We start from the raw sequence: 57,671 nt of genomic DNA, 5'->3' as shown, positions 1-57,671 counted from the left end.
ATCATTGATTCTCCATCCTTATTTGTATTTTCGTTCATGAATACTATCGTACTTATACCACCCATATTACACAAAAAGATAGTTAAAAGACATTATGTTTAATTTCTACTCTCAGCGATTTATTATGCTGACGTATTCGCAGATTTCAAATTTTTTCAATAATCGACTAAATCCAACCTGTTCTTTTCTTAATCAAACGTTTGATTAAATAATGGATAAAACGCTTCGTTACTGACTTTTGACTGAATGTAAAGAAAAAAATATGTCGAATAAGAAAGTGGTTTTTTCCATAAAAAAAGAGAGTATTCACTTACCCCTTAGGGAAATACCAATTTAAAATTTTTCGGAACAGCAATCTTGTCTGTAGAAAGTTATTTAGTTCAAATTACTACTATCAACAAACAACGTAGAGTATAATAACGAGTAGCTATCATGGTTAAACTAACTAGAACAACAACTATTGGAGGTAATAAAAATGGTCTTGCCTAATTTTGAGGATAATTTACAGAAATATGCAAAACTTTTAGTTGCAAAAGGAATCAATGTTCAACCGGGTGATTGGGTAAAAGTTACAATTACTGTTGATCAAGCGCCTTTAGCACGATACATAACAAAAGAAGCTTACCAATTAGGTGCTGAAAAAGTCATTATCAAATGGTCTGATGATGAAATTAGCAAACTACATTACTTACATCAACCTAAAGAGGTTCTCACGAATATTCCTGAATACGAAATTCAAGAATCCGATGACCATGTACTAAATCACCGGGTTAGTCGTTTGTCAATTGTTTCAAGTGATCCAGGTTTACTTAATGAAGTTGATCCCTCTAAGGTTGCGGCTTATCAAAATGCAGCCGGTAAAGCATTCAAAGCCCAACGCATCGCGACTCAAAATGATGACTTGAAATGGACAGTTGCCGCTGCTGCAGGAGCAGGTTGGGCAGCACATGTATTTCCTGATCTTTCAACTTCCGAAGAACAAGTAGATGCGTTATGGGATCAAATCTTCAAAACTTGCCGTGTCTATGAGGATGACCCAATTGCTGCTTGGGATGAGCATAAAAAAACATTAAATGAAAAAGCGTCTATATTAAATGAAATCCAATTTGATGCGCTGCATTATACAGCACCTGGTACAGATTTAACTTTAGGTTTACCAAAGAACCATATTTGGGCAAGTGCTGAAAGTATTAATCCAAAAGGGGAAGAATTTATCGCCAACATGCCTACAGAAGAAGTTTTCACTGCACCTGATACCCATCGCATGGAAGGTGTGGTCCGCAGCACAAAGCCATTAAGCTATGCAGGTACGCTAATAGAAGGCATTGAGGTTCACTTTAAAGATGGAAAAATTGTGGACATTTCCGCCGAAAAAGGTGATGAAGCGATAAAAAAATTGGTATTTGACAATGAAGGTGGTACAGGCTTGGGTGAAGTTGCCTTAGTTCCAGACCCATCCCCAATTTCTCAGTCAAATATTACTTTCTTTAATACACTTTTTGATGAAAATGCATCGAACCATCTCGCGATAGGTTCCGCGTATCCTACAACCATCCAAGGTGGTACGAAAATGAGCCAGGAAGAATTATTAAAGCATGGCATGAACACGTCCATCGTTCATGTTGATTTCATGATTGGTTCTGACAAAATGGATATTGATGGCATCAAACAAGATGGCACCGTTGTTCCGATCTTTAGAAATGGAGACTGGGCGATTTAGTAATAAAAGATGGCAACCCTCCTTGTACAGAGGGTTGCCGTTTTACTAATCACGTTTCATTATTTTAACATTGTCGCTTTTAAAAATTCCTTCGTACGTGCTTCCTTTGGACTGTTAAAGAATTTCATTGGATTGTTTCTTTCAATGATTCTACCTTCATCCATGAAAATAATCGAATCGGCGACCTCACTGGCGAAGCCCATTTCATGGGTCACTACTACCATCGTCATTCCTTCATCAGCCAATTCTTTCATTGTTTCCAGTACTTCACCAACAAGCTCGGGGTCGAGGGCAGATGTCGGTTCATCAAATAGCATAATATTAGGTTTCATCGCAAGTGCCCTTGCAATGGCTACACGCTGTTTTTGCCCACCGGAGAGTTTACTTGGATAAACATCCGCTTTATCCTCAAGGCCAACTTTTTTGAGCAACTTTTCCGCCTCTTCAACCGCCTCACTTTTAGAAATTTTTTTCACTTTGGTCGGTGCTTCAATAATGTTTTGCAGAACCGTTTTATGCGGAAAAAGATTGAAGTGCTGAAACACCATCCCCACCTTTTGGCGTACATTATTAATATTATGGGTTTTCGGTGTAATCTCTTCACCTTTGATGAAGATTTTACCATTATCCTTTTTTTCTAAAAAATTCAAACAGCGTAACAACGTGCTTTTACCCGAACCTGATGAACCGACTAGGCACATAACTTCACTTTCATAGATTGAAACATTAATATCCTTTAAAACATGCAAACTTCCAAAAGATTTATTCAAATTTTCGATTCTAATTATTTCTCGTTCACTCATAAACCTTTCCCTCCTATCATTCACTTACTGCCAATCTTTTTTCGACCAAGCTCACAACAATTGTTAACAAGGCAACAAGCACTAAATAATAAACGGCAACGATTAACAAATAAGTCATTTCATCAAAATTATTCGATCCTAAAGTCGTCGCAACATTGAACAATTCATTCATCGATATGAAGGCAGCTAGTGAAGAATCTTTCAATCCGATAATAAACTGGTTTCCAAGTGGAGGCAGAGCTCTCTTGAAAGCTTGTGGAAGAATGATTCTACGCATGGCTAATCCTCTTGTCATACCGAGGGATCGTCCGGCTTCCATTTGCCCTTTATCAATCGACTGAATCGTCCCGCGGAAAATTTCTGCAATATACGCACCGTTATGAAAGGCAAGTGCGAGTGCTGCTGCCCAAAAGTCGGGAATAAGAAAAATTCCACTAAAACCGAAATACAAAATAAAAATCTGAACAATGAGCGGGGTACCTCGAACAAGGAATACATATATATCTGAAAGATAGCCGAAAACTTTTACTCTTGAAATTTTTAACAAGGCAAAAAATAATCCAAATACAATTCCAATTAGGATGGAAACGACCGTTAACTTCAAGGTCCATAACATGGCCTCAAGGAAAAGACCTTTACTGTTAATTAATGTCTCGATAAAATGTGAAATACTTGGCAAAATAAGATCACCCTTTCTCTATTATTCTGGTTTTCTCGTTATATCTTGACCGAAATACTTTTTACTAATTCGGGCAAGTGTCCCATTGTCACGCAGTTTTTGAAGTGCTTCATTCACTCGTTTAAGCAGTTGGGGATTATCTTTCGGAACGACAATAGCCTGTTCACTTCTTTCTATTAATTGTTTCCCTATTATGTCAAAGCCCTCTTTTTTTGCACTTTTTCCCGTGACAAAGTCGGTAATCACTGCATCATGTCTACCTATACTTAAAGCCTTTAATGCCGTAATATCACTGTCGTACATTTTAATATTGTTTGTGTACTTTTTTGCTGTGTCAGCATACGTAGAACCCTTTGCTACAGCAACTTCTTTTCCTTTTAAATCATCCACGGTTTCAATTTTGCTATCAGGCCTAGTAAATATTTGGGGTCCCGAGTAATAGTATGGAGTGGAAAAAGCAACTTGCTTGGCCCGTTCGGAGTTAATGGTGTGGCTGGCAACTGCGACATCCGCTCTGCCCGTCTTAATTCCTTCAATAAGTCCTTTAAACTTCATTCTCTTCTGAACTGGTTCGAGACCTAATTCTTTTCCAATAGCATTACCTACCTCGATATCGAAACCAGTCATCGATAAGTCATCATTTTTCACATAACTAAAGGGTTTGAATTCTCCCGAGGCAGCAAAGATAAACTTCTGTTTATCAATCAGCTCGGTTCCATCCGATAGTTGTTCCTTCTGGGCACATGCTGTCAATACAGCTATTAAAAACATGCCTGTGATCATATGTATCAATCGTTTCCTCATGCCTGATGATTCTCCTCTCTTTTCAAGCCATACTATGTATTACCCAGCAAGCATTAGTTTCAACCATAAAAAAAGACACATTCCGTGCTATTTAGGCATTCTATATAATTAAAAAATACAAATATACCAAGATTTAGGTTCCTTTTTATATGAAGAAAAATGTTATCATTAAAATAGGAAACTCCTCCAAATATCTAAAAACTATGAAACAATTAAACGATTTCTTCGTCTAAAATAAAGACTATATTTTGATTTAGAAAGGGTATAACATTGAAAAAGAAAAAGAGAAAAGGAAGATTTTTATTTATTATTCCACTCGTGTTATTATTGCTTTTTTATATACAATCAACTAAAAATCCAAGTAATCATTTGACTAATAACTTAAATAAAAAAAATACTCCCACTTTCCCCACGGAGCTCAATCCGATAGTTAAAGAACGAACTAAGCAATTAATCCAAAAAGCAGCGAAAAAGGGAATCACAGTCGTGATTACGGATGACTTTCGTAGCGCAGCCGATCAAGATCGACTTTATCAAAAGGGGCGGACAGCTGGCGGAGCGATTGTAACGAATGCCAAAGGTGGTGAGTCTTATCATAATTATGGGCTTGCAGTTGATTTTGCACTAAAGAACCGTTCTGGAGACATTATTTGGGATATGCAATACGATGGAAATAAAAATGGAAAACAAGATTGGTACGAAGTGGTGGATATAGCAAAAGCCTTAGGCTTCTCATGGGGTGGCGATTGGGTGAAATTTAAAGATTACCCACACCTTCAAATGAATTTTGGCTTAAGCATTTCTGATTTACAAGCTGGTGCAAGGCCGAATACTTCCTCCTTGACTGCTGATACGAATGAAACGAAATAATATTAGTAATACGCAAAAAGGCAGTCCCTCAGGGAACTACCTTTTTTTGTTTGGTTGCTCTATATCAATGTTTCATATACTCGTTTTTAGGATAACTTACAAAAAAGCTTATTTTTCTCTTAGTTCGTATATCTAAATTCATACTTTCAGCCCGATAAGGAAAACTATAACTATAACATCAATAACTGGAGCGAAAATGTATGAGAAAAGTGTTTCAAATTTACAAAAATGATTGGGTAAATGTGTTTAAAACACCGATTGCACTGTTTTTGATCATTGCTTTAATGATTCTCCCATCATTATATGCCTGGTTTAATCTTAAAGCTTCGTGGGACCCATATGGAAATACATCACATATTCCTATCGCTGTAACAAACGCTGATGAAGGGGCTGTTTTACGAGGTAAAAATATTGATGTGGGCAAGGAAATTGTCAACACATTGAAAAAAAATAATGCACTTGGTTGGACATTTGTCAGTGAGGAAAAAGCCGCGCATGGATTGGAACACGGGGATTATTATGCAACCATTTATATTCCAAAAGATTTTTCAAAACGGATCACCACTCTCTTAGATGATCAACCAATAAAACCGGAGATCACATACAGTGTTAATGAAAAAATCAATGCCATTGCCCCAAAGATTACATCGAAAGGGGCCTCAACAATAACGGAAAATGTCAGTTCTAACTTTGTTAAAACAGTTAGTAAGGCCGTTCTTACCGAGTTTAATAAAATAGGCATTGAATTACAAAGGGAATTACCGACTATTTTAAAAATGGAAAATCTTTTATTTGAATTAGAAAAGCATTTACCAGATATTCGAGACATGGGAAATAAAGCATTAGCATTTGAAAAGAAATTACCGGAAATTCGAAAGCAAGGACAAAAAATTATCGCTTTAGAAAAAATGCTCCCCGAAATCAATCAATCATCAAAAGAGATATTGAAGCTGGAAGATAAGCTGCCGGAACTTAAAAACATTGGAAATGATATCGTAACTTTACAAAAAAAGCTACCAGACATCCAAAAAGCAGCAAAAAAGGTAACGGAGATTGATCAACATTTTGACACGATACAAAAAGGGATTCAAACTGCATTAGATGACACGGCAAAGGCACAGAAAATCATTCAAACTGCCCTAGGTTCAATGCCTAAAGTGGAACAGGTAGTAGGAAATGGAAAAGAGATGGCAGAGGCGGCAAATAACTTTTTAGCTAAAAATGAAGCTGCTTTTGCCTCGATGATCCCGGTTTTGAAGCAAAATTTATTACTTTTAAAACAAACAGCTGATACCGTTAACGGGTTAACGAACAGCTTAAAAGATAATAGCATGAATCCGGAATCAGCACTACAAATGTCACAAGCTTTAGATGAACAATTGACAAACGGGATCAACGAAATCGATCGAACCATTGGAATGTTTACTCGCATCAATGAGAATATGCCAAATAAACCACTTTCAAGAGTTATTCAGAAACTTGGGGATGCAAAGGCAAAATTTGAACAACAGCTTACACTCGTCAAAAAAATTGAAGCACCCTTAAAAGAAGGAAAGCAACCGAATTCCCAATTGATTTCTCAATTAAACCAAACATCTCAACAAGCAAGTCAGTTATTAAATAATATTCTTGGTCGATACGATTTAGAAATTGCGCCAAATATGACGGAAGGGTATAAAAAGCTTATACAAGTAGCGAAAGATTCAGTCTCGGTTTTAAATACAGCCAAAGAAAAGCTACCTGATATTAAGCAAATTTTACAGGATTCAGCGAAAGCTGCGAACTTTGGCCACGATCGTTTAAAACAATTGCAGCAAGATCTTCCTAATATTGAAAAAAAGGTACATGAAACAGTACAAAAAATTCAAACAGTCATGCCAAAAGTCGTTCAAGGAGTAAATGCCGCGGCAAACTTTTTTCACAATGACTTTCCAAAATTAGAACCAAAAATTCATAAGGCAGCGGATTTTGTAAGAAATGATCTACCAGGTGTTGAAAATGATATTCGACGGGTAGCGGAACTCATTCGCACAAAGCTTCCTGAAGTGGAAGAAGCAGCACATAAAATTGCTAATTTAGTTCGAAATGACTTGCCCAACCTTGAAAAGGCAGTTAAAAATGCAGCAAATAAAGTACGGAAGTTTAATAATGAGGAAAATTTAGGAGACATCATTGAACTGTTAAAAAATGATATCAATAAAGAAAGTGATTTTCTAGCAAACCCTGTTCTATTAAAGGAACATAAAGTATTTCCTATTCCAAACTACGGATCAGCGAATTCACCTTTCTACACGACATTAAGTCTTTGGGTAGGTGCACTGCTCTTGATTTCCTTATTAAGGGTGGATGTGGAGAATAGAGAATCTTTTTATTCCCCTTATCATGAATATTTTGGGAGATTTCTTACTTTCGCTACAATAGGTTTGTTTCAAGCGTTAATTGTTACTTTAGGGGATTTGTTCCTCCTGAAAGCATATGTAGCAGATAAAGTCCCATTTATTCTTTCCGGTATTTTTATTAGCTTTGTATTCATGTCCATTGTTTACACACTCGTTTCTATTTTCGGGAATGTAGGTAAAGGATTGGCGATTATTCTGCTCGTACTTCAAATTTCAGGATCGGGAGGGACGTTTCCCATTCAAGTAACCCCACCTTTTTTTCGAGCAATCAATCCATTTTTGCCATTTACCTATGCCATTAATTTAATGCGAGAAACGGTCGGCGGAATGGTACATGATCTAGTTATCCATAATATTCTGTTTCTCTTGCTATTTTTAATTATCGGGTTTGCCTTAGGTATACTCTTGAAAAAACCATTAGCGAAGCATACTGAAAAAATAGCTGAATTAGCGAAGAAAAGTAAGCTTATACATTAGAATAAAAGGGACGAAATTTAGCTTGAAACTAGATATCGTCCCAAATCCCTAACAGGTACGCTATAATAAAAGAAAAAGGAGTTGGTAAAATGGCAATTAGGAGAGAAGATATTCATAAATTAATTGAAGAAGTACCCGACGAAAAACTTTCAGATCTTGTAAAGGTCATTAAACTTTTGACCATTTCTGAAGAAGAACCAACTAAAGATGAAAATAAGTTAATTAAAGAAGCTCTAAAAGAATATGAAAATGGTGAAACTAGTTCGTATACAATAGATGAATTGCGTAAGGAATATTTAGAAGATGAGTAAATATATACTTGAATTGTCTAAAGGCTCTAAAAAGTTCCTTGATAAGAGTGACAAAATTACAAGAGAACGAATAATTAATGTCATACATGCTCTTACTGAAAATCCCTACTCCTATGCAGGAACTATAAAACTTACTGGGTATGAGAATATTTACAGAGTTAGAGTAGGAAAGTACAGGATAATATATCAAATACTAAATGAAAAGCTTATAATTTTTATTCAAGATATCGATAGCAGAGGGGATATATATAAAAAGTTATAATAATCTATGCATAGAATATTCTTTATGAATATTAACCAATTTCCTACCAATTAACTATAATCCCACATAATAAAAACATTCAGCACAAAAAAACCTTACCACGTATTCAACATGGCAAGGTTTCTTCCAAATCACTGTATAAATTCTTTCATAACTTCTGATGGTGTTAGAGTGGGACCTGATGATCCCTTATTTCACCTCAGCAGGTTTCATTTGTGTGCTTTCCTGTGAATTTAACTCACTGATAGCTTTGCTACTTGTATCGACACGTTTAACAAATAGGGCTAATACTAAAGCGACAATATTTATAGCAAGAGCTACATAGAATGAATATTGTATACCGGCTAATAAAGCCTTTTGCGTTAATAAAGCTTCTGTAGCTTTTGTTAAAGTTGTTGGGTCGACGCTTGTCATTAAGTCTTCTGCTTTTGTTTTTGTCACGGAATTCATAATGGTTACAAGAACGGCTGTACCAATCGAACCGGACACTTGCTGTGCGGTATTGTTAATCGCCGTACCGTGTGGATTTAAGCGATTTGGCAGTTGATTTAAACCGTTTGTCATTATTGGCATCATTACCATTGACATACCAAACATACGAAGCGTGTAAACTAAAATAATATAAGAGTAACTAGAATCGATTTGTAAGTTTGCTAACATGTATGTTGAAACTGCTGTAACTATAAGGCCTACCACAGCAAGAATTCGCGGACCGAATTTATCGAATAGTTTCCCTGTTATTGGTGACATAATCCCCATTATAATTGCACCAGGAAGCATCATTAAACCGGAATCAAGTGGTGATATACCTCTTACACTTTGTACATATGCCGGTGTTAAAATCATACCGGAGAACATAGCTACCGCGTTTACGATTGCAATTATGGATGCAAGTGTAAACATTGGGTACTTATATGCACGTAAATCTAAAAGCGGTTCCTTCAGTTTTAATTGACGGATAATGAAAGCGACTAAGGCAATAGCACCCACAATTAAAGTAGTTAAGACTAATGAATCAGTCCATCCATCTGAACTTGCGGAACTAAAACCATATAATAATCCACCAAAACCGAGAGTAGATAATATAATGGAGAAGAAATCAACAGTAGCCTTTTTGTTTTGATCCATTACATTTTTCATTTTCCAAATTGCTAACAGTAAACTGATGATCGCTAAAGGCAAAATCATTTTGAATAGTAATCGCCAGTCATAATACTCTACAATATAACCTGATAATGTTGGCCCAATAGCCGGCGCTGTAATCATAACTAATCCGAAAACTCCCATTGCTGTCCCACGTTTTTCACGAGGGAAGCTAACTAACATAATATTCATTAACAAAGGTCCCATTACCGAAGAACCAGCTGCTTGGATCATTCGCCCAGCAAGCAATACACTAAAGTTTGGTGCAAAGGCTGCCGTTGCAGTACCTAGTGTAAAAATCGCCATAGCTGTAATAAATAAATTACGATTTGAAAAGCGTGTGATCAAGAAAGCTGATGCTGGAATTAAGACACCGCTGACTAGCATATAACCTGTGGCCAGCCACTGAACGGTTGAATAATCTTTAATTTTCAAGTCCACCATAATAGACGGCAATGCGACATTTAATAGCGAGTTATTTAAAAAAGAAACAAAAGCTCCTATAAATAAAATCGCCAGCATTAAATACGGTGGTTTCTTTTGTTGTATAATTGAATCCATATTTTTGTATCTCCTTATTCTGTAAAATTAACTCAATGGACTATTCTTCTAGGATCACCTAGGCATTTTGATTGCCCATATATTTGAAATTAGGTCGTTTACAAATCCGAACGTTTATCCCTTTTTTTTGAAGTTTTTCCACAATGTTTTTTAAATTTATCTTCTTCTTTTTCCTTGCTTCAAAGGTCATTAGTCCTCTTCCTTATATAAGCCTCTTTTTAGAAGTTCTATTTGATCGATATAATTTTTTAATGTTTCTTCGTCCGATAATTCCTTACCAAACATATGAACAAGATTATGAAAGGTTACTGCTGTAGCAATTTTCATTATATGATGCAGATCCTTTTCGTCCTTTATGTTCAAATTTTTAGTATTAATCAAATGAATGATATCGAAATACTGTTTTTTCTGACTCTCCTCGTAAAGATTATTCACTAATGTGTTTTCAAGCTTATAATTCATATTTAAAAAAGCATTTTTAAAAAAGCTTTTATGCTCAGGATTTTTGTGAATTCTAATCATAAATTGAAAGGATTCGATAAATGTTTCAAAAATATCACCATCCTTCTCCTTTAAAATGGATATGAATCGTTCCGCATTTTTTTTCGATAGTTGATTTAACAAGTAAAAATATAAATCCTCTTTATCCTCAAAATACTGATAAAAGCTGCCTCTAGGAATTCCGGCATTTTTAATAATATTTGCAATCGATGCTTCATGTAATGGGACTCTGGAAAACTCCTCTTTAGCGGATATAATTAAAGTTTCCTGCTTATCTTTAGATAAGTGAAAAAACGTTTGTTTTGGCATTGTTACTTTCTCACCTCGATTTGTGACAACGTGTCATATGCAATTGCATTTCATTATTATATATGACACATTGTCATAAGTCAATAATAAAAATGACGTTGTGTCACATTTTTTTAAATATAAAATCCATCGAATAATAATACACGTCTAACACCCTACACTTTCATTAAATTCATTAACAATTGGGCATATTAATTTGACGGCAATGTAAGGTACCAAATTGATTCCAACAATTCACTATTTAAATTCTGGCAATTTTGCGACAAATATGTTCAAATAGAGCGGTCATTTTGAACAGTGGAGAATGTCAATTTGACCAAACCAATACCAGAGATTACTTCAGAGACTACTTCAAAGATTAATATATAATCCCTTGTAAAACAGGATGGTATTAATTTTGGCAGTAATTTAAAAATATTTGTTTAGTGGGTTTCTTTTTTATCGTTTAATTTATATAAGTGAAACCACAAGTTATCAAAACCGATGATCAACATTGCAGGATAAAGAGCAATGACTTCCAGGATCAGGCTTAGACATGGCTTGTTGTGGTTATGAGGTAACAAGTATAATATAAATAGATAATAATTGTAATGAGGAGCGTGATTGCATGGCTATACCACGAAACGATAGCACACTTACGTACTCAGAATATCTGGAATTGGGCGATGATATAAGGTATGAGGTAATTGATGGCCAAGTTTACAATATGTCCCCAGCACCTTCCACTAAACATCAAGCCATTCAAAGAGAGTTGTTAACTGAATTTAATATTTATTTAAGAGGAAAAAATTGCAGTGTTTTTGGATCTCCACTTGATGTTTGTTTCACTGAGGAAGATAACGACATTAAAAAAATTAAAGAATGGGTAGAGCCTGATCTTGTTGTGGTATGTGATAAAGATAAGATTCATGAAAAACGAATAGTTGGCGTTCCTGATTTAGTTGTTGAAATCCTTTCTAAATCAACGGCAAAAAAAGATAAACTTATTAAGTTCAATCGCTATCAAAAAGCAGGTGTAAAAGAATACTGGATTGTTGATCCCTTACATGAGACTATTGACGTTTATTTGCTACAAAATGGAGCCTATAAACATGCTGGTATATATTTTAAAGAAGATCATATTCCAGTTAACTTGTTTGAGGATTTTTCGATTGATTTAATGAATATATTTAGAGATACGGATTATTAAAAATACCTGCCCTAAATGTGTTAGTGTTAACGGATAGAGGGTTGAATTTTATAAACACATCGAAAAAAATCCCGGGCTACTCTTAGAGTAAACCCGGAATAAGATTAGAAAAAGTGTATTAAACAGCATCTTTATGCTGCTTATTTGCTGGGGTGACATCGTGATTTTTCTTCTTCACGAGTAAATAGACAAGTGATAAGAAAACAAGCCACGGAACCCCAAATTGAAGCATGATTTTAAAATCAGTAAACCATGCGGTAATCATTAAACTTAACAGGAGGAGACCGCCCAATAATGTTAAATATGGAAAACCAAGCATTTTCACTGGTAATTTGCGGCCGCCGGCTTTCTCCCATCTTTTTCGGAAAAATAAATGGGAAACAAAAATTACTAACCAAGTAAAGAGAGAACCGAACATCGAGATTCCCATCATAAAAGCATAGGATGACCCCGGCATTAATGCACTGACGACAGCAGCGACGATGATTCCTGCTGTAGAAACAGCTAATGCTACGGTTGGAACTCCTTTTTTATTCAGTTTGCCAAATATTACTGGAGCAAATCTTTCTGTCGATAAAGAGTACATGGTCCGTGAAGATGCATACAGCTGACCATTCATAGACGATAAAGCGGCTGTCAGCACAATAAAGTTCATAATACCGGATGCGCCCGGGATATTTAAATAATCCATTACTTTCACAAATGGACTTTCTTCAATACCAGCCTGACTCCATGGAACAATCATTAACATGATGGTCATCGTCAACACATAGAATACAGTTAAGCGGAATACAGTTGCTTTTAATGCCTTTGGTACAGCAGTATCCGGATCCTTCGCTTCACCTGCTGTAACCGCTATCAATTCCGTGCCTAAAAAACTAAATAGCGAAATAAATACCGCTATCCACATTCCTTTGAAACCGAAGGGAAAAAAACCACCGTCACTAACTAGATTATTCATGCCTCCGTGATGTTGGCCGGTTGGTCCAAAAAGAACATATGCCCCAAGAAGAATAAATCCTACAATGGCACTCACTTTTATCATTGAGAACCAATATTCAAATGTTCCAAATGCATTAACACTTGTCAAGTTTACATAAATTAGTACAGCTCCGAAGACGATGATCCACACAATTCCTGGAACCGAAGGAAACCAGTATTTCATATAAACAGCAATAGCACTTACTTCAACACCAATCCCAAGAACTTGGGCAATCCAATACGAATATCGGACAAGAAATCCAACCATTGGATGAAGGTATCGGTCGGCGATTGTTCCAAATGAACCTGATGTTGGATGGGCAACCGTCATTTCTGCTAGACAACCCATTAATAATAAAACAATAAATGCACCAATCGCGTAACTAATAATTACACTTGGTCCTGATGCCCCAACTGCCAGTCCGCTTCCTAGAAAAAGCCCTGTTCCAATTGCCATCCCCATTGATATCATTGACAGCTGTCCCGTTGTTAACTGCCGCTTTAATCCCTCACCGCCAGTGCTCCCTTTCATTCCTTCATCCCCTCCATCTTCCATTCCCCAACTTATATCAGAGGGAATGAACCCTTCGATCAAGTTTCATTTTTTCCGTTTTAAGCTACGATCTCACGTGTGTTTTCAAATTTCTCATACTGTTTTTCCACCACAATTTTCTTCAAAATCTGTACTGCATTCCAAACATCCTCGTAGGACGTATAAAGTGCAACAGGTGCAAGACGAATCCCTTTGGGTGCTCGGAAATCCGGGATAACAGCATTTTCTTTCAATGATTTACAAATTCTTGCGGCTTCCTTATGCTCAAGATACACATGTCCGCCACGTCGTGCATCTTCCCGTGGTGTTCCAATGGTATATCCCAATCCCGCTAATTCCGTATCAATTAAATCCATTAAATATTGGTTTATTTTCAATGACTTTGTACGGATATTTTCAATACCGGCTTCTGCAAATATCTCTAATGATCCAATTAAAGGAGCCGTACTTAACACATGAGGGGTGCCTATTTGGAAAGCCCCTGCTGTTTCGGCAGGTGTTAAGGTTAGTTCTAAATCGAATTGTTTATCTTTTCTCGAACTGAACCATCCTGCCATCCCGGGAAGTTTGCCAAAATGTTTCCGATTGACGAATAGGCCGGCAACACCGCCAGGTCCTCCGTTTAAATGTTTATAGTTGCACCAAAAGGCAAAGTCAACATCCCAGTCACTGAAAGAATGCGGGATGGAACCTACAGAGTGACAACCATCAAAGCCGATTAGTATCCCACGTTTATGCGCTTCTTCAGTTAATCGTTTTATATCTAATATTTGTCCGCTGCGATAAAGTACAGTTGGAAGCACGATCAAGGCAATCTCATCAGTCATTGCGGCAATAATATCTTCTTCTTCTAAAAAGCGGCCATCTCTGCTTTTCGCAAGGACTAAATGTGTATCTGGATTATAACCATGATTTCTTAACTGACTTTGCAATGCATATAAATCGGTTGGAAACGTCAGTTCATCCGCCAAAATTTTCGTCCGGTTTCCTTCTGGTTTATAAAAAGTTGTAACGAGCTGATGGAGATTAACTGTTGTGGAACCCGTAACAATTACTTCTTCAGGTGAAGCACCTACTAGCGGTGCGAGCTTTTTGCCTAATTCCTCTGCCATAAAGAACCATGGATGATTTCCCATTGTCCAGCCATCTATTCCATACTGTTTCCAATCATCTAAAGATTCTAGAAGAGTTTTCTCTGCTCTCTTCGATAGGAGTCCCAGTGAGTTACCATCTAAATAAATGGTACCTGGCTTTAAGTAAAATTCTTCACGAAAATGTGAAAGAGTATCCTCTTTATCTAATTGTTTAGCAAAATCTAATGTTGGTAAAAATGTTGATTCCATTTAAATCCCCGCTTCCCTCTATTGAAATCGTTTACAAACAAAATATAACAAACAATATGACATCATGTCAATATTATTATTTTCTGAAGATTTAACACTATGTAAATACTTAAATCCAAAATTGGTTTTTCCGTTTTTTAAAACTAAGCTTTTTTCCTCATAAAACGCTTTGAAACTAAATGGAAAAGAAAACGATTACTTTACTTCCTTTTTTTATTAAATCCTTATATGCTAGAGATAATGGAGGGTTCGTATGAAACAGAAAGAGGACAAACGACATTTGCGATCAGCAAAAACAAGGAAAAAATTATTAGAAGCTGCTATGGAGGTCTTTCTTCAAGAGGGATTTCAAAAAGCAACGATTTCACAAATGATAAAAAAGGCAAATATTGGTTATGGGACAGCCTATGTACATTTTGAAGGAAAAGAGGAGCTTTTAATTGTATTGATGGAGGATGTTATGGATCGCTTTTATGAGATTGCGGAAATCTCATTTTTACCACAATCTAAAACGGAGGCAGAGAAAATAATTAAACATCAGGCAAAATCCTTTTTATTACTAGCGGAAGCCGAACGGGAGATGTTACGTGTCTTTGAACAGGCAATTGGTGTTTCTAGTTTAATTTCGGATAAGTGGAAAGCGATTCGCGAAAAATTTATTCATAGAATTTCAGATGACGTAGCTTATGCCCAACAAAAAGGGTTGGCCAGATCTGAATTAAATCATGAGCTAATCGCACGCGGCTGGTTTTTCATGAATGAAATGTACCTGTGGGAAATTGTACGAAACGAGCATCCCTACTCAGTCGAGGAGATTGCCAACTCCATTACTGTCTTATATGTCAATGGACTTTATATTTAAGTAGTTGTTATCATCAACAAAACGATTAATCAAAGTAGATGGAATGGCGGTATCTTTTATGGATTTCCCATTCCATCTACTATTATTTAATGGAGCTTTCGCAACCAACCCGTAACATGCATATAAGCATATGTATATATGGAAACATATTGGTCAATAATAGCTCATTTTATAAAGATTATTTGAAAGCAAGTGGTCACCTTTTAAGTCATCAGAATGCTATCCCCTATATCGGATAGCTAGCCCTTTCAAGAAGTTTCTAGCGAAATTATCTCCACACTCTTTATAATTTTTATGTCCTTCTTTTCGTAATAAAGCCCCTAGTTCTGCCTTTGATACCCGTAACCCTGCCTGTTTAAAAATATCTAGCATGTCCTCCGTCGTTAAAGCCAATGCAATTTTCACTTTCTTTAAAAGAAGATTATTCACATTTCCACTAGTCTTTAAAGGAGCTTCCGGAGGATTAGCTTGTCCAGGTTTCGGCTCTTGTTTCCCTCTTTTGTAAATTATCAGGCCATTTAAAAATGAATCCAACATACTATGTGTACATTTTATTTGATCTTCATTCTCGAAATCCTCCTCATCATATGTCTTTATGAGTATCTTGACCACCTCCGGTACTGATACCTCTATGCCGCCAAGTCTAAATATCTCTGCCATCTCTTTATTTTTTAATTCCAACGCGTATCGTAATCGAATTAATATATCGTTATTGTCCATCTTCAGACCTCCGTATAATTTGTGCAACCCTATTTAAAAAATATAATTCAACTTCAATTAAATATACCAACAAAACTTATCCGAAGAAAGTGTATTTGCCGCTCAAACATTAAAAGAAGCAGGTTTTTCCCATATTGGGAACCTGCTTCTTCTGCGATATTACTTCCATGCGTGTTTAGTGTGTAACTATCTCTTCCAAATACAGCAGATGTACACTCAGAATTTAGTACATTTTTTATATGCTGTTATTTAACCATTCTATTAGTTCAGATTCTGTAACTTTTTCAAAGTTGATTTCTTTTTCCACTTCAGAAGCTATAGATAATTTCATACCATTCGGTAAATCTCTTGAAAAAAAGGAACAAAAGTCATCTTTTAAAAACCATCTTTCCTTTATCTTGTTGAAAGAAATGTTTGTAGGGTCGATGAAAAAACCTCTTCCTATTAACTTTAAGTAGGCTTCCTTTAATGTCCATAGCGTTGTAATAAAATCAACCTTGTTTTTACTATTATTAAGAAGTTCATATTCCTCATCAGCTAAAAATAATTCAAATTCATATCCTAGTGTTGATAGATTTTTTTCCACATCTATCCCAACTTTATTAGTAGACATTGCAACTACAATCGTATTCTCGCAATGTGATATAGAAATATGCTCTTGATGACCCGTTAAATATGGTTGGCCAAGCTCGGTATGTAATAGACTCAATTGCACATTAAGCTTCTTATTAGCTAACCTCTTTGCCAACGATAATGCGAGTAAGGAATTATACCTATCTGCAAATTTTTTGTACTTCATTAAATAATCTTTTTCACCCGTATTGATGAAACGAAATAATTGATCATAGACTCTAGGGTTAAAGCTAGCTGATATTTGACAAATTCTTATTGTATTATCTTTGGACAGCATTTTACATCTACTTATACTCTCGCTAAAACTGCAGGTCGATTGAAATATCCTACGTGTATAGCATGCTCTAGCATACGAAAAACAAAAGCTTTGTCTGGAGTTGGCACTTTCACCCCATTTTTATTCAACACACTCATTGTATGAGGACAAGTGTAAACAAGTGGCGAATCTTTAGCACCGTCTCCCTCTAAACCTGCCATTGCTAACTCCAAGCCTTCCTTATCCTTCGGTTGATCGGAGTACAAGTAATCTACATATTCTTGTTGAGGTAATAAATTTATGTCATACCCAAAGTCGTTTATTGATTGAATAAATTCTTTATAAGAGATATTCAATGGATTGCAAATGTTATAAACTCCACCGATAGATTCATCTAACATAGCAATCGTCGTAATCGATTTACTTGCAAAATCAACCATAGTAAAGTCCATTTTATAGTCCACATCCGGTGCTACACCTAAGAGGATGAATCCTTTTAACATTCGATAAACAGCATTATCATTAATGTTCATTTGAAACATGCCCGTCTCATATTGACAAGTAATGTTTCCCGGACGATAAATGGTAACGGGCAATCCTTTTTTATAATACTCCTCGACTAATTTCTCCGATTCCAGTTTACTATTAGTATATAAGCTCATAATTTCGGGAGCATCTGCTATATTAGTAGCCTGTAAGAACCTATCCCAATTCCCTTCCATTGCGAGGTCTTCAGGGATTCCTAATGTCGACACATAATGAAAACGAGCATTACATAATTGTTCGGCTAGCTTTAATAAATTCTTCGTGCTATCCACGTTCGTCTTCGTGAATTCTTCTTTGCTTCCAAAGTGGCGTACATCTGCACCACAATGGATGATCGAATTCACTTTTTCTTGGACCTTTGCATAGTCTTCTTTAGATAAGCCCAAATCAGCTTTCGTGAAGTCACCAGGTATAACAACCACTCGGTCTTTCAAGTTATAGTTAATATAGAAATTCTGTGGTGCATAGTAACTAAGCGTTGACTTTAAACGTTCTAAGCCTTCTTCCCGGGATTTCGCTCTTACTAATGCATAAACGGTTGTATTAGTATCTCTTACTAAATCGATTAAAATATGCGAACCAAGATAGCCCGTTACCCCTGTTAATAGTACTCCCGTTTGCGAAACTGCCTTATAATCCAAATTTGTATGTAAGCGTTTTGGATGTTCATATAAATCTGTTTCCTTTAAGTTAGTAAATACATTTTCCTCTGTTTCTACTACCTGATCGTGCCTAATCTTTTGAGCTAATGCTTCAATCGTCGGATAGGTGAAGAAATCATTGATTTTTAAGGTTGGGAAATCCTTTTTTAAGATTGATAGCGTCGCTAGAACCTTTAACGAGTGACCTCCAATTTCAAAGAAGTTCTCATCGACACCGACTGATGATAGTCCGAGAACACTTTTCCATGCTTCAACAAATTTTTCCTCGACTTCATTTGAAGGCGCCTTTTTATCCTCATCAAAGCTTGACTTCAACTCGATTGGTCGCGCGGCTAACTCTTTGCGGTTAATCTTTCCGCTTGGTAATTGCGGCAGATCCTCTAACTCTATGATATAAGAAGGAATCATATATTTAGGTACCTTTGTGGTTAAAAAGTCTAACACCGCTTTTGGTGATCCAATCTCATTATCTTTTTGTTTATAGTATGCAACCAGAATTTTGTCGCCGTTAACATCTGCTGCTACAATGGCGCCGTCTTCGATGAAATCTACTTGCAATAGCTTATCTTCAATTTCACCCATTTCGACACGATATCCACGAATTTTCACTTGGGAATCTTTCCGACCAACAAATTCAATATTTCCGTCATCTAAAAGTTTCACAATATCTCCGGAACGGTACACCAAATGATCGGATAGATGAGTTTTTACGAATACCTCTGAAGTTTTTTCCGGTAGATTTAAATATCCTTCAGACAGGCCTTCTGTTTCAATAAGCAATTCACCTGGTACACCAATTGGATTTAAATGATCCTTTTCATTTACAATATAAACGGAATAATTCTTCAATGGTTTTCCGATTGGAATATTGACTAAGTCTTCCGGTATCTTATCTGTCACAGTATAAGTGGTGGAGAGTACGGAACATTCCGTCGGTCCATACACATTAATTAATGGAATATTTCCAAAGCGATTTTGGAATAAACGAGCGGTTTCTCCTGTTAAAGCTTCTCCTCCGACTCCAAAATATTTTAAGTTACGAAAAGCTTCTACATCTTTATCTGTTGCATATAAGGAGAACTGCTTCAACGCACTCATCGGTAACATCATGGCTGACGTGATATTTTCGCGCTTAATGGCATCTGCAAATAGACTTACATCTAACCGTTCTTCCTTTGAAAGCATATATAAGCATGCACCAGTGAAAATCATCGGGCAAAGCTCCAGTAACGATGCATCAAAAGTTAATGTATAAAATTGTGTTAACGTATCTTCACTCGTAATATCGTAAATTTCTAATTCGGAGTAGCCAAATGTGATAATACTTTTATGTGGAATTTTAACCCCTTTTGGTTTCCCCGTTGACCCTGAAGTATAAATAATATATGCAATATCCGTCGCTTTCACATCTACATGAACAGGTGTTGCTGGGCCGGCAATATTTTCAATGTTCATTATTTGTGCATCTTCAGGCGCTACGCCATCAATGAGATGCATGCTTTCCCGATTTGTAAGAACGACTTTTGTATTGGCATCCTGCATAATATATGCATTTCGCTCGTTTGGGTTGTCCGGGCTTAGCGGCACATATACCGCTCCCGCCTTCATGACCCCTAACATTCCAACAATGGCCTCAATGCTTCTTTCCATATACACGGCGATATAATCCCCTATTTTGACCCCATTCGTTACTAAATAGTTTGCTACTTGATTGGAGTATTTCTCTAATTCTCGGAAAGTAATTTTTTCAGATTCATTGGAAAGGGCATATTTCTTAGGATAATTTCTAGCCGTTTTAGAGAAGATACCGTGTAAGGTTTCCCCCTTCGGAAAGTCCTTTTTATTATCGTTGATGCTTTTCCATAGATCTACTTCTTCGGGTGTTAATATTTCTAAATCAAGTACCGCCTTTTCTTTATTGTTATTAAGGTCAAGTGCTAGAATATTGAAGCTAGATAAGTAGCGTTGCTCAAAATTGGCATTAATTATTTGCTCTGTTCCAGCTAAATAGAAGCTATTCCCTTCTACAACCAACTGAAATACAATACCTTCCACGTCTTCGATTTGCTTATCTGTGAATATAATATGGTTTGTACTAGCCTCTACTCCGTCTTTTAAAAGAGCTTCTTGTACCATAGAAACTACTGTTTTAACTGTAGTCTCCTTTGAGAAAGTGATTTCCAACGGGTAAAATTGACCATCCTTATGTATATCTAGAGAAACCGTCTCTTCATTTGTCATGCGATGAATCCATGAAATAAAAGCTGTTACAAGCAAAACATTGTCTGTATAGGGTAAGTTTTTCAAGGAGGTTTTGAATTTATTGGAAGTTGATTTCAGTTCTTGTTTTACTGGAAAATTTAACGTATTAATAATTTCATTGATATTTGCTTTGATGTTAATCTGTTTTGTCATAATCCCTCTATCCTTCAATTATTTATGGTAGATTCATAAAGCTCTAACAGGTGTTCTAGATTTCCATCACGAACACCTGTCCATTCACCTTTATACCTATCTTTCAGCCTTTAAAGTTGATACAACACTATCTAAACCTTCTGCCACTTGGCTCATATCTTTAGCTGATTGGATGATTGTTTTAAAAGTTGCTTCTTGTTCCTGAATATTTTCCGAGATCGTCTCTACTGTTTCATTATTTTGATTTGTGATTACCGATAACTGTTCAAAAGTTGATGTTACTTGTTGGTTCCCTGCAGCAATTTGTTGTGTTGCCGCCGATACTTCTTGTATACGAACAGCTACTTTACCAGCAGAATGCAAGATTTCAGAGAAAACTTTCTCCGTTTCTTCTACCAATTTGACCCCTTCATCAACAAATTTTGCTTCACTTTGAATGGATTCAACTGCTTTCTCTGTTTCAGTTTGAATACCGGAAATAAGTTCTTCAATCTGCTTAGCTGATTCCCTTGACTGCTCTGCAAGTTTCCTTACTTCATCAGCTACTACTGCGAATCCTTTTCCTTGTTCTCCTGCCCTTGCAGCTTCAATGGCAGCATTTAAAGCTAATAAGTTAGTTTGGTCTGCGACGTCGGTTATTAACTGAACAATCTTACTGATTTCATCTGAGCGTGTTTTCAAAGCTAAAATGCTATCTTCCGAATTTTTCGTTGAACTACTGATATAGGCCATTTGCTCTTTAACTTTGTTGACTGATTCATTCCCTATTTGAGCTTGCTCTTCCGTTTTAACAGAAAGCTCACTGACATCTGTTGAATTACGTGCAACTGAATCAACACCAGTAGCTAATTCTTGTAAAGATTGGAGAACTTCATCTGTTGCCTCCGTCTGAGTATTAAAACGCGACGACATTTCGGTAATTTCACTTGTTATCTGTTCAATTGTTTTACCTGACTCTTCCACTGAGGAGTAAAGAGTATTCGCATGATCTGTAGTCTCACTAGATGCAGATTTCACCGAATTTAAGAGTTTTCCAACCGTTTCAACCATCACATTAAATTTAACTGCTAATTGACCAAACTCACCTTTCGTCTCTTTTAATTTAACTGAATAATCTCCATTTGATACCTTTTCAATCCCAACCATCATGCCCTGGATAGGTCTAAATGCTCTGTTCATAATAAAGTATTGAATCACTGATGCCACAATCAATAATCCTATTAAAATACTAATAATAATCAGCGTTTCATGATGTTTACCCTCAATATAAGATTTTGCTTCAAAATCTACTCCGTAATAAGCTACTACATCACCTTGCGCGTTCATAATTGGTTTTAACACCGTAATCCATGTTCCAAAAGAATCTTTATAGGGTTCAGAAGAGACTAATGACTTTGTCTCTTTCATTTTCTTAATGGCTTTGGCAATGATTTCAGGCTGTGTATACATATCTCCGATGTTAAGATTGGATTTCTTGAAATCCTCCATAAGAAAGGTTGGTCCTGAAACAACACTCGTATCTGTACCATTTTTCAACTCAGTCCCAAAAATGTACCCTTGGGCCACTGCAGGTTGATATTTTGCTAATTTATCAAAATGTTCGACAAGACTTTTCGAAATCTCACTATTCTCATCCTTACTTTCCATTAAGGATAAAATATCATCATTATTTAAATCTTTTGACCAAGCCTTTACCGTGTTGGTCGAATCGGTTGCTAACTTATCCATTAGAAAATTCATGTCTGAAAAATAACTAATGCTTGTAACAACAATAGCAACTACTAATGTACTTATGACGCTTACCATCGTAAATCGCGCTTTGTATGAAACATTTGCAAAACTAAAGAACTTCTTCAAAATAATCATTCCTTTCATTATTTTATTAAATCTCTCCAGATAATTACCAAATCACTAGGTCTATACTCATTCATTACCATCCATGCGCTTCCATCAAATATAGAGGTTTAATAAAGGTTTTACACAAGAAAAAAAAGCTCACCAATTAAAGATTGGTGAGCTTCTAATAAAATGAAATTAAATAAAGCTATAGCTATACTTCTAAACTCATTTCAAATTTCCAATCCTTCTTGGTAACCCGGCGGTCCTAGCTTATAAGCCTTAGATCCGTAGCTTTGCGTCCTTATCTTTCAATAAGTTTGCCATTATCATAAGGTAATCCTTTATTAAATTGTATTAGCTAGAAATCTGTTTCTAATTTAAAGATAGGATGTATAAGTAGACCTAAATAACTACCAATCCAATAGGATATTGTACTCAAGCAAAAGAGGGTTACTTGGTTAATTTTACCCATACTAAAACATTATACAGGGTAAAATGTTATATGTGAATAATAAATAGGGAATTACTTTAAAAATGTGAACTTTTTGTGCAAACCATTATTGAGTAACTAGTGATATATAAATAAGCGGAGATTCTCCGGTTATACTGCTGAATAAAGTTTGGTTTGGGGGATATAAGCGGAAATTTTCCGATTAAGCAAAGAAAAATTACCTATTTTCATGTTTTTTGAGTAAATAGCCGGAAAACTTCCGTCTATTTTAGCTAATTTCAGTGCTATTATGCTAATTAAGGGAACTTTCTCCGCTTATTTATCAGACTCGCTTTAGCATCTAGTGCGCTTGTGATTTTGTGAAAAAAAAGAGTCTGGGATATAACTAGCATCAAATAGTGAGAAAGGTGAATCCTTATATTACTTTAGTAGTTAGCGGGAATTTTCTTAAATTCCCTGCCATTAATGTGAGGACAGAATGATATTGAAATTCAATACGTTTCTGATTAGGGCACATATAGGTATCTGTTTCTTCATCTGAAGCCGGCTTTCAATAGAAGGTCGGGGCTTGAGGTGGGACCCAGATATTTTTCAGCCAATTTATAAGAGCCTTTCCACCCCTCGATGGCATCTCCTACTGCTTTGCCTGAAATTATCATCTGTTGGTTCGATGATTCATACCTTTGCGTCTCTTGGACTTCCTTAGGGATTCTCTAAATAGGAGTTTATTCGCACTGGGTAGCCCCTCATATAAAAAAAACTTGAGGTAAATACCCCTTCAAGGTTCTACTAATAGTGTTCTAAATAAAATTATTTTTTTCCTTTAAATGTTATAGTAATCTCTACTACTTTCTCTCAGGAAATCAAATTTAGATTGCATGTAATTAAACTGTGACTGTTGAAAAATAGAGCATTCTGCCTAAACAATAAATTCTTTTTACGTACCATTTTATTTTGGCAAAACATCATATAGGGATTAAATAGATTATTCTTATTAAATGTATAAAAAGCTATTTACTCGTCTCTTAGTAGTCCCACAAAAAGGAAACCTTGAAGACACTTGGCCAATCAAGGTTTTCTTTATAATAATTCTATTTTGTTTTAACAGCTTCTTTTATTTGTTCAATTACTTGATAGAGCCACTGAAGTGGTTCTAAACCAAGAGGGGGAAAGTACACACCATCTGCACAAGATTGAATGTAATCATTCTTTTCATTATTCGCATATTCACTTTTGATAAAGTCTGTTAAAAAGACAATGGCAAATTCCAGATACTCTTTACTTTCCTCTGCTAATAATTCTTGTAATGCCTCTTCTGGAGAATCAATATCCTGATGAAAAGTTCCAGCCAAGAATTGAAAAACAGGTTCTTCTAGTTTGTTGGAAGACAACATAATATCTCACCCCTTAGTATTAAATTGCTTGTTGGTCAAATGAATGCAGTTGATGAAGGGGCGTCTTCACCTTTTCTTTTGCCCGTTTAATTTGATCATTGTTTCATCATCATGTAATTTTGGTAAGTGTATAATATCTCTGACTTTCTTCTATTTGAACAATTTATACTTTATTCGCCACCTCATATAAAAAATAATACCTTAGAAGATAATAAATCCTCTAAGGTAACTGATGTTATGATTGTTTTAGTTTTGTAATATCACAATACTTAATAGAAAATTTCTTTAAAAAATCCAAAGCATTTTTAGTTACCACTAACTCTCCTCTTGATGAAAGGCAAAAATGATGTCCAGACCAATCATTGAAATGCTCTCCTTCTACTTCAACCTTGCCAAGGGGAATAAATCTAGTAAAAGAAGGAAGTTCTTTATCAGGATACAGTTCCATAAATACATCATACCTTCATTTAAATTATCCTTTATCACTTTTCTATTACTGTAAGCCTGTTTTATCGCATTTGTAACTTGAACTCTATTCCAATCACTTGGAAAAAATGTGGAAGGCACCTTTTTATTTTTCTCTTCCAACTATTGCACGGTATACCCCATGTTTATTAGGAGAGTCCGTTACCTCAACTATTTTGCCCCCCATTATACTTTCATGATGATAACCTACAGCTTTACGTTTTTTGTCTATCTCACCAGAAATACATGATTAAACGAACCATTAGAAAATATATCATCTTTCTCTATACCCTATGTTGTAAAGCTGGTTTTATTAAGAAACCTTGAAAGAGTTTTTACTCAATCAAGGCATCCAATGTTTCAAAGTCCTATTTCGTTATTACTGCTTTTTTTAATTGCTCCACAACATTATTTAACCATTCAATTGGTTTTAATTCTATAGCCGGAAAGTAAATTTCAGCATTTGATTCTATAAACTCCTCTTTTTCATTGTCAGAAAGGTTACTATTTAAAAAACTTTCTGCACAGTAAATTAATATTTGAATCCAATCTTTACTTTGCCTATCAATATAATCTTGTAAGGCTTGTTCTGGAGACTCTATATCTTGATGGAAATTTCCACCTAAAAAATTGCTTAATTCATCCTCAATATTTACATTAAAAAATTCTTGCATTTTGTCCTCCCTATTTTGTTGGATAGCCAGTTAGGATAAAATTCGACGCTGAAGTATCTTTTTGTAAAATGAATTTTAGCATTTGAGTAGTCTTCAACTTGAGTTGTGCCTCTCTTAACACCTCTACCGATTGGTGTACCATCACCTTTATAATTTAACACTAAATTATCCTTTGAGGAGCTATTCATCCAATTTTCTATTTTCTTAGCATTGGTCGGATCATTAAAAGTTTTATTCACTACTTTTTCTGCAGTAGCTCTATCTTTAAATGCTGATGAAGCAGTTATCTTGGAATTCCTGCATATCTTGCTAGTTTGTCAGAGTTTGTGAACCAATGAATAACACTAATCTCTGCAATTAAAGCGGATGAAGTAACCGTATCAATTCCTGGCATGGTTTCAAGCTGCATCCCTAACGTTTTAATGGTGTTACAGGTACTAAATAATTTGATTAAACTTCATAAAGGGCTTACAATCCTTATCTCCGCTTCGAAAATAATAAGCAGTTCATTCGGCACTAGGCAGCGCCCACAAAAATTAAACCTTGAAAGACATTTTGCCAATCAAGGTTTATTAATAACTTCTCAATATAATCAATTATAATCAATATTTTCTATATATAATTCATCTCCATCTCCAGCTAATTTCCCCATCGGGATAAACCGCAGGTATATATATACCCTTTTTCCTATTTTCATTATCAATAATATACCAATTGCTATCATCTAACCATTCTTCGCTATAATTAGTTTCTTCAAAATCATTTTCCTCATCAACAATCGCCGAAAAAAAATCGTTGAATTTGTCTATATTTTTTGAAGGGATAATTTTAGCATTAATCCACATTCCTTCAACATTAATATTGACTATATCTCCTAAAAATTCGTTTAAATAGTATAGTTTCAAAATTCTCACTCCTTAGGCAAAACCTTAATATATTGGCTAGGAACTTCCCCTTTAATCAAATATTCATTGTCCCTTTTAGTCCAGTTAATCGCTCTATTCTTCCAAAAATCAGAAGAAACAGTATCTCTCTCAATTAACTTTTGAATTTGCTTTGGAGAGAGTATAACAACGTCTTTTACCTTTCCAGACTGTATATCTTTCCGTAAGGCTGATATATCTAGTTCAATTGCATTTTCTCCATAATTTCCAATCACATTTTTATTATTTGTAAAACTAGTATAAGGACTATTAGATTTAGCTCCTTTTCTGTAACCTCCAAGTATATGCTCTGTAACAGTCACTTGTCGCCCTTTATATAAACCTTCCTTACTCGCTGGAACTAAATCACCTGAACTCGATATATGAGGTTTACCAGTTCCATTTGGTCTAGTTGGAGAGTGAAGTAAACTATCACCTCTATATAAATTACTTCTTTTGTTAGTAACAGTAGCATTATCTATACCCTTAGTACCATCCCCAAACGCTTTCCTCGCCACTAGCTGAATCTGATCCTCCAGACGATTCATCACATTATAAGGAATGGGTCCTGCTGTCACAGTTCCCAAAGACGGACTCAGTCCCTCAACTTTTGTTGTTATCCCGCCAAATCCGCCAACTTTCGTACCTAGATTGCCAATTTTGCTGATCCCTTTATCGCCTAAAACTCCAATTCCTAAAGTCGTAAAAAGATAAGTAAAATATTCACTCCTACTTTCCGCATCTCCGTTGATGACATCCCGTACAAAACCGTCTTTTACAGCTTTCACCATATATTTGCCTGTATCAACAGCTCTTCCGAATACAGCTTTTGAATCAAGGTAAAGGTCGGTTCCGATTAAGCCTGCTTTCCTTAGAAGGTCGGGGCTTGAGGTGGGACCTAGATATTTTTCGGCCAATTTGTAAAGGCCTTTCCAGCCCTCAATGGTATCTCCTACTGCTTGCCCGGAACCTACATATATTCCTTTCAAGATGTTATCAATTGTTGGTTCAATGATTCCTACCTTTGCGCCGTCTTGGACTTCCTTAGGGATATCTGTGACGACTTCATAATAAACATTTGAGTCCTTTCCAATCTTCTGGTATTCCATAACGATAAGCCCGTCTGGATAGACCAGGTATTTAATACTTTTGTAGTTTCCGTAAGCTTCCCTTTTAATCGTTTGAATGGGAGTCATGTTTCCTTTTTGTACAAATTCACCTAGTAGACTCCGATAGGCTTCTTCCCTCATTAATTTCTGAGGTGTAAAGTTGGTGATGATTTGCTTGTTTCCCTTAAGATTCGAATCCATTTGTTCGATAAATCGGGACATCGTTTGAATGTCTTTACGAACGGAATCCAGTGATCGTGTTGCTTGTTTGTCAAAAGAATGCAGCTGATGAAGAGTCGTCTTCACCTTTTCTTTTGCCTGTTTAATTTGATGCATTGTTTCGTCATCTTGTAATTTTGGTAAGTGGACAATATCACTGACTTTCTGCATGATGCGATTGCCTTCGTCCGTTAGTGAACTTGTTACACTTTCAACCTTTTTTAGGCCATATTCTAAGTTGTAATCAAGAAAAACTTCGTTTATCAACCCATTTTCATCTGGTTCTAGCCCATGCAGGGAATGTTTCATATTTTCTATCATCGTATCATAATTTGCGAGAAAGGATTGAAAAAAGAGTAGAAATGTTTGATGAATTTCTTGATAGTAGGAGCGAATTGCCTCGCCGCTTTTCCCTTTTAACGAATCTTCCAGTGTAATGATTCCGTCAATGGCATGCTGTAATTGTTCAATTTGCTCATTCAATGCTTCCAGTCGTTCTTGAATTTGATCCATACCAGCACGGAAACCGTGAACATCAAGTACTTTCATTTTTCACCAGCTTTCTATTTCATCGCCTGAAATTGTCCAGATACTCTTCTTTCTTACTTTTAATCGCTTACTTCGCGGCTATTTCACTTTTTAGTAAAAAAGATTGATAGATATATAGAAGTTTTTGCACATTAAGTCGCGAAATAATTATGGTTATATTATCCAACTAAGGATAAATAGAGTCAATTTGAATTTTTGTTGTGAAATAGAGGGTCTTTACTCCTATTTAAATAATTTTTTATCATTGAGGGGTGAAAAACTGAAGATTTGCGGTTCTTATTGCGCTGATACTTTCCATTAAATTACACATTGTGGATATTAGGAATGGATTTTTTGTAGATTAGAATTTTTTAATCAAGAAATTCAAATAATTTTCACAAAAAATAACCAAGGGAAAATTATCGATAAGAAATCCCCTTTGTTACGAAATTCCTTCTAACCTCTTCTAGATTAAAATTGTTCTTCATACTTATAAAATAATTGTTGAATAAGGGAGGCTTGGTGAATATCTCTTATAAACCGTATCGGCCGTACTATAGCCAGGTTAATCCTTACCTGCCAAACTATACACATTTACCTTCGCATAGGGGGAAAAGAGCAGAAAGCTCAAGGAATTCAATTTATGATCCATATAACAAGTTCAGAAAGCCGGTAAGGAGTAGCCGTTCAAAATGGCGACAACGCTACTCCGACCAAAAAATGTTTCCTTACAATTATTTTGAACATCCTTCCCTTCGTAATGGGAATAACGTCATTTCTCAGTTTCAAATACCCGAAATAGGCATGCAACCCGAATCAGCAATACAAATGATACTTGATGAAATGATGTTGGATGGCAAACCTACTCTTAATCTTGCAACATTCGTTACTACTAGAATGGAACCTACCGCAGATCGTCTCTATGCAGAAACATACAACAAAAATCTCATTGATAAGTGCGAATATCCACAGACAATGGCGATAGAGAATCGTTGTGTTAGAATATTAGCCGAGCTCTGGCATTCTCCTGATCCGCTTCATTCAATTGGTGTTTCAACATCAGGTTCATCAGAAGCATGCATGCTTGGAGGGCTTGCATTGAAACGGCGGTGGCAAAAAGCACGAAAGAAGCAAGGCATGTCCATTCATCGGCCAAATATCGTCTTTAGTTCGGCAGTTCAAATTGTATGGAAAAAATTTGCGAACTATTGGGATGTAGAACCGCGCTATGTAAACATTACACCAGATCACCTTACTATGGATCCTGAAGGGGTACTTGCTGCGGTAGATGAAAACACAATCGGTGTGGTGCCTACTTTTGGTGTGACCTATACTGGCCTGTATGAACCAGTCGAGAAAATCGCAAAGGCTTTAGACGAACTTCAGTCAAAAACGGGTCTCGATATACCAATACATGTTGATGCTGCATCGGGTGGTTTCGTAGCACCCTTCCTTCAGCCAGAATTAGTTTGGGATTTTCAGCTGCCTAGGGTAAAATCCATCAATGTTTCCGGACATAAATACGGGTTAGTATACCCGGGTATTGGATGGGTCATTTGGCGTGAAACTGAAGATCTCCCCGAAGATCTCATCTTTCATGTATCCTATTTAGGTGGGAACTTCCCAACATTCGCCCTGAGCTTTTCTCGCCCAAGCGCCCAAGTACTGCTTCAATATTATAATTTCCTCCGTCTAGGAAGAGCCGGGTACTATGAGGTACAAAAAGCCTCTCAAACAATAGCACATTTTCTTAGCAGCAAGCTTCAAGCAATAGGACCATTTGAAATTTTGACAGATGGCTCAGATATTACGGTAGTAACTTGGCGACTGAAAGAAGGATCCACCTCCAATTGGTCTCTTTACAATTTATCTCACCAATTACTTGCATTTGGCTGGCATGTTCCAGCATATCCTTTACCTGCAAACATGGAAAATGTAACAATTATGCGTGTTGTCGTTCGAAATGAATTTTCCATTAATATGGCTCAATTATTCTTGAATAACCTTAAACAGGCCGTATCTTATCTAAATTCTTTGGATCACCCAACGCCACATGAAACATACTGCGACATTAATTTTCGCCATTGATCTATATTAGAAAAGCCCAGTTTCGACACTGGGCTTGGATGATTATTCCTTTTTATGCTTCACAGAAATCTTCACAACATCATCGATATATTTCATTGTATTATATCCATGAATAACCAATCTTTTGGGAATCACTTTTTCTTTAGGATTGTCGGTTTGTAATGTCATATTATAAACAGTTTCGAAATAACGCGGCTGCTCGATTTCTTCATATGCGAAAGGGTTTAAATTCATATCGTATTCTTTACCGTTTTTATCAACGAGCACTCCTTGAGTCTCACTTTCCATTGAACTCGGTTCATTTTTACCATCACCAAAAAATTCAAAGTCGAGCGTCTCGTATGCACGATTCTTAATTTCAGAATTGCTTATTACAACCTTGGTAGGTTTTCCAACCTTCACCTTGTCAATGGAGATTTTACTTCCCGCATATTCAAAGGTTTGAGGATATTTTTTAGAAGCATCCAGTTCAATAGTTTTTTCGTCTTTAAACGTTAATCGAGCAGAAGCGAATTGAACGTTTACCTTTTTTGGTTTTTCTCCAAAAAGAGGGTTAAAGTTCGACTGATAAATGATCCAATCCCCGACATATTCAGCGGAATAACCGTTATACAAATCAGCTTTCACTTTTTTATCATTTACTACTATATTGTCAAAATTAGGACCCTCGACTTGCTTATCCGTCCGTTCATTATTAATAGCAAAGTCCAGAACCGTTGTTGTTGGAGCTACGGTTAACTTATCAAAACGAACTGGAATCCCCTCAATCTCCGTTTCTCCATTCAAGGCATATTCAAAAGATGGCTTTTTTGTTAAAGGAATCTCGAAGTTCCACTTCCCGGATTCTGCTTCTTCCATGCCCTCGTAACCCCATACGCTATTCCTATTAGAGGAATCACGAACTAACTTCTGAAGCTGTGTAATTGAAAGTTTTATAACCCCTTTATCTTTTAAAAGTGGCTGCAGACTAATCTTTCCGTGATACACGTTCTTTTCTTTCTTGTTTATATCCGATTTTAGATCAGGAGGATAGAACCTTAAATCTGCTTCGCTATTCATTTCAATTTCGTTATCGACAGAAACCCCTTCCCCATTATCTATAAGATATTGATTATCTCCCTTTGTGTCTTCTATTTCATAAAAAACTAGTGTCTGAATATCATCAGCAATCGCACTCTTAATTTTAATTTTTATCCCATTGTTTTCAGCTTCCAAGTTCAGCCTTTCACCCAAGCCTTTTTGCAGAAATGGGCGCAATTCTGGATCTTCTTCTGTCCATGTATAGTAAAGATTAGTAAATGAGCCAGTAAATATCCCTATACCTATTAACAATGCGAAAAGGCTTGCAATAGCAATCCCTATTTTTTTGCGTTTCTTGTTTTTCAATTTTCTGTTCTTTTCCTTTTCCGCGAACCTTGCTCTGACATTTTCCATGAAATCAGAAGGTACATGGAATTCTTCAAACATCCTTTTGGTTGAGTTTAACAAAGTTACCATGACTTCTTGAAAGGACGCCAAATCCTCCCGACAGTGTTGACACTGATGCATATGTACCTCGAAATCTATCTTTTTAGAACGATCAAGATTTTTTTCTAAGTAATCAACGTAATTCCTATGGTATTCATTACAGCCATTAAATGCTTGCTCATAGCCCATTCCTTTTCTAAGCGACTGGATTCCAAAGAACAAATGATCTTTCAACTTTTCTACTGAAACTTGGAGAAGATGTGCCACTTCCTCCTGCGAAAGTCCTTTTATATAAGTGAGGGTCAACGCTTCTTTCTCATATTTATTCAACTGATCAAGGACATTAAAAAATTGCTGGTGTGTTTCATTTTCCTCTATAGCTTGTGGACTTTTTTCATTAGAAAGCTCCCGGCAGGTTTGTATAAAAATAGATGTAACCTTCGTTTCAAATGATGTTTCTTTTTTTAATCGTGGCAACTCTTTGTGGACATTTATAATGGTCCGGTAAAAAAGCTCCCCCATTTGCATTTGATTCCTAAGATAGGACCACCCCAAAGTATAGAACGACTGTTTATGCAGATCGAACCAATCGATGATGGATTCCATGCCCTTTTCTCTTTTTGTAGTAATGAAAGTGGGCTCTATTTTTGCTGGAATCATCAACGCATTCCCCCCTCGAATATTCTCATTAAACCTAATGAAAGTTGTATTTTAATACTACTCTATCATTCTTTCTTTTAAAAAGGTTATCATTATTCTGATTTTTATTCTTAGATGTTTTCCGTATAAAATCTCCCCTCTAAAAAACAATATTATCCCTTTCTTTTTTATTGTACATGATTTCTTTTAAAGCGTAATTGCAAGAAAGGTACAAAAAAGCTATCACATTTAATCAAGTGATAGCTTTTTTGTTTTTATTTTTGAAAGTTGTTGATCAACTTATATTGTTCCAAGTACAGCGATACTCTAAAACTCAGCCCCGGTTTGATAAGGATCTTCTTGCGGTGTATTGTTTGTATTACCGTTATCGTTGTTGTTATTTGTATCGCTGTTATCAGATGTACCGGATAATAATTGCTTAAATGTTGTTAGAGATTGGAGAGGATTACATAAGTCATCAAATAATGCTTGGTTATCCACAGAACTAGCACCTGCATATTGATCAGCACCCGATACGTAACCCGCAGCAGCGGTTGTTGCCCAACCAGTTCCATATTTTTCGGCTGCATCTTTATTGGCCTTCCAATGGGAACCACTATTACAGGCCTCCACAGCAATCCACACAGCATTGTCTAAAAATACACCAGATTCGGCAGTATTGTTACATCAGTCGTTATCGCGCTATAAAGCTTATGCAAAAATTTTATGGGTAACAGCCGCCAGAATTTCATTACCAGTCTCTAAATCTTTTCATTGTAAACACTGTTTATCCCGTTGAGTAGCGATGAAATTCAATACATGATGTTTGGCCGGAGCAGCATGAATGGCTCCTTTAACGGAGGCAGTTAGGGCCCCACTTGCATTAGCAAATGCAAGGATTCGCTGATGGTTTTCGCTAACTTTTTCACAAAGATTCTCAATCGTTATGTCTAGTGATTGTAATTCTGATAGGAATCCCCCGATAAAAGCATCACCCGCGCCGGTTGTATCAGCTACTGTCACTTTAAATCCCTTGTCTTCATAGTGATTTCCGTTTTTCAAATAAATGACAGCTCCCTTACTTCCTTTTGTATAAATCACTACTTTTACATTTCCTGTAAAAAGAGATTGGATTGCTTCATTTTCTGTTTCAATCCCAGTTATAAAAGTCAATTCTTCATCAGAAACCTTTACTATATCGGCCAACGGCAAAAATTCATGAATAGTTCGGCGGCAGCTCTCTTCATCTGGCCATAAAGGAAGCCGGACATTTGGATCAAAGCTCACAATTCCGCCTATTCTCCTAAAATCTTCAATAACCTTTTTATGTGTTAGTTTTATCGGACTTTCAATTAAATCAACTGAACAAAAGTGGAGAAGGTCCCCCGGCTGAAACCATTCTGACTTTACCTCTTCTGGTGAAAGCAATAAATCTGCGGCATTTTTCCGATAAAAATTAAAACTTCTTTCCCCATTTTGATCCACAGAAACAAACGCTAACCCGGTCTCGCCTTCATGGCTTCGTAAACAGTATGAAGTGTCTACTCCATTTTCCTTAAGTATGTCCATTATATAATCGCCAAAATGGTCATTGGCTATTTTAGTTAACATGACAGAGTTGCCACCATATTTCGCTACAGCTATCGCAACATTCATGGGTGCCCCGCCGGCAACTCGCTCAAAGCTGGTGACTTCTTTCAATGTTTTATTTTTCTGAGCTGGAATAAAATCGATTAATGTTTCACCAATACAAAAAACTTTTTTCAATGTTTTCACCCCAAAACAAGGAACAAGCGCATAACGCTTGTTCCTTTGTATTTTATCTCCATATATCCTTTAGTTTCCAATAGGTAAAATCAATTACATGGGCATCGCCATTTTCAGTAAATAGTTCGATACCTAATCTTTCCTCTTTGGGATAAATGCGGCTAGTCAACGTTGCCTGACCATCATTAACAAATACCTCTATAGAGGATCGATCAATAAACACTCGTAAGGATAGTACCTGATTCGATTCGACCTTTGTTCGTCTAACCCCATCTTCACCCTTACCGGACTTAGTGCAATCGAGCGTTAACTTTTGATTTTCTATTTGATACAGTAATGTAGTCTCTTCTTGGTTAATTCCACGAATTTTCAAGCCAACAGATTCAGCAGCGGTTTTCGTCAAGTCAAATTCTAGCTTTAATTCAATTAGATCCTCTTTTGTTTCAACTAAATGAGTTCCAGAGAAAGATTTATCGGTACATACACTATTCTTTAATTCACGTAAAAAAGTTAACTCCTCAACAGGATTCATTAAGATTTCGATATTTTCTCCTAATGTTAATTCCCTTGGCAGTGTTAATGCACCACACCAGCCATCTTCCTTCGTTGGCATATTTGATTCCCACATATCCATCCAGCCAATCGCGATTCGGCGGCCTTTATCATCTAGGAGTGTTTGGACAGCATAGAAATCATGCCCATGATCTAATTCAGTGAAGGAACCATGTATGAACTTATTTGTTTCGTAATCATACTCACCGATTAAGTAACCTGTTTGAAACAGATTATTATATAAATCTCCTTTTGCTTCCATACCTTGTGGCGAGAATATTAAGACATATTTTCCGTCGAGTTCAAAAAAATCCGGACATTCCCACATATACCCAAGGGTTTCATCACTTTCAGCCAAGACACCAAGATACTCCCATTGTCTTAAATCCTTTGATTTATACAGAATCACTTTACCGGTATTTCCTTTTCGAGTGCCTAGAACCATATACCAGTACTCCCCATGTCTCCACACTTTTGGATCCCGGAAATGTCCGGATCCTTCCTTTGGGTGCTTTGAAATCACCGGATTGGCGGCTTCTTTTGTAAAATGAATTCCATCTACACTTGTCGCAATGCATTGTGATTGATCAACTATATCTTTTTCACGATCAACAAAGATATTCCCTGTATAAATTAAGGTTAATACCCCATTATCATCTACTGCACTTCCTGAAAAGCAACCATCTTTTTCATAGTCTTCTGTCGGTGTAAGGGCAATCGGCAGGTGTTCCCAGTGGACCAAATCCTTACTCTTCACGTGTCCCCAGTGCATAGGTCCCCAATTTTCATCAAATGGGTGATGTTGATAGAACACGTGGTACTCCCCTTTGTACTGAATTAAACCATTCGGATCGTTAATCCAGTTTGCAGGAGCCATGATATGGTATCCTAATCGATACCGATGATTCATTTTCACCTTTGCCTTCTGAAGGGCTTCTTCTGCTTGTTGAATTTTAGATTGTGTTAACACTTACAAAACCTCCTACACGACTTCTTCTAACATACCTACAGGTTGATTAGTTCTTTTGTTTTTTTTAGAGTTTAATAGAGTAAAAATTGAAATAATGGTAAAGGTTAGGACAACCACACCCAGTGTGAGATAGGTCTGACGAAAACCAATACTATCATATAATCGGCCAGCAATTGGTGAAAGAATCGATTCACCAACCTGTTTAGCAAATTGGAATCCTACTAAATACAATACAGAAGATAAACGTGTATCAAAATTAGCGGCTAAATATTTAAAAATAGCAATTAGCATAATTGGTAATTCAACCGCATGGATTAATTTCATAGATGAAATTCCAATTGGTCCAACAACAAGTCCTGAACCGATAATTCTTATGGCCATTAAAAATCCCGCCAAAATTAAACTGTTCTTCGCACCTAGTTTATTAACGATAAATGGGGCAAGGAACATCATGCCTGCTTCTAAAAATACTTGGAATGAATTTAAATATCCAAAGACTTGATTTCCCATTGCCTCATTCGGGAATAACGATGAATAGTATACAGGGAATTGTTGATCATAAACACCGTAAATACAGGTAACCCCAATAACATACAGCATGAAGAACCAAAAATCTTTTAAAAAAAAGAGCTGTCCGGCATCCTTCAATGTAATGGACTCGGCTCTCTCTATTTCCTGATTTGTGATCTCTACCTTTACAGAGATGATAATACCTACTAGTATAACCGCCGAAATAGAGGCAACCCAAAAGTTAATATTCGGATTGACATTAAACAGTTGTCCTGCAAAGAAGGTAGCAGCCGCCCAGCCAAGTGAACCCCACATTCTTGATTTCCCGTATTCAAAACCATATTTACGGCCGATTTTTTCAACATATGATTCGATTGCACCAATCCCCGCGAGAAAGGCGATTCCTAAGTAAAGTCCTCCAACAATTGCACCTAATAGAACATTATATTGTAACAGCGGTCCATAAACATAAATATAAAATGGCCCGACAAGTACTAGTAAAATACTGATAAAGAACAAGATATTTTTCTTTAAACCTATTTTGTCAGAGATATAACCATAAAGCGGCTGCATACATAATGCAAAGATTGCGTTCGCAGAAAAGATGATACCTGTCTCTGTCCCGCTTAATTTCATCTCTTGCCCTAACCAAATGGAAAACAAAGAGTAACTAGATGACCAAGTAAAAAAGAAAAAGAAAAAATAAGCACTTAACTTCCAATAGAGAGTTTTTGATTCCTTCATGTTCATTCTCCTCGTATAGTAGGGTCTAAATTATTTTTAAAAAAATAGTTTAGGTGAAAGCACTTTCAAGGAGATTATATGTCAACCGCTTTCATATGTCAACCCGTTGACATATAAAAAAATAAAAAACACTGCAATAAGCAATGTCTTTACGCTGATGTCCCTTTTGATAATTTAACAGGGAGCCGTGTTTCTAGTGGAAAATCAGTAAATTCTCTTTCTATTTCTTTTAGTAAGATATCGATCGCTGTTTTGGCGATTAATTCAATAGGCTGCTTAATAGTTGTTAATTGAGGCAATAAAATTTGAGCTGTTTCCGTTCCGTCATAACCCACAACCTTCACATCGCCTGGTACATTTTTTCCTCGGCTTGTGGCTTCATTTATAAAGGATGCGGCAAATATATCGTTTGTTGCAAAAACGCCGTCGACCTCCGGACACTCATGAAACAATCTGCTAATGACATCCTGCTGGCTTTTCTTATCAAATACTTCCGGAATTTCATAAATAATGGGGGCCCTTCCGTACTCCTCCATCAAATCTACATACGCTTTTCTTCTTAATCTTGCTGGTGTTTCTAATTCCCCCACTCCATCTATCAGAGCAATACACTTACAACCATCTTCAATTAGTAGATCGGTCGCCATTTTCCCACCCTCATAATTATCAGAGCTTACAACAGGAATCGTTTCTGAGAGATAACGGTCAATAGCAACAACTGCTAAACCCTGCTTGTGGTAATCTAAAATACCTCGATTATGTGTGCCAACGATAATTCCATCCACTTGATTTCTCAATAACATCTCTAAATATTTTTCTTCCTTATCAATCTGGTTTAAACTGTTACAAAGTAACACTTTATATCCCAAAGATGCACAAATGTTCTCTAAATGGAAAGTAAGTTCACCAAAAAAAGGATTGGATGTTGTTGGCAAAATTAAGCCAATTAAGTTTGAACGTTTATTGAATAATGTACGTGCAACATCGTTAGGAAAATAGTTGAGTTCATTCATCGCTTTTTGCACTTTATCTCTTGTTTCATTACTTATGTAACCGCGATTATTTAAAACACGTGATACTGTAGTTGGTGAAACCCCAGCTAATTTTGCCACGTCTTCAATTTTAGGCTTCATTATAAGTCCCCCTGCAATCTCTACAAAAATCAACCAATTATATTATATCATAAAAGAATATTCGCCCACCCTATTACCAACATACCCAATGATAACCAATCCAATATATTACATTATAAAATCCGGAACGTACTTTCCAATAGTTTTATATTTATTGATTTTTCGTGCGAAATATCTAAAATAAGGATTCCAACGTAAGGCAGTAGAATAATAGGTAAAAAAACGATAAAATCCAAACGTTTAACTCCTGCACCTGATCGTAATACGGAAAGATGTGTAAGGTTTTCGATTATGATAAAATATGGGTAAGTATAAGTTGAAAGGAATGTTTTAATGGCCATTCCGAACGAAAAAGAGAAATATTCATATGCCGATTATCTAACATGGAATGAAGGTGAAAGGCTTGAGTTAATTGATGGAAAAATTTTTAATATGTCTCCTATCCCTTCACGCAGGCATCAACAGGTTCTCAGGGAATTATCTACAGCTTTTTCAGTTTTCCTGCGAGAAAAAGATTGTGAAGTTTTTTTCGCGCCATTCGACGTACGGCTTTTGGCAGATAACAAACGAGACGATGATATAAATAATGTTGTTCAACCCGATTTATCAATTGTGTGCGATAAAGAAAAGCTTGATGATAAGGGGTGTAAAGGGGCTCCGGATATGATTATCGAAATCCTTTCACCTTCATCTGTTAAGTTAGATCGTTGGAAGAAATATCAACTTTACGAAAAAGCAGGTGTACACGAATACTGGATTGTTGACCCGGTTAACAATTCTGTAGAAATACATCTTTTAATCGATGCTCAATACAAGTTTCAGGGAGTCTTTACAAAAGATGATACAATTTCAGTTAATCTTTTTCCCGATTTTAAATTAGACCTAAATCGAATATTTGCATAGATAACTTTAATTTGACTCTCCTAATATTTAAGAGCCACTCCTTATGGAAAGGCTCTTTTCTTACGTTGCATATATTATCTTACTTACAAGCAATGTGGGCAACTGATGAATTAGTGAAAATCATATCAACGAATCTGTTTTGAGACCGAAAAATTTAATGTACAAGGAGAAAATTTATCACCATTGTGGGTGCATTTATGGTTTTCAGCTCTTTTCCATGATTGTCATAAATACTTATCGTGTTATCGGTATTATCAACGGTATAAAATTTTTGTTGAATATAAGACAATTTTTCTACTGGATGTTTCGTCTCAAAGCTGTTCAGTGTTTTACCTGTTTTACTGTCAACGATCACTACTTTAGATCCTTCGGCCAATTTATCCGAAAAATTCGTTACCGCAAGCTCATCATTATTAATGTTTAGTATGGAAGTATGCATATTAAGGAACAAATTATTAGAAATTAAATGGATAATAATTTCTACCAATCTATGCAAGCTATATATGGGCAAAAAAATAGGTCGGAAATGTAGTAAAAACTTCATCTCCACCCTATCATCTGTTTTAAGAAGGTGATGGTGCAGGTCACACTAAGGTTACTATCAATAATAATTTGGTTTTAACGAATTATTTACTCTAAATGATTAAAGAGGGTTTGGTTTCCAAGCGTTTTCACATATTGGGTAATTTTAAATTTATTTTTGATTTGCCCTATCTTCAATAAAATAAATTATTTCTAATATTGAGGGCTCTACCATTCTTATTTCCTTTATTACGGTTTTTAGAAGGCTATTTCTGGATAAATCACCTTCTAGTAAAAAACCTTTCGATTCCCAACGGTTTTCATCCCATACTTCAAGTGTATCATCTAAACACTCGTCCCATTCATAAACCCCTTTCTTAGTTGAACGCAATCGGATAGGACAGCTCCTTTTCCGTGCAGATTGCTCGTGATAAGTTACCCATAGTTTCCAATTATAGTTTTTATCAAAAGTTAATAAAAAGAATACCGTTTTTGTCTGGTCCTTGGTAGTATGAATAATTGATTCGTGAATCCACGGGGCAAAGAGTATTCCAGAAATTGCAGCATCATTATATTTGTTCATTGCAATTGAAAACCATTGGTATTCTTCATTTTGTAACTCTTCCCAATGTTTTTCAGGTTCTATTAATTCAATTTCCTTATGGCGAATATCCCAACCATTTATAAGCTCGTAGGATGGCGTTGGGTCAACTAACATCCAACGGTCCCCGTCAAAAAAAGCTGCACATATATGGTCCTGTTCGTCATTATAAACATCTCGTTTAACTCGAACATATTTTGTTGGAATATCCAAATGAAGCATACAAGAAACGAATAAATTTGAAAAATCCCCACAGGTCCCTTCCCTTAATGAAAGTGTGTCAACATCTGTTCGTACTAATGGAAAATGGGGCTGCTTTAGACGGCTATAATTAATATTCGATACCAGCCAATTGAATATCCAATATACTTTTTGCTGATTATCATATTGGCTAGGAATTTGTCTAATTAAATCTACAATAATATCAGCTTTGGGATGGCAATAGGTTCGTTGTTTAAATATTTGTTCAATTTGAGTGCCTTCCCACTTATCTTGATTCCTTGCCTGATTAACCTTTGAAGCTGATTTTTTGACATCAGAAACTTTACCATTGATTAATTGTTCAATTTCATTCACATAACTTACCATTTAAGTCCTCCGTTTTTTTAGAACGTCGGTAGTTTATAGGGGTATGATACGTCCGTTCAAATCTTTTTAACCCCAGTTAGTTGTTTTAGATTTAGCATAATTAACCGCCCCCTTTATATTTATACTTTTATTGGTCATTTTGTTGTTCTGAGTTGTTAAATGATAACTTCATATTTAAGGATACATAGTTATTCTAAAATTCTAACATTTAATCAACTTTTGCCACAAAATTATACCAATATGTGTGTTGAATTGTATATCGAAGGCATACAAAAAAAGTAGTCCAATTTGAAGTACTAATTTTCATTTTGTACTCCAAAACTGAACTACTTGCAATTAAAGGATATTACAGCCTGATATTAAAATCTTACCCAACGCTAGGGTGTCTTCAAATAGCGCTGAACCCCCATATAGTCCGTATAGTGATTATCCATTTGAAGTTTCATACTCTTCTACGCACTCCTATATATGACCGCTCGATTACCTTTATTTCTTCGTTATTGGTGTGAAAGATATATAATTCGCGGTTTTGATTTTCAGAATGCAGTTTTTTATACACTTTCCATGCTGCATTGCCGTTTTCAAAGTCATCAATTACTGACATCTCTTCGATGATTCTTTCTTTTCCTCTTGTTTTTGATTTTAAAGCTTCTACTAAGACACACCGTTCCGGAAAATGTTGACGTACTTCAGACCATTTCATTCACATGCGCCTCCATTCATAAGTGATATTATTTCATTATTTTTTTATTCTAACACTAGGTTTGCTCCAGATAACATACATGCCTCTGTAAGAACACTTTTTAAACCATTTTAGCCTCTTCCATTGCCCTTCTCCGCTTCTTCCCTCGCATATGCTAGGATAGACTCTTTTTAAATAGTTAGAAGGAAGATTGTAGGCGTTGAATACCACCCACTCAACTTTATATTTTTTAATTTAAATCGTCTCTTTTCCTTATTTAATTTAGTGTAATATCTAGATCACTCTTCCTAACAAAACTATTAATTCCATATTATCATAAAACATTGCTCTATAGCCCCTAAATGAACTTGGACAGTAAGAGTAATAAATATTATACTACTTAATGTACCAAGGAGGCTGACATAATGAAACGAACAAAACACTCAAAAGATTTCAAATTACAAGTCGTAAAAGAAGCCACTGAGACAGACAATAATTCGTTAGTAGCACGTCGATACGAACTGAATCCGAACATGGTAAGTCGTTGGATTCGTGAATATAAAGATGGCAAATACGGTGAAGTAGATGTTACTGTGCTGCCAGATATTGATTCTAAAGAGTTATCCGAGGAAAATGAAAAGCTAAAAATAATATTAGGTGAAAAAGACCTTGAAATCGCCATTCTACGAGATCTTATAAAAAAGAAAAACCCTCACTTGCTGAAAAACTTGAAGTAGCCGATAGTTGGATTCAAAAAGGCTACCCGATCAAAAAAGTGCTGAAAATCATTGGTATTTCTCGATCCACATACTATTATCAAAAGAACTATCGTGTGGAAGAGAAGAAAGTAAGTGAGGGACGGCCAGCACCCGGTTATTCCATCAAAGAGGACGGCCAAAAGGTATCTGACGAACAAATCAAAGAATACCTACTTGAAGAAATTGCAGGCGATGGCTTCAACTATGGCTATCGTAAATTAACAAAATTACTTCGTCGAAAATACCATCTTATCATTAACAAGAAAAAAGTTTACCGGTTGTGCAAAGAACTTGATATTTTACGCCCGCAACGGCAAAAGAAAGTCTCATACCCTAGAAAACTAGCACGAAATCGGACGATTAAAAGTTCGAACAAATTATGGGAAATTGACATTAAATATGGCTACATCGAAGGTGAAGACCGATTCTTCTTTGTATTGTCCATCATCGATGTTTATGATCGTAGTATTGTCGAATACTATATGGGATTAAGCTGCACAGCAAAAGACCTAAAACAAACTCTTTTGCGGGCATTATTCAAGCGCCAGCAGATAAATGAAAGGGAAAAACCTGTGATTCGCACAGACAATGGGCCACAGTTTATCTCCCATACCTTTGAAGAATTTTGTAAAAAATATACACTAGAACATGAAAGAATTCCACCAAAAACGCCAAATATGAATGCTCACATTGAGTCTTTTCATAGAATTTTTGAAGATGATTGTTTATCAAGATGGCAATTTGAAACGTATGCACAAGCCTATGAATCAGTCGCAGAGTTTATGGTGTTTTATAACGAAAGACGCATGCATTCTAGTATTTTAGACTTATCGCCAAATGAGTTTTATGAAAAGCAACAATGTGAAAACGTGAAAATCAAAGAGGTACGGGTTTAATCGCCCCTTCCATTTTTTTCTTCCTTTTGTCCCAAAAATTATTTCAGCCATTTCTGGAATGGAATCAAGGGCGACGATAGTCGGGCGTAGCCTTTACCCTTGAAGGAATGGAAGCAATGGCTATGATCTCAAAAGGACAAAAGGAAACGAAAAAGAATGTAGTTTTAAGATAAAGTGAGATTAAGAGAAATACTGTCCAAAATTCGGGGGTTAATCCGATTGTCACCTTTTTATTGATGCTTAGCACGGCCCGAATTTTTTTGCTTCCCAATTTGTTCTACACGATGTAGTCCCTAATTTTAATTTCATAGGCAAAGACAGCTCAAAATTAAAAGAGCCATATAGGCTTGGCTCTTTTAATTTACATTAGTATTAATTTTGCAACGCACTCAACATGTGTAGTGTGCTGTCTGTAGAACAAGAATAACAAGAGTAGTGGAATTCACCTAAAGTTAAATTTACTGTTATAGTTTACCGTGGTGATTTAAGAGGCAAAAAGATAGACGAGAATCTAGTACACTCGTCTTTGTTATTTTCTACTTATTGAAAACCATAAACCAAGCTCTTTAGTGAAATTTACTGCATATTTAAAGTCATTTACTATAATTGCACTCTTTGTTCCGAACTTTATATCGAGTAAGCCCAAGTCTCTAAATATATTATTTCTAAATTCAACATCTTCCTGTGGATTCAAACAAGCAATTAAGATACTTATTGCGATAATTATATTTGCCCCTGATTGTGTACTACCATCACCTGACGCAATCATATTGATACTCTTCAATATCTTTTCATTATCATACTCAATGATGTCACCTAAAAAGGCAATGTTTTTATTTCCTTTTAACTTAATATTAAGAATCCTATTATCAATACTTATTTCAAGATCACTATAAGGGTAATTAAATTCTACTGCGTAACTATTCCATCTTTCTTGAAATTCGTTTAAGCTCACTGCAAGGCTATCGCTTAATCTAATTTTACGATCATATTCATTCAATCTTAAAAGATAACAATAAAATTGGTTAGACATTACTACACCTCTTTCATTGACGATATATCGCAATTGGTGTAACTGCAATTTCAGGAAATGAAATAGATAGTCCAGACTTTTCAATATCCCTTAAAGCATCGAAAACAGTCTGCAATCCTTTTTCAAGGTCATTTTGATTAAAAGACAAATCCACTGCATCAGTAGTTTTGTTAGGGATAGATGCAATTTGTGCAAACATATACCAATCATCTTGCGGTGCTGTGCCATACTTGTATATAATATTTTCTATGCTTTCTCTTAAATACAGTTTATTCAATGTTCCTACAAACCTAAAATTAGGTCTTTCAACAAACGGAATGTTTTTAATAACTACCCTATCATTATAAAAGTTTTTTAAAAAAACCTGCAATGCCTTCTTTATGTCTTTCGGTAGATTATATTCATTTATTCTTTCCTGTACCATTTTATTTCTTTGTGTTTGGTTTGCCTTCTCGAATTTCTTATCTGCTGATTGTTCACCAGTTATTACAGACTTCAATATATCATCAAAGTTTTCCAAAATTCTTTGCATATAAGTAAAATCATTTATGATAGTTTTCCCTTTCACCAATATAAATGAAGTTGAAGTTAAGTTTCCTGCCATCTTGTCGGGATTGGATATGTTTTCAATTCCAAAATCACCTGGAATATTAGTTAACAGATCTTTTTCGTTTAATGATGATTCAGCAAGGTTATATAGGTAATCATGCATAGTATGGCTTTCAGTAGCTTGATTCTGCCAAAGAAAAGAACTTTCACTCCCAACTTTCAATATTTTCAAGAAGTCTACTCCTGCATTTATTTTACTTTCATCTCCGTCAGTAACCGTAGTAGAAGTACTTTCTATTAAACCTTTATTAAGTTGAGCAACAATGGACTTCAGTCTCTCTGTATCCATATAGATAAAATCTCTAAATAGATTTTCCATTCTATAAAACTCTCCCATCTGCATTAAGTAGAATTTTTATAAATTTAATGATTCTATCATGCGTTGAAATCGATGCCATTTAAAGGTAGTAATATAAGTCACCTATTGGACTTTTGACGGCATTCAGGTGACTTACTATTGTACTTAGATACTAAGTTCACTACTAATAGAAAAACTGGGGTCTGCCCCCCAATTTGCAGACCCTAAAGCAGAAAAATGAAATTTACCTGCTTTAATTTGTCTAAAAAATTGTTCCTTTATCGACAATAAGTAAATATGACTAAGGCTTCTTTATTCCTCAAAAAAATCATTATCTAATCTTTTGGTTACAAAAATTTCTTCATTTGTAACTCCAACATCGTATTTAAACATTAAATCAGTTAATTGTTGACCATCAATCAATATTACCCGTTTGTCTATTGAATTAGCATAATCATATGCGGTCTTGGAAAATGCTGCAGTTGTGATAAAGATGCCTTTTGACGCCTGTTTTCCTACAAGACTACCAACAAATGTTTGAATCTCTGGTCTTCCAACTGTAGAATCTTTTTTCCACCTTTTAGCTTGTAAATAAATCATCTCTAATCCTAAGACATCCTCTTTAATAATACCATCTATACCCTCGTCTCCGGTTCGTCCAATAGCCTGACCAGCATCCTTTACAGAACCGCCATACCCCATCGAAACTAATAGTTGGACAATTAAACGTTCAAAAAATGCTGGTGAGCATTCTAATATCTTCTCTAAAATAGCATCCTGAAGTTCCTTTTTAAGGATATTATAGTTTTCATCAATGATTTCTAAGGGAGTTTGTTGTTCATTACTAGGTTTTTCATTGTCAAATGTTGATTCATTATTCTTATTAATGAATTTATTAAAGCTCGGGTAACGAGTTAAAAATTTCTTATCAATACGAGTAACATTTAGATTATTTATTACATTCATTCCTTCTTCAGTAATACAAAAAACCGCTCTTCTTATAACTTTAATTAGCCCCGCCTTACTCAAATAAGTTCTTGCCCAACCAACTCTATTATGTAATAAGGTTTGCTTACCGCTTGGTAATGTCTGGGAAACTTCTTCTTCAGTTAAATTAAAGTGTTCTGCTAATTCAATATAGAGATCCTGTAATCGATGTTCTTTCCCATCTTTCAACATTTGTAGAAATGGATACATAAACTCTTGATAGCCCGGAACAGCCATTTAATCACCCCTTAGTCAAATTCAATCTCGTTAGCATGTTTTAATACGTTTGAATAGTGTTGTTGTTCTTTTTGGATTCTATTAGTTTCCTCTCGTTCTTTCATGAGCATATACTCATTATATTTCTTATTAGCCTCTTTCACAGCCAAAATTAACGTATCCCTATGATAGTTCTTTACCTCTTCAATCGTAGTTCCGTCTAAAACTATTTTATTTGATACAACTCTTGCAATTCCTGGGCGGTGCATCAAAGTAAATCGTGGAGGTCTATTCCAACATTGTACAAAAATTTTCGACCAAGTATAGTCTGGAATCCTATTCAATTTGAAAGGAACACTATATAATGCAGATCCTGGAGTTCCATCATTCCTTGGGATAGTTACCTCATCGGTAATTATACCTTCTATCTTTACATCTTTACCTTCTTCTTCAAATACTATTTCTTCAGCTTTGACTCCCATTCTTTTGGCAAGTTGAAGTCTAGTATCAACATTTTGCTTTTTTCTTATTGTTACATTGCATACCGTCGTTAATAGATCTGTGTAATTCTGTTCAAACGATGCACTTCCTATTGGTTGGCTTAAGTCCACATACATATTCCCCTTAATAAATTCTGGAGCGACTTTATCCCATTCCCCACCAACGTAAATTGGAATGAATTTTTTAATATGTTGATTTGCTAATATGTTTGATGTTATAATTTTTGCCTCATATCCACTTCCACCAATTCGGTTATCAGCTTTTGTTTTGTACCCCTCAGAACATATAATCAATACATAGTCAGATTCTTTAATAGCCCTCTCCATGTATAAAGCTAATTCATCACCAGGTCGTACATCCCACTGGTCAATAGTAACCTCTAATCCATCATTTTCAAGTTTTTCACCAAGATCGTTCACTAGCTTTTTATGTTCTTCACTTTCCCATGAATAAGAGATAAAAATCCTTTTCAACATATTCACTTCCAATCCCCATATATATTCATTAGTTAATTAAATTCTTCTATCCTTTACAAGCCTCCAGTAATGATAGCCTAAAGCTGTAAGTTTACAAGATTTTGAATTCATTGCAGCAAAGTACATATGTTCTTCATCAACCGGAACTACTAAGCCTACTCCTTCGAGTTTTTGTAGTTCTTTAAAAATAGATACATTCTCTTCATTTGCATATGGCTCAATTACTTTATGCTCTATATTGGGAGAATTGGTATCTTCAAAAGAAGGATCTAATCTATACTCTTCTTCTGGACTCGGAAAATATTTTACTAAGTTTCTAATTGTTGTTACCGGAACTTGTGGAATCACTGTTCGTAATGATGTAAATCTTGAAATGTTAGTTTTAAATACTGGTCTTTGATCCCACGGACCCAAAGCCTGATCAATATAAGCATAAATACTTCCAGGTGTGATATGCCCTCTTAAATCGGCAGCCCCACCTTTTAAAGCATCCAATAATAACGTTGTAAAAACGCCCTGCCCATTTACCTCAAGAGAGTACTCATAATCTCTACTTGCAGTTAAAATAGTAACACCCTCGGCAATTTGGGTAGCATTAGCTCCACTCACTCTTGGAGTACCTAGTGCCCCTGAATGACAACAATCCAATATTATGATTTTATCCTTTGCTCTTGAGTTATTTGCTATAGTAAGTATTTCATCCATTGAAACACCAACATCATGTGGTCGCATATCAGGTGTTACAATATATCCACCTACATCATCTATATAACCATGTCCTGAAAAGTAAAGTAATGCTGTATCACTTTCGCCTTGAAAAAGTTCATGGATCATTTCCTTTAGAATTGACTTAGTAGGAACATCTGTATTCAATCTAACGTCAAAATTTGGGGAACCATCACCGTTATTCTCTATGATACTAGCAAATGATGTAGCATCATTTATACACCCATGAAGCGGTGCAGAAGGATAATTATTAATACCAACAACTAATGCTTTTCTCATCTAAGGGAATCTCCTTTCCTATTACAACGTTTTAATCCAGTTCGCAATGTTATCCCATGTCCAATTAACAATTCTTACACCTTCAAGCTCTGTTGGTAGACTTGTAGGCTTATCGTCTTTATAACCCCACACTCCTCTGGTAGGGATTTCTTCTTCCTTAGCACATTTCACTTCCCATAACTGGCCATCAGCCTCTTTAGTATTTTTAGTAACTATAACCAATACACCATCACACCCCTTTATTCTAGTCCTACAATTTGTTTTCCAGGCTGAATCCCAAGGCTTTTTTACAGACATATCAACAAATTCAAATGGTGAATTATCATTTCTTGCTTGTCCTACCAAAAAGTCTCTTAAACTCTGATCTTCCATTGCAAAACTTATAAACACTCTTTTTTTTGACATACAAATTCAATCCTTTCTATTTTCAAAATTCATTTTACTGAAAGCGTATGACTTAATTGTTAAATACAGTATATAACATCTGCACCAAAATTCCAAGTAAAATCTTTTCAAAAAATAAATAAGCACTGAAATTAATCAGTGCTATCAGATTGGCAGTATCCTTTTTTGCAAATGGAACTGCCTTCTTAATATAAACAGTAATTCACTATCATAAATCCTTCACAACTTCTTCATCCAAAATTGCTTTTCTCTTCTCCCAATCCGGCATCAAAGAATAAAGCATTTGATAGAAGTTTTCACTGTGATCGTTGTACTTAAAATGAATGAGTTCATGTAGAACCACATAGTCGATACAGTATTTCGGTGCCTTTATAAGTTCTGAGTTCAAAAGAATTGTATTCTTATCGATTAAGGCAGAACCCCATCGTGCTTTCATCAACCTTATATCAATTTCTGGTTTCTCTACTCCGTATTTTTGTACCAATGGATACATTTTTTCAAGCGACGCATTGAATGTTATTTGGGCTTTTTCTCGATACCATTCGTCCAGCAGCTTTGCCTTTCGGATAACATTATCAGTGTCCTTCACATACAAATAGATGAAGCCACGGAAGTATTTTACCATTTCTTCTTCCGTTGCCTTCTGAACCCGTAAGCGATATTGTTTTCCCAAATACTTAAATGTCTCGCCACTTACATATTCTCTTTCACTTTGCTTTAAAGGCTGAACGTCTTTAAATTGCCCCACATTTTTGAGAATCCACGAGCCTTTTGATTTTACAAAATCAGAAATAAAGTCTAACGGTACTCTGTCATTTGCAGTAACCTCTATCGTCATATCCGGTTTGACATTGAGGTTTACATTTTTCACGTTTTTACGTTTCAGAACGAAATCAATGACTCTATTTGCGTACTCGATCTGATGTTTTTCCATTCTAAAACCTACCTTAGTAACGTCTTAGAGCAACCGTTTTGATTTGCTCAATGATCTTATCAATCGTATCAAAGTCAATATCTATATTGTGCTTTTCTTTAAAATCAAAGAGAAGATCATCCAGTTCTTGTGCAATTCGATTATGAATCTCCAAATTATCATGCCAATCTACTTTTTGATGTTCCCTTATGATATTATCCATTTCGGATGCCAACTCACCTAACGTATTCGTGTCATAACTTGCAGCCGTTTCTTTCGTTTCACTCAAAATGTCCTTTGTAACGCCATAAAAGGCTTGTGCATTGCGATTTTCTTTAATCACGTTAGGATATTGTTCCGTTGTTTGACCGCTCTGATAATCCTTCATAATATCCTTCATACGGTTCAAATATTCAGCTTCGGAGATCCTTTTGTCTCGATATTCTTGAATGGCTTCTTGTATTCGTTCGGAAAACTTTTTGTAGTAGGAAGGATTTTCGTCCCATTTTGCATGAACACTCTTTGTTAAACGAGTCCGAATCGCATCGGCTTTCGCACGTTTGGAACCAAGTCGTTCTATCTCCTCTTCAAAAGCCTTTGTATTTAAAATATCAACTGGATTAGTAATACGAATGACTTCCTCTGCAGAAATGTAGTTATCCATCAACTTCTGCATTTTTGCCTCATATTCTTTATGGTCAATCGTATCCGAATACCTTAGCTTTACAGTTTTTCGCAAATCCTGGAAAAACTTGAAGTCTTTTTTGTATTTTTGCAGTTCTTCAGGTGGTAAGGCATTATAGATTTTTTCCGATTCTAAAGCAATACTAAGATTTCTTCCAAAATTACTTAAAACGTTGTAAAAGCCTTCTCTACGTTCTTCATCTTCCAACCATACCTCATACTCTTCCCTATCATTTTTGTTCTTAATCGGTGCAAATATTTGCAGTAAATCGGAATAGTATTGCCTTAACGAACCAATGATACTAATAACATCATAAATCGCACCTTTTAAATCTTCAGGATCGAAGTTTTCCAACCCTGCTCCAGAATACATCTGCATCGCTTCATCCAATTTGTCCAACAGACCACGGTAATCAATGATTAATCCATAATCTTTTCCTTCATAAAGACGATTGACCCGGGCTATGGCTTGTAACAGTGTATGTTCTTTCATTGGCTTATCGACATAAAGCACCGTCGCTCTTGGCGCATCGAAACCCGTCAGCAATTTGTCCACGACAATCAGCAAATCCAGTTCGTCGCCGTTTACGAATTCATCTTTGATCGCATCCTCATATTTTTCAGGCGTTCCGTAGCGATCCATCATTCGTTTCCAAAACTGCTGGACTTTATCTTTCGATTCCTGATCTACTACTTCATGTCCTTCCCGTTGATCAGGCGGGGATATGACAACGGCACAGTTCAAATCACCCAGTTCCTCAAAAGCCTCAAGATAGCGTATCGCTTCAATTTTACTATTGGTGGCCAACATCGCTTTGAATTGGCTTCCTTGTGTTTTATAGTTTTCTACAAAATGTTTGTTAATATCTTCCGCAATTAAATAAATTCTCTGTTCCGAAGAAGCAAGTTTTTCATATTTGCTCCATCTTTGCTTTACTTCCTCTTTTTGCTTGTCATTCAGATTGCGTGTAATCATTTCTAAACGATGATCGATCGCCTTTTGATTCACCGATTGTTCCACCATTTTTCCTTCATATAAAAGGGGAACGATCGCTTTATCCCGAACACCATCGGCAATTGTGTATTTATGAATGAGTTTGCCGAATTTGATCAATGTGTTCTTTTCTTTTTTCATTAATGGTGTCCCCGTAAAGCCGAGATAACAAGCATTTGGGAATACTTTCTTCATTTTTAGATGAAGCTCGCCATATTGAGTCCGATGTGATTCGTCCACTAAAACAAAAATATCCCTTGATTCAATTGGCTTTTGTTTGGAAGACGCAGTATCAAACTTATGAACTAAAGTCGTGACAATATCAGAATGGTTATCATTTATTAAATCTACTAAATGACTTCCAGAAGTTGCACGATTTGCTTTTAATCTTGTATGGCTGAATGTTTTATGTATTTGTTTATCCAATTCAACTCGGTCCGTTACGACAATAACTTTCGGATTGTAACCTCGCAGCTCAGATAAAATATACTTGGCCAACATCACCATCGTTAGTGATTTCCCTGAACCTTGTGTATGCCAAATCACGCCGCTTTGACGATTGCCGTTTTCATCTCGTTCTTCAATCGTTTTTATAATTTCTTTAATGGCAAAGTATTGTTGATAACGGGCTACTTTTTTCACGTCTTTATCAAATAAGGTAAAGAACTGGGTTAACTCTAGCAAACGCTCGGGGTGAAACAGTGAAATGATGTTCTTATCTTGCATGGTTGGCAGTCTGCCTTCCACTGTTTTATCCAGCCAGTTCTGCAGCCATTCCGCTTTTTCTTCTTTCCAAACAGACCAAAACTTCTTCGGAGTATTGCATGTTGCATATTTGGTTTCATTTTTATTAGTGGACATCACAATTTGAATAAACTTAAACAATTGTGGCACATAGTCTTTTCCTTGATTGCGAATCATTTGACTGATTCCTTGATTCATAGAAATTGACGCTTTTTTACATTCAATGACGGCAAAAGGAATCCCGTTCACAAACAACACAATATCCGGCCTTACAGTACCGCGCCCATCCATGCGCTCTACTTCAAATTCTTCCACCACATGAAACACATTATTTTCGATGTTATTCCAGTCGATATATTGAATGGTAAACGATTTTTTCGATCCATCCGGCAAAAACTCCGTATAGCTTCTCCCGTTCATGATGGTCTCATAAATCACTTCATTCGTTTTCACCAGTCCATTTGTCAAAGGCTCATCTAAATCACGAATGGCTTGGCGAATATTGGATTCACTAAAGTTATAAATTTGACCTTGATACTCATAAGAATTCAACTCTTTTAGCTTTTCCTCTAAAACGGTTGTCAACAATACATGATGTAGGTTTCCCCTCATTCTTTCTGCTTCTTCCGGTGATAGGTATTGATATCCTAACTTCTGTAATACCTCAATTGCCGGACCCTGGCTTATATACCGTTCATCATAACTCTTCTCCCTTGCCATCCTCACACCTCCTGTTGAAAAAATAAGGGAAGAGTAAGGTGTTTATACCTTTACTCGGACTTTTCCGGTTAAAAGCAACTGCATAAGGCCTTTCTTTTGTTGTTTTATTTGTATTAATTCATTCTGTAAGAGATCTATTTCTTTATCAAAAAGAGACAATAATTCCGCTACAGCTTTCTGTTCATCATAATCCATTGGTAATCTGCATTTTAAACTATAAACATCATTTGAGTTCAATGATGGTAAGGCTCCTACATTTGAGAATCTACTTAATTTCATGTTAAGTAACAAATAATAAACGTAGTTAAAATCAATATTTTCCTTTACAATTAAGGCCATCATATTGTTGTCAATACAAGAATCATATTTAAGTATTCTTTTTCTCTCCAATAAAAGTGCTGCTCCTACTTTTGCAAAAATAATTGAATTTTTTGGAATGATGGTTGCTTTTATTTCTGAGCGAATCTCTTCGTTAATATAATTATTTGCATTTAACATATACTTCTCATTTTCTTCATTATTCATATCAGATACTTTGAAAAACGGATACTTACCACTTATTACATTTTGATATTTTTCAGGAAAAGCACTTCCTCCTTTTAAAGTACCTAAATCTTTTATTCTTACTTCTTTCCATTTTCCTTTAAACCCAGGCAATCTCACTTCACCCGTCAACAACTTCTGCATTAACCCTTTTTTCTGCTGTTTTTTCTGCTCAATTAGCTTTTCTTTTAGTTCAATCGCCTTGTCCCATGTGGAAAGGATGGAAGATATTTTCCTTTGTTCCTCTAAAGGAGGATATTGAACTTTTAAATCTTTAAAATCATTATATCCAATTTGTTTACCATCCCTGATTCCATAGATAACTGAATTTAGCCTTGTGATAAAGTCCTCTTTTTTGAATAAGTATTTGTAAAAGTTTCCATCTATTTCTATTTCGTTTTTTAGTACTGTATATGCAGGACTAACAAGTCCCTCAAACTTAGAGTATTCTATTCCTCCTTGAAACGAACGAAGACTTATTACAAAATCTCCAGGTTCTACCTTTTTATAATTTTTCAGACTATCCATATCATATTTAATATCAATATCCAATTGACTTCGAGGGATAATACCTCTATCTTGTGTTGCAGATAATACTTCTAAATTTCCCTTATGATTTTTATTAGTATGATTACTAAATATTTCTCCAGCTTTTAGTACTGACCAATCCTTAGGTAATAATCCAATACTCGTCTTAATATATTCTTCATTCACGTATTTTTCACTTTTGGTAAACTGATTCATCTTTTCACCTACAATCCCAACTCTTTCAAATACTGTTCCATCTGTGCTTCGACTTCTTGGAGTTCTTTTTTAATTTTCGCAATGTTTTCCTTCACGGCTTCCATATCGACCGGTTCTTCTTCTTCAAAGGTGTCGACATAGCGTGGGATGTTCAGGTTATAATCGTTTTCTTTGATTTCATCCAATGTTGCGACATAGGAGTATTTATCGATTGTCTCCCGTTTCTCATAAGTTTCGACAATTTTTCGAATATCCTGCTCTCTTAATTTGTTTTGGTTTTTCCCTTTTTCGTAGTTTCCTTCACTAGATGCGTCAATAAATAAGACATCTTTACGTGTGCGGTCTTTTCGGAATACCATGATACATGCAGGAATACCAGTACCATAGAATAAACCTTCAGGTAATCCAATGACGGCATCTAATAGATTCATATCAATAATTTGCTGACGGATTTTCCCTTCACTTGCACCCCGGAATAAGACTCCGTGAGGTAGAATGGTAGCCATACGTCCGTTTTCCGCTAAGGAATACAGCATATGCTGGACAAAGGCATAATCCCCTTTTGAACTTGGTGGAACTCCCCACTCAAATCTTCTATATGGATCAAGTCCTGGTTCCATTTTGAATTTCTTATCACTTGTTCCTTCACCAGCAAAGCCCATCGCCCATTTGTCTAATGAGAAAGGAGGATTGGCCACGATGATCTGGAATTTCATTAGTTTGCCGTCTTCCAGATGCAACGGGTTGGCGAGTGTGTCGCCCCATTCAATTTTCGCATCATCGATGCCGTGCAAGTACATGTTCATCAAAGCTAATGAGTGAGTGGCACCATTTCGCTCCTGTCCGTAAATGGCAACTTTCCTGCTCGGTACTTGTTTGGCCACTTTTATCAACAAAGAGCCTGAACCACAAGTTGGGTCATAGATACGGTCATTTTCTTGCGGCTTAACCAGTCGGGCAAGCAGTTCTGATACCTCGGCAGGCGTATAGAATTCCCCGCCTTTTTTCCCGGCATCTGAAGCGAAAAGGCCAATCATGTATTGATACGCATTTCCGACAATATCTTCATTGCCCAATTGCGATGGGCGAAGGGAAAGCTGTTGAAAATCCTCCAATAAGGAACGAAGCATGGCATTCCGTTCTTTTGCTTTGCCGAGAATAGCTTCACTGTTAAAGTCGATATTGCGGAAAACGCCACGCAGCTTGCCGGTGTTTTCATTTTCAATCCGCTCTAATGCTTTATTAATAATTTCGCCAATTTCAGGATCGTTCCTTTTACTATATAAATAATCAAATGTGGATTGTTCATCCAATACAAATCGTTCTCGTGACAATGCACGCTGAATCCGCTGCTCATTTCCATCATAACGTTTCGTATATTCTTCCAGATGTTCCTTGTAAGTGTCACTCAAGTACTTGATGAACAACATGGTCAGAATATAGTCCTTATATGTTGATGAATCAATTTTTCCTCTAAAAGTATCGGCAGCTTGCCATAGCACACTGTTAATTTTATCCTGTGTTATTTGTTCAGCCATTTTTTCTTTCCCCCTGCTTCAAAATTTGTTGGACAATCGTTTGAAAATACAACTCTTTTTCTTCCATCAATTTTTTGTAAAGCCTTTTTTCCTTTTGGTGGAGCTGATAAAGCTCGATCAGCGTTTTTTGCTTGGAAGTGGGCAAAAGTTCAAAAGGAAGATTTCTGATGACATGCTGATTGGTGCTGGGAATCCTGCTGCCAGCTTGCGAGCGTTCTAATTCCTTCTTTACATTTGATGTATTCAAATACCAGGCCAAGTATTGAGGCAAAACTTTTTCCTGATCCACCTTTATAATCGCAAAATAGGATGGAATCAGTAAACCGGTATAGTGCTTGTCTACATATACAGCCGTATACGGCTGGCTCAGCCGCATCAGGACATCGCCTTCTGCAGTAAAATAATGGTCATCCAGCTTATCATGACTAATAAACGCTTCAAACGAATCATTTTCGATGAATCCGTCTTCACTTATATTTTTGAGTGAGAGGAGACTGTATGTAGCTTTTGCTTCATATGGCATTTCCGCTTTCTTTCTGCTTAGAACAAGGCCGGTTTGTATTTGAGCAATATCACCAAGTTGCATGTTACACCTCCCATTCGAATGTTAAATCCATCATTTGACTTATTATTGTCAAATACAGTATATAACTTTTTGATTGGTAGAGTCAATCTTTATTTCGTGATGAAACGAACCCTATACATTGTACAAAATACAGTGAAGGTACAGTTATATCGAATAGATTTTTATCTATCATACATTAACTTCATAAAAAGAAAGGGGTTTTGTGAATTGGATAAAGACACATTCATTTCAATGTCACCAACAAAAAGAGTACAGGAAGTCAACAAAATGCTACAAAAGTATGATTTGAAGGAAATCAGCAAACTTCTTGGAATTCCTTCAAGCACTTTCAGTAAACTTATGAGGGAGGGAGATTACCTTTATCATCAAGCGGACAAGAAATACTATCCGTTTGTCCGCTCCGAAGCGGAACGAACGGCAAGTACCACTACCGAACACAGTGATGAAATAACTTTCATCAAGAACCATTTAGATACCTTGAAGAAAGTTGTTCATCATTTTGAAGAGGCGGGGAATTTACTGCTAGATAAACGCATCTACAGTAAAGATGCCGAGTTCGTCAACAAAAGCATTAGGATGAACAGTGCCATTTACGAGAATTTCAGCCAATTTTGCGAAGAATATTATCCTCATTTAAAAACTCAAGATGTAATAGCTCAAGCACTGATTGACGCAATGAACCGCTATAAGCCAGAAGGCAGACAGGAACCATGAAACAGCTCTTGTCTTTTTTTGGACAATTTTTTGAAATGTGTTTATAGTGTTAGGAGCAACACATTTTAAACACCTTCAGTGTTTTATGTTCAAATATTTTTAGATTTTGAAAGGGTTTTTTAAACAATTGGGGTAATCGGTACGGTTTTTTGGAATGAGAATGGGATTTATTCCGATACTTTCGAGTTCATGAAGGTATTTCCGATAAGTAGGTAGGGACATGTGTTTCTTAGGGGTGTCAATGCTGCCTTTGGAGATCATAACGAAGAAATTGCGAAGACTTTCTTTTTTTCGTTTTGAAAATTGACTGTGACCAATTAGCTTCTCAGCTTCAGTGATTTTATAGTAATCACCTCGGTGAACGATGGGCAGAACGTGCTTTTCCATGTACTCTTTCCATAGTTGGTATGAAAAGTAGCTTCTTAATTTCTTTGGCCTGCCTTTTCCTTTATCATTTCTTTTCATACTATTGAGATGACCATTTTTCAATCTCAGTTCGTATCTGACCCGGCCAATTTCGTACGGTTGGATTTTCTCACC

Annotated in this window: 53 protein-coding genes, 1 pseudogene and 1 riboswitch (2 of these 55 only partly in view); of the genes and pseudogenes, 12 read left to right on the top strand and 42 right to left on the bottom strand. The window is 36.0% G+C overall.

Annotated features, from left to right (window positions below; all coding sequences use genetic code 11):
- A protein-coding gene (locus MKY81_RS07205; protein ID WP_341117295.1) for a protein adenylyltransferase SelO crosses the window boundary here: on the bottom strand, positions 1–38 show its 5' end (the start). The gene continues 1,459 nt to the left of window position 1, outside the view; only the first 38 of its 1,497 coding nucleotides appear in the window; the start codon lies at positions 36–38; its stop codon lies off the left edge, out of view.
- Positions 39–475: 437 nt separating this feature from the next.
- Here MKY81_RS07205 and MKY81_RS07200 point away from each other — a divergent pair, with 437 nt between their 5' ends.
- Entirely contained in the window at positions 476–1,720 is a 1,245-nt protein-coding gene (locus MKY81_RS07200; protein WP_066235493.1) for an aminopeptidase, read from the top strand.
- 59 nt (positions 1,721–1,779) lie between these two features.
- Here the strand turns inward: MKY81_RS07200 and MKY81_RS07195 are convergent, their stop codons facing one another.
- Genes MKY81_RS07195 through MKY81_RS07185 form a run of 3 tightly spaced genes read right to left on the bottom strand, consistent with a single transcriptional unit; the run spans position 1,780 to position 4,006 of the window.
- Positions 1,780–2,523 carry an amino acid ABC transporter ATP-binding protein gene (locus tag MKY81_RS07195; RefSeq protein ID WP_108070063.1) on the bottom strand — a complete coding sequence of 248 codons (744 nt, stop codon included), beginning with the start codon at positions 2,521–2,523 and terminating at the stop codon, positions 1,780–1,782.
- Between the two features lie 16 nt (positions 2,524–2,539).
- A complete protein-coding gene (locus tag MKY81_RS07190) occupies positions 2,540–3,202 on the bottom strand; it encodes an amino acid ABC transporter permease (RefSeq protein ID WP_066235497.1) in 663 nt (220 codons plus the stop codon).
- 21 nt (positions 3,203–3,223) lie between these two features.
- Complete coding sequence (locus tag MKY81_RS07185) at positions 3,224–4,006, bottom strand: transporter substrate-binding domain-containing protein (RefSeq protein WP_107921237.1); 783 nt, start codon at positions 4,004–4,006, stop codon at positions 3,224–3,226.
- 270 nt (positions 4,007–4,276) lie between these two features.
- Here MKY81_RS07185 and MKY81_RS07180 point away from each other — a divergent pair, with 270 nt between their 5' ends.
- The 4 genes from MKY81_RS07180 to MKY81_RS07165 all read left to right on the top strand — a co-directional run bounded on the left by MKY81_RS07180 (position 4,277) and on the right by MKY81_RS07165 (position 8,325).
- Complete coding sequence (locus tag MKY81_RS07180; RefSeq protein WP_280523946.1) at positions 4,277–4,876, top strand: M15 family metallopeptidase; 600 nt, start codon at positions 4,277–4,279, stop codon at positions 4,874–4,876.
- A 200-nt stretch (positions 4,877–5,076) separates the two neighbouring features.
- A complete protein-coding gene (locus MKY81_RS07175; protein ID WP_341117290.1) occupies positions 5,077–7,752 on the top strand; it encodes a YhgE/Pip domain-containing protein in 2,676 nt (891 codons plus the stop codon).
- Between the two features lie 89 nt (positions 7,753–7,841).
- A complete protein-coding gene (locus MKY81_RS07170; RefSeq protein WP_066235507.1) occupies positions 7,842–8,063 on the top strand; it encodes a hypothetical protein in 222 nt (73 codons plus the stop codon).
- Complete coding sequence (locus MKY81_RS07165; protein WP_066235508.1) at positions 8,056–8,325, top strand: type II toxin-antitoxin system RelE family toxin; 270 nt, start codon at positions 8,056–8,058, stop codon at positions 8,323–8,325. The genes MKY81_RS07170 and MKY81_RS07165 overlap by 8 nt, the downstream gene beginning before the upstream one ends.
- A 189-nt stretch (positions 8,326–8,514) precedes the next feature.
- Here the strand turns inward: MKY81_RS07165 and MKY81_RS07160 are convergent, their stop codons facing one another.
- Positions 8,515–10,029 carry a DHA2 family efflux MFS transporter permease subunit gene (locus MKY81_RS07160; RefSeq protein ID WP_341117283.1) on the bottom strand — a complete coding sequence of 505 codons (1,515 nt, stop codon included), beginning with the start codon at positions 10,027–10,029 and terminating at the stop codon, positions 8,515–8,517.
- Between the two features lie 189 nt (positions 10,030–10,218).
- Positions 10,219–10,839 carry a TetR/AcrR family transcriptional regulator gene (locus MKY81_RS07155; RefSeq protein WP_108070057.1) on the bottom strand — a complete coding sequence of 207 codons (621 nt, stop codon included), beginning with the start codon at positions 10,837–10,839 and terminating at the stop codon, positions 10,219–10,221.
- A 607-nt stretch (positions 10,840–11,446) separates the two neighbouring features.
- On the opposite strand from MKY81_RS07155, the gene MKY81_RS07150 reads away from it, so the two are divergent.
- On the top strand, positions 11,447–12,028 hold the full coding sequence (locus MKY81_RS07150) for a Uma2 family endonuclease (protein WP_066235516.1): 582 nt from the start codon (positions 11,447–11,449) through the stop codon (positions 12,026–12,028).
- Positions 12,029–12,146: 118 nt separating this feature from the next.
- Here the strand turns inward: MKY81_RS07150 and MKY81_RS07145 are convergent, their stop codons facing one another.
- Both MKY81_RS07145 and kynU read right to left on the bottom strand, forming a co-directional pair.
- Positions 12,147–13,565: an amino acid permease gene (locus tag MKY81_RS07145; RefSeq protein ID WP_181294583.1), complete on the bottom strand. Its 1,419-nt coding sequence runs from the start codon at positions 13,563–13,565 to the stop codon at positions 12,147–12,149.
- Positions 13,566–13,621: 56 nt separating this feature from the next.
- Positions 13,622–14,905 (bottom strand): kynureninase, encoded by a 1,284-nt coding sequence (kynU, locus tag MKY81_RS07140; RefSeq protein WP_108070055.1) that lies wholly within the window; start codon positions 14,903–14,905, stop codon positions 13,622–13,624.
- A 253-nt stretch (positions 14,906–15,158) separates the two neighbouring features.
- On the opposite strand from kynU, the gene MKY81_RS07135 reads away from it, so the two are divergent.
- Complete coding sequence (locus MKY81_RS07135) at positions 15,159–15,767, top strand: TetR/AcrR family transcriptional regulator (RefSeq protein ID WP_328007371.1); 609 nt, start codon at positions 15,159–15,161, stop codon at positions 15,765–15,767.
- A 219-nt stretch (positions 15,768–15,986) separates the two neighbouring features.
- On the opposite strand, the gene MKY81_RS07130 is transcribed toward MKY81_RS07135, so the two are convergent.
- The 12 genes and pseudogenes from MKY81_RS07130 to MKY81_RS07075 form a co-directional block, all read right to left on the bottom strand.
- Complete coding sequence (locus MKY81_RS07130) at positions 15,987–16,487, bottom strand: YehS family protein (protein WP_066235522.1); 501 nt, start codon at positions 16,485–16,487, stop codon at positions 15,987–15,989.
- Positions 16,488–16,722: 235 nt separating this feature from the next.
- The gene (locus MKY81_RS07125; RefSeq protein ID WP_066235524.1) at positions 16,723–17,397 is read right to left on the bottom strand and encodes a 4'-phosphopantetheinyl transferase family protein; all 675 of its coding nucleotides are present in this window, start codon (positions 17,395–17,397) and stop codon (positions 16,723–16,725) included.
- Positions 17,398–17,408: 11 nt separating this feature from the next.
- A complete protein-coding gene (locus tag MKY81_RS07120) occupies positions 17,409–20,999 on the bottom strand; it encodes a non-ribosomal peptide synthetase (RefSeq protein ID WP_341117279.1) in 3,591 nt (1,196 codons plus the stop codon).
- Positions 21,000–21,095: 96 nt separating this feature from the next.
- A complete protein-coding gene (locus tag MKY81_RS07115; RefSeq protein WP_341117276.1) occupies positions 21,096–22,805 on the bottom strand; it encodes a methyl-accepting chemotaxis protein in 1,710 nt (569 codons plus the stop codon).
- Between the two features lie 280 nt (positions 22,806–23,085).
- Positions 23,086–23,170: riboswitch (cyclic di-GMP riboswitch) on the bottom strand.
- 1,210 nt (positions 23,171–24,380) lie between these two features.
- Positions 24,381–24,683, bottom strand: a complete 303-nt coding sequence (locus MKY81_RS07110) for a contact-dependent growth inhibition system immunity protein (protein WP_066235530.1) — start codon at positions 24,681–24,683, stop codon at positions 24,381–24,383.
- A 235-nt stretch (positions 24,684–24,918) separates the two neighbouring features.
- Positions 24,919–25,131 carry a hypothetical protein gene (locus MKY81_RS07105; RefSeq protein ID WP_341118821.1) on the bottom strand — a complete coding sequence of 71 codons (213 nt, stop codon included), beginning with the start codon at positions 25,129–25,131 and terminating at the stop codon, positions 24,919–24,921.
- Positions 25,062–25,250, bottom strand: a complete 189-nt coding sequence (locus tag MKY81_RS07100) for an EndoU domain-containing protein (RefSeq protein ID WP_235598386.1) — start codon at positions 25,248–25,250, stop codon at positions 25,062–25,064. The genes MKY81_RS07105 and MKY81_RS07100 overlap by 70 nt, the downstream gene beginning before the upstream one ends.
- Positions 25,251–25,516: 266 nt before the next feature.
- Complete coding sequence (locus MKY81_RS07095) at positions 25,517–25,822, bottom strand: contact-dependent growth inhibition system immunity protein (RefSeq protein ID WP_034767636.1); 306 nt, start codon at positions 25,820–25,822, stop codon at positions 25,517–25,519.
- Positions 25,801–26,061 (bottom strand): hypothetical protein, encoded by a 261-nt coding sequence (locus MKY81_RS07090; protein ID WP_328007374.1) that lies wholly within the window; start codon positions 26,059–26,061, stop codon positions 25,801–25,803. The genes MKY81_RS07095 and MKY81_RS07090 overlap by 22 nt, the downstream gene beginning before the upstream one ends.
- 53 nt (positions 26,062–26,114) lie before the next feature.
- Positions 26,115–26,246, bottom strand: a pseudogene (locus MKY81_RS07085) (transposase); the annotation flags it as partial.
- A 199-nt stretch (positions 26,247–26,445) separates the two neighbouring features.
- Positions 26,446–26,736 (bottom strand): hypothetical protein, encoded by a 291-nt coding sequence (locus MKY81_RS07080; RefSeq protein WP_231553261.1) that lies wholly within the window; start codon positions 26,734–26,736, stop codon positions 26,446–26,448.
- Complete coding sequence (locus MKY81_RS07075; protein WP_341117274.1) at positions 26,733–28,622, bottom strand: LXG domain-containing protein; 1,890 nt, start codon at positions 28,620–28,622, stop codon at positions 26,733–26,735. Before MKY81_RS07075 ends, MKY81_RS07080 begins: the two co-directional genes overlap by 4 nt.
- Before the next feature lie 699 nt (positions 28,623–29,321).
- On the opposite strand from MKY81_RS07075, the gene MKY81_RS07070 reads away from it, so the two are divergent.
- A complete protein-coding gene (locus MKY81_RS07070) occupies positions 29,322–30,689 on the top strand; it encodes a glutamate decarboxylase (RefSeq protein ID WP_341118749.1) in 1,368 nt (455 codons plus the stop codon).
- A 42-nt stretch (positions 30,690–30,731) separates the two neighbouring features.
- On the opposite strand, the gene MKY81_RS07065 is transcribed toward MKY81_RS07070, so the two are convergent.
- The 7 genes from MKY81_RS07065 to MKY81_RS07035 all read right to left on the bottom strand — a co-directional run bounded on the left by MKY81_RS07065 (position 30,732) and on the right by MKY81_RS07035 (position 38,812).
- Positions 30,732–32,816, bottom strand: a complete 2,085-nt coding sequence (locus MKY81_RS07065; RefSeq protein WP_108070041.1) for a sigma-70 family RNA polymerase sigma factor — start codon at positions 32,814–32,816, stop codon at positions 30,732–30,734.
- A gap of 306 nt (positions 32,817–33,122) precedes the next feature.
- The gene (locus tag MKY81_RS07060; protein ID WP_328019056.1) at positions 33,123–33,440 is read right to left on the bottom strand and encodes a hypothetical protein; all 318 of its coding nucleotides are present in this window, start codon (positions 33,438–33,440) and stop codon (positions 33,123–33,125) included.
- A 126-nt stretch (positions 33,441–33,566) separates the two neighbouring features.
- Positions 33,567–34,562: a carbohydrate kinase family protein gene (locus tag MKY81_RS07055; protein ID WP_108070039.1), complete on the bottom strand. Its 996-nt coding sequence runs from the start codon at positions 34,560–34,562 to the stop codon at positions 33,567–33,569.
- A gap of 52 nt (positions 34,563–34,614) precedes the next feature.
- Positions 34,615–36,024, bottom strand: a complete 1,410-nt coding sequence (locus MKY81_RS07050) for a glycoside hydrolase family 32 protein (RefSeq protein ID WP_066229993.1) — start codon at positions 36,022–36,024, stop codon at positions 34,615–34,617.
- Positions 36,025–36,096: 72 nt separating this feature from the next.
- Complete coding sequence (locus MKY81_RS07045) at positions 36,097–37,338, bottom strand: MFS transporter (protein WP_066229985.1); 1,242 nt, start codon at positions 37,336–37,338, stop codon at positions 36,097–36,099.
- 149 nt (positions 37,339–37,487) lie between these two features.
- Positions 37,488–38,471: a LacI family DNA-binding transcriptional regulator gene (locus tag MKY81_RS07040; protein WP_066229982.1), complete on the bottom strand. Its 984-nt coding sequence runs from the start codon at positions 38,469–38,471 to the stop codon at positions 37,488–37,490.
- Positions 38,472–38,584: 113 nt separating this feature from the next.
- A complete protein-coding gene (locus MKY81_RS07035) occupies positions 38,585–38,812 on the bottom strand; it encodes a hypothetical protein (protein ID WP_202759751.1) in 228 nt (75 codons plus the stop codon).
- On the opposite strand from MKY81_RS07035, the gene MKY81_RS07030 reads away from it, so the two are divergent.
- A complete protein-coding gene (locus MKY81_RS07030) occupies positions 38,805–39,374 on the top strand; it encodes a Uma2 family endonuclease (RefSeq protein WP_107920422.1) in 570 nt (189 codons plus the stop codon). The two genes, MKY81_RS07035 and MKY81_RS07030, sit on opposite strands and share 8 nt — an antisense overlap.
- Before the next feature lie 154 nt (positions 39,375–39,528).
- Here the strand turns inward: MKY81_RS07030 and MKY81_RS07025 are convergent, their stop codons facing one another.
- The 3 genes from MKY81_RS07025 to MKY81_RS07015 form a co-directional block, all read right to left on the bottom strand.
- Positions 39,529–39,885: a hypothetical protein gene (locus MKY81_RS07025; protein ID WP_328019055.1), complete on the bottom strand. Its 357-nt coding sequence runs from the start codon at positions 39,883–39,885 to the stop codon at positions 39,529–39,531.
- A gap of 183 nt (positions 39,886–40,068) precedes the next feature.
- Complete coding sequence (locus MKY81_RS07020; RefSeq protein ID WP_341117266.1) at positions 40,069–41,085, bottom strand: transglutaminase-like domain-containing protein; 1,017 nt, start codon at positions 41,083–41,085, stop codon at positions 40,069–40,071.
- A 442-nt stretch (positions 41,086–41,527) separates the two neighbouring features.
- A complete protein-coding gene (locus MKY81_RS07015) occupies positions 41,528–41,788 on the bottom strand; it encodes a hypothetical protein (RefSeq protein ID WP_066229970.1) in 261 nt (86 codons plus the stop codon).
- 404 nt (positions 41,789–42,192) lie between these two features.
- Here MKY81_RS07015 and MKY81_RS21090 point away from each other — a divergent pair, with 404 nt between their 5' ends.
- Together MKY81_RS21090 and MKY81_RS07010 are read left to right on the top strand one after the other, a co-directional pair.
- On the top strand, positions 42,193–42,504 hold the full coding sequence (locus MKY81_RS21090) for a transposase (protein WP_063440906.1): 312 nt from the start codon (positions 42,193–42,195) through the stop codon (positions 42,502–42,504).
- Between the two features lie 38 nt (positions 42,505–42,542).
- Positions 42,543–43,421, top strand: coding sequence for an IS3 family transposase (locus MKY81_RS07010; protein ID WP_382920601.1), 879 nt, complete (start codon positions 42,543–42,545; stop codon positions 43,419–43,421).
- Between the two features lie 529 nt (positions 43,422–43,950).
- On the opposite strand, the gene MKY81_RS07005 is transcribed toward MKY81_RS07010, so the two are convergent.
- The 11 genes from MKY81_RS07005 to MKY81_RS06955 form a co-directional block, all read right to left on the bottom strand.
- On the bottom strand, positions 43,951–44,454 hold the full coding sequence (locus tag MKY81_RS07005; RefSeq protein ID WP_041844912.1) for a hypothetical protein: 504 nt from the start codon (positions 44,452–44,454) through the stop codon (positions 43,951–43,953).
- 13 nt (positions 44,455–44,467) lie between these two features.
- Positions 44,468–45,382 (bottom strand): DUF6414 family protein, encoded by a 915-nt coding sequence (locus MKY81_RS07000; protein WP_021837197.1) that lies wholly within the window; start codon positions 45,380–45,382, stop codon positions 44,468–44,470.
- 291 nt (positions 45,383–45,673) lie between these two features.
- Positions 45,674–46,585 (bottom strand): restriction endonuclease, encoded by a 912-nt coding sequence (locus MKY81_RS06995; RefSeq protein WP_341117264.1) that lies wholly within the window; start codon positions 46,583–46,585, stop codon positions 45,674–45,676.
- A gap of 11 nt (positions 46,586–46,596) precedes the next feature.
- A complete protein-coding gene (locus MKY81_RS06990; RefSeq protein ID WP_021837196.1) occupies positions 46,597–47,541 on the bottom strand; it encodes a toll/interleukin-1 receptor domain-containing protein in 945 nt (314 codons plus the stop codon).
- A 36-nt stretch (positions 47,542–47,577) separates the two neighbouring features.
- A complete protein-coding gene (locus MKY81_RS06985; RefSeq protein ID WP_021837195.1) occupies positions 47,578–48,546 on the bottom strand; it encodes a caspase family protein in 969 nt (322 codons plus the stop codon).
- A gap of 21 nt (positions 48,547–48,567) precedes the next feature.
- A complete protein-coding gene (locus MKY81_RS06980; RefSeq protein WP_021837194.1) occupies positions 48,568–48,951 on the bottom strand; it encodes a TIR domain-containing protein in 384 nt (127 codons plus the stop codon).
- Between the two features lie 208 nt (positions 48,952–49,159).
- On the bottom strand, positions 49,160–49,885 hold the full coding sequence (locus MKY81_RS06975) for a M48 family metallopeptidase (RefSeq protein WP_227139817.1): 726 nt from the start codon (positions 49,883–49,885) through the stop codon (positions 49,160–49,162).
- A gap of 13 nt (positions 49,886–49,898) precedes the next feature.
- On the bottom strand, positions 49,899–53,006 hold the full coding sequence (locus MKY81_RS06970; protein ID WP_341117261.1) for a type I restriction endonuclease subunit R: 3,108 nt from the start codon (positions 53,004–53,006) through the stop codon (positions 49,899–49,901).
- A 42-nt stretch (positions 53,007–53,048) separates the two neighbouring features.
- The gene (locus MKY81_RS06965; protein ID WP_341117259.1) at positions 53,049–54,263 is read right to left on the bottom strand and encodes a restriction endonuclease subunit S; all 1,215 of its coding nucleotides are present in this window, start codon (positions 54,261–54,263) and stop codon (positions 53,049–53,051) included.
- 38 nt (positions 54,264–54,301) lie between these two features.
- The gene (locus tag MKY81_RS06960) at positions 54,302–55,831 is read right to left on the bottom strand and encodes a type I restriction-modification system subunit M (protein WP_341117258.1); all 1,530 of its coding nucleotides are present in this window, start codon (positions 55,829–55,831) and stop codon (positions 54,302–54,304) included.
- A complete protein-coding gene (locus tag MKY81_RS06955; RefSeq protein WP_326241313.1) occupies positions 55,824–56,417 on the bottom strand; it encodes a restriction endonuclease subunit S in 594 nt (197 codons plus the stop codon). The genes MKY81_RS06960 and MKY81_RS06955 overlap by 8 nt, the downstream gene beginning before the upstream one ends.
- A gap of 207 nt (positions 56,418–56,624) precedes the next feature.
- Between MKY81_RS06955 and MKY81_RS06950 the strand changes: the two genes are divergently transcribed.
- Positions 56,625–57,131, top strand: coding sequence for a hypothetical protein (locus tag MKY81_RS06950; protein ID WP_021837187.1), 507 nt, complete (start codon positions 56,625–56,627; stop codon positions 57,129–57,131).
- A gap of 99 nt (positions 57,132–57,230) precedes the next feature.
- Here the strand turns inward: MKY81_RS06950 and MKY81_RS06945 are convergent, their stop codons facing one another.
- Positions 57,231–57,671, bottom strand: partial view of a hypothetical protein gene (locus tag MKY81_RS06945; RefSeq protein WP_021837186.1) — the final stretch only. The gene runs 561 nt beyond the window's last position; 441 of the gene's 1,002 nt are visible here — the last part of the coding sequence; its start codon lies off the right edge, out of view; the stop codon is at positions 57,231–57,233.

Source organism: Heyndrickxia sp. FSL W8-0423 (genome assembly GCF_038009395.1).
Taxonomy (GTDB): domain Bacteria; phylum Bacillota; class Bacilli; order Bacillales; family Bacillaceae_C; genus Heyndrickxia; species Heyndrickxia sporothermodurans.
This window is presented reverse-complemented; position numbering and strand designations above follow the sequence as displayed.

Bases quoted from the DNA above. Each gene is read 5' to 3' on its own strand.
- MKY81_RS07165 (WP_066235508.1), top strand. From the start codon at position 8,056: ATGAGTAAATATATACTTGAATTGTCTAAAGGCTCTAAAAAGTTCCTT.
- MKY81_RS07125 (WP_066235524.1), bottom strand. From the start codon at position 17,397: ATGCTGTCCAAAGATAATACAATAAGAATTTGTCAAATATCAGCTAGC.
- MKY81_RS07070 (WP_341118749.1), top strand. From the start codon at position 29,322: ATGTTTCCTTACAATTATTTTGAACATCCTTCCCTTCGTAATGGGAAT.
- MKY81_RS07015 (WP_066229970.1), bottom strand. From the start codon at position 41,788: ATGAAATGGTCTGAAGTACGTCAACATTTTCCGGAACGGTGTGTCTTA.
- MKY81_RS07020 (WP_341117266.1), bottom strand. From the start codon at position 41,085: ATGGTAAGTTATGTGAATGAAATTGAACAATTAATCAATGGTAAAGTT.
- MKY81_RS06980 (WP_021837194.1), bottom strand. From the start codon at position 48,951: ATGTCAAAAAAAAGAGTGTTTATAAGTTTTGCAATGGAAGATCAGAGT.
- MKY81_RS06970 (WP_341117261.1), bottom strand. From the start codon at position 53,006: ATGGCAAGGGAGAAGAGTTATGATGAACGGTATATAAGCCAGGGTCCG.
- MKY81_RS07155 (WP_108070057.1), bottom strand. From the start codon at position 10,839: ATGCCAAAACAAACGTTTTTTCACTTATCTAAAGATAAGCAGGAAACT.
- MKY81_RS07110 (WP_066235530.1), bottom strand. From the start codon at position 24,683: ATGTTGTCTTCCAACAAACTAGAAGAACCTGTTTTTCAATTCTTGGCT.
- MKY81_RS06960 (WP_341117258.1), bottom strand. From the start codon at position 55,831: ATGGCTGAACAAATAACACAGGATAAAATTAACAGTGTGCTATGGCAA.
- MKY81_RS07200 (WP_066235493.1), top strand. From the start codon at position 476: ATGGTCTTGCCTAATTTTGAGGATAATTTACAGAAATATGCAAAACTT.
- MKY81_RS07040 (WP_066229982.1), bottom strand. From the start codon at position 38,471: ATGAAGCCTAAAATTGAAGACGTGGCAAAATTAGCTGGGGTTTCACCA.
- MKY81_RS07170 (WP_066235507.1), top strand. From the start codon at position 7,842: ATGGCAATTAGGAGAGAAGATATTCATAAATTAATTGAAGAAGTACCC.
- MKY81_RS07135 (WP_328007371.1), top strand. From the start codon at position 15,159: ATGAAACAGAAAGAGGACAAACGACATTTGCGATCAGCAAAAACAAGG.
- MKY81_RS07185 (WP_107921237.1), bottom strand. From the start codon at position 4,006: ATGAGGAAACGATTGATACATATGATCACAGGCATGTTTTTAATAGCT.
- MKY81_RS06990 (WP_021837196.1), bottom strand. From the start codon at position 47,541: ATGTTGAAAAGGATTTTTATCTCTTATTCATGGGAAAGTGAAGAACAT.
- MKY81_RS07095 (WP_034767636.1), bottom strand. From the start codon at position 25,822: ATGCAAGAATTTTTTAATGTAAATATTGAGGATGAATTAAGCAATTTT.
- MKY81_RS07130 (WP_066235522.1), bottom strand. From the start codon at position 16,487: ATGGACAATAACGATATATTAATTCGATTACGATACGCGTTGGAATTA.
- MKY81_RS07035 (WP_202759751.1), bottom strand. From the start codon at position 38,812: ATGGCCATTAAAACATTCCTTTCAACTTATACTTACCCATATTTTATC.
- MKY81_RS07195 (WP_108070063.1), bottom strand. From the start codon at position 2,523: ATGAGTGAACGAGAAATAATTAGAATCGAAAATTTGAATAAATCTTTT.
- MKY81_RS06975 (WP_227139817.1), bottom strand. From the start codon at position 49,885: ATGGAAAAACATCAGATCGAGTACGCAAATAGAGTCATTGATTTCGTT.
- MKY81_RS07065 (WP_108070041.1), bottom strand. From the start codon at position 32,816: ATGATTCCAGCAAAAATAGAGCCCACTTTCATTACTACAAAAAGAGAA.
- MKY81_RS07050 (WP_066229993.1), bottom strand. From the start codon at position 36,024: ATGAATCATCGGTATCGATTAGGATACCATATCATGGCTCCTGCAAAC.
- MKY81_RS07160 (WP_341117283.1), bottom strand. From the start codon at position 10,029: ATGGATTCAATTATACAACAAAAGAAACCACCGTATTTAATGCTGGCG.
- MKY81_RS07000 (WP_021837197.1), bottom strand. From the start codon at position 45,382: ATGGAAAATCTATTTAGAGATTTTATCTATATGGATACAGAGAGACTG.
- kynU (WP_108070055.1), bottom strand. From the start codon at position 14,905: ATGGAATCAACATTTTTACCAACATTAGATTTTGCTAAACAATTAGAT.
- MKY81_RS07175 (WP_341117290.1), top strand. From the start codon at position 5,077: ATGAGAAAAGTGTTTCAAATTTACAAAAATGATTGGGTAAATGTGTTT.
- MKY81_RS07105 (WP_341118821.1), bottom strand. From the start codon at position 25,131: ATGGAACTGTATCCTGATAAAGAACTTCCTTCTTTTACTAGATTTATT.
- MKY81_RS07115 (WP_341117276.1), bottom strand. From the start codon at position 22,805: ATGGTAAGCGTCATAAGTACATTAGTAGTTGCTATTGTTGTTACAAGC.
- MKY81_RS07150 (WP_066235516.1), top strand. From the start codon at position 11,447: ATGGCTATACCACGAAACGATAGCACACTTACGTACTCAGAATATCTG.
- MKY81_RS21090 (WP_063440906.1), top strand. From the start codon at position 42,193: ATGAAACGAACAAAACACTCAAAAGATTTCAAATTACAAGTCGTAAAA.
- MKY81_RS07120 (WP_341117279.1), bottom strand. From the start codon at position 20,999: ATGACAAAACAGATTAACATCAAAGCAAATATCAATGAAATTATTAAT.
- MKY81_RS07075 (WP_341117274.1), bottom strand. From the start codon at position 28,622: ATGAAAGTACTTGATGTTCACGGTTTCCGTGCTGGTATGGATCAAATT.
- MKY81_RS07145 (WP_181294583.1), bottom strand. From the start codon at position 13,565: ATGGAAGATGGAGGGGATGAAGGAATGAAAGGGAGCACTGGCGGTGAG.
- MKY81_RS07045 (WP_066229985.1), bottom strand. From the start codon at position 37,338: ATGAAGGAATCAAAAACTCTCTATTGGAAGTTAAGTGCTTATTTTTTC.
- MKY81_RS07005 (WP_041844912.1), bottom strand. From the start codon at position 44,454: ATGTCTAACCAATTTTATTGTTATCTTTTAAGATTGAATGAATATGAT.
- MKY81_RS06955 (WP_326241313.1), bottom strand. From the start codon at position 56,417: ATGCAACTTGGTGATATTGCTCAAATACAAACCGGCCTTGTTCTAAGC.
- MKY81_RS06995 (WP_341117264.1), bottom strand. From the start codon at position 46,585: ATGGCTGTTCCGGGCTATCAAGAGTTTATGTATCCATTTCTACAAATG.
- MKY81_RS07030 (WP_107920422.1), top strand. From the start codon at position 38,805: ATGGCCATTCCGAACGAAAAAGAGAAATATTCATATGCCGATTATCTA.
- MKY81_RS06985 (WP_021837195.1), bottom strand. From the start codon at position 48,546: ATGAGAAAAGCATTAGTTGTTGGTATTAATAATTATCCTTCTGCACCG.